General features: G+C 33.1%; 51 protein-coding genes and 1 other RNA gene (1 of these 52 running past the window's edge). 28 read left to right on the forward strand and 24 right to left on the reverse strand.

What is annotated here, in order from left to right:
- Positions 1-2,246: hypothetical protein (locus Q1B37_RS11250; protein ID WP_299898721.1), on the reverse strand; the 2,246-nt coding region annotated here is incomplete at its 3' end.
- Between the two features lie 422 nt (positions 2,247-2,668).
- On the opposite strand from Q1B37_RS11250, the gene Q1B37_RS11255 reads away from it, so the two are divergent.
- The 5 genes from Q1B37_RS11255 to Q1B37_RS11275 all read left to right on the forward strand — a co-directional run bounded on the left by Q1B37_RS11255 (position 2,669) and on the right by Q1B37_RS11275 (position 8,575).
- On the forward strand, positions 2,669-3,271 hold the full coding sequence (locus tag Q1B37_RS11255) for a hypothetical protein (protein ID WP_299898723.1): 603 nt from the start codon (positions 2,669-2,671) through the stop codon (positions 3,269-3,271).
- A gap of 144 nt (positions 3,272-3,415) precedes the next feature.
- The gene (locus Q1B37_RS11260; protein WP_299898724.1) at positions 3,416-4,930 is read left to right on the forward strand and encodes a lipase; all 1,515 of its coding nucleotides are present in this window, start codon (positions 3,416-3,418) and stop codon (positions 4,928-4,930) included.
- The gene (locus Q1B37_RS11265; RefSeq protein WP_299898725.1) at positions 4,917-6,197 is read left to right on the forward strand and encodes a GDSL-type esterase/lipase family protein; all 1,281 of its coding nucleotides are present in this window, start codon (positions 4,917-4,919) and stop codon (positions 6,195-6,197) included. The genes Q1B37_RS11260 and Q1B37_RS11265 overlap by 14 nt, the downstream gene beginning before the upstream one ends.
- Complete coding sequence (locus Q1B37_RS11270; protein WP_299898727.1) at positions 6,190-7,848, forward strand: MBOAT family O-acyltransferase; 1,659 nt, start codon at positions 6,190-6,192, stop codon at positions 7,846-7,848. Before Q1B37_RS11265 ends, Q1B37_RS11270 begins: the two co-directional genes overlap by 8 nt.
- Positions 7,849-7,921: 73 nt before the next feature.
- Positions 7,922-8,575, forward strand: coding sequence for a uracil-DNA glycosylase family protein (locus Q1B37_RS11275; RefSeq protein WP_299898728.1), 654 nt, complete (start codon positions 7,922-7,924; stop codon positions 8,573-8,575).
- A 13-nt stretch (positions 8,576-8,588) separates the two neighbouring features.
- Here the strand turns inward: Q1B37_RS11275 and Q1B37_RS11280 are convergent, their stop codons facing one another.
- A complete protein-coding gene (locus Q1B37_RS11280) occupies positions 8,589-9,170 on the reverse strand; it encodes a DUF1287 domain-containing protein (protein ID WP_299606401.1) in 582 nt (193 codons plus the stop codon).
- 214 nt (positions 9,171-9,384) lie between these two features.
- Between Q1B37_RS11280 and Q1B37_RS11285 the strand changes: the two genes are divergently transcribed.
- Positions 9,385-10,653 carry a hypothetical protein gene (locus tag Q1B37_RS11285; protein ID WP_299898730.1) on the forward strand — a complete coding sequence of 423 codons (1,269 nt, stop codon included), beginning with the start codon at positions 9,385-9,387 and terminating at the stop codon, positions 10,651-10,653.
- A gap of 5 nt (positions 10,654-10,658) precedes the next feature.
- Here the strand turns inward: Q1B37_RS11285 and Q1B37_RS11290 are convergent, their stop codons facing one another.
- The 11 genes from Q1B37_RS11290 to Q1B37_RS11340 form a co-directional block, all read right to left on the reverse strand.
- Complete coding sequence (locus Q1B37_RS11290; RefSeq protein WP_299898732.1) at positions 10,659-10,919, reverse strand: DUF6576 domain-containing protein; 261 nt, start codon at positions 10,917-10,919, stop codon at positions 10,659-10,661.
- Positions 10,920-11,016: 97 nt separating this feature from the next.
- Complete coding sequence (gene trpA / locus Q1B37_RS11295; RefSeq protein WP_299606409.1) at positions 11,017-11,778, reverse strand: tryptophan synthase subunit alpha; 762 nt, start codon at positions 11,776-11,778, stop codon at positions 11,017-11,019.
- 135 nt (positions 11,779-11,913) lie between these two features.
- Entirely contained in the window at positions 11,914-12,216 is a 303-nt protein-coding gene (locus Q1B37_RS11300; protein WP_299898734.1) for a GIY-YIG nuclease family protein, read from the reverse strand.
- Between the two features lie 162 nt (positions 12,217-12,378).
- Positions 12,379-13,560 (reverse strand): tryptophan synthase subunit beta, encoded by a 1,182-nt coding sequence (gene trpB, locus Q1B37_RS11305; protein ID WP_219010584.1) that lies wholly within the window; start codon positions 13,558-13,560, stop codon positions 12,379-12,381.
- Positions 13,561-13,710: 150 nt separating this feature from the next.
- Positions 13,711-14,370, reverse strand: a complete 660-nt coding sequence (locus Q1B37_RS11310; protein ID WP_299898735.1) for a phosphoribosylanthranilate isomerase — start codon at positions 14,368-14,370, stop codon at positions 13,711-13,713.
- Complete coding sequence (gene trpC, locus Q1B37_RS11315) at positions 14,367-15,152, reverse strand: indole-3-glycerol phosphate synthase TrpC (protein WP_299899321.1); 786 nt, start codon at positions 15,150-15,152, stop codon at positions 14,367-14,369. The genes Q1B37_RS11310 and trpC overlap by 4 nt, the downstream gene beginning before the upstream one ends.
- Before the next feature lie 87 nt (positions 15,153-15,239).
- Positions 15,240-16,235 carry an anthranilate phosphoribosyltransferase gene (trpD, locus tag Q1B37_RS11320; RefSeq protein WP_299898737.1) on the reverse strand — a complete coding sequence of 332 codons (996 nt, stop codon included), beginning with the start codon at positions 16,233-16,235 and terminating at the stop codon, positions 15,240-15,242.
- Positions 16,236-16,277: 42 nt separating this feature from the next.
- Complete coding sequence (locus Q1B37_RS11325; protein WP_299898738.1) at positions 16,278-16,847, reverse strand: aminodeoxychorismate/anthranilate synthase component II; 570 nt, start codon at positions 16,845-16,847, stop codon at positions 16,278-16,280.
- Between the two features lie 26 nt (positions 16,848-16,873).
- Positions 16,874-18,271, reverse strand: coding sequence for an anthranilate synthase component I family protein (locus Q1B37_RS11330; protein WP_299606438.1), 1,398 nt, complete (start codon positions 18,269-18,271; stop codon positions 16,874-16,876).
- 228 nt (positions 18,272-18,499) lie between these two features.
- A complete protein-coding gene (locus Q1B37_RS11335) occupies positions 18,500-19,066 on the reverse strand; it encodes a YceI family protein (RefSeq protein WP_299606440.1) in 567 nt (188 codons plus the stop codon).
- Between the two features lie 41 nt (positions 19,067-19,107).
- Complete coding sequence (locus tag Q1B37_RS11340) at positions 19,108-19,560, reverse strand: MarR family transcriptional regulator (RefSeq protein WP_299607225.1); 453 nt, start codon at positions 19,558-19,560, stop codon at positions 19,108-19,110.
- 218 nt (positions 19,561-19,778) lie between these two features.
- Here Q1B37_RS11340 and Q1B37_RS11345 point away from each other — a divergent pair, with 218 nt between their 5' ends.
- From Q1B37_RS11345 to Q1B37_RS11360, 4 genes are all read left to right on the forward strand, one after another.
- A complete protein-coding gene (locus Q1B37_RS11345) occupies positions 19,779-20,300 on the forward strand; it encodes a TlpA family protein disulfide reductase (RefSeq protein WP_299606443.1) in 522 nt (173 codons plus the stop codon).
- A 48-nt stretch (positions 20,301-20,348) separates the two neighbouring features.
- Complete coding sequence (locus tag Q1B37_RS11350) at positions 20,349-20,975, forward strand: thioredoxin family protein (protein WP_299898740.1); 627 nt, start codon at positions 20,349-20,351, stop codon at positions 20,973-20,975.
- 114 nt (positions 20,976-21,089) lie between these two features.
- Positions 21,090-21,404 (forward strand): rhodanese-like domain-containing protein, encoded by a 315-nt coding sequence (locus Q1B37_RS11355; protein WP_299606447.1) that lies wholly within the window; start codon positions 21,090-21,092, stop codon positions 21,402-21,404.
- Between the two features lie 15 nt (positions 21,405-21,419).
- Positions 21,420-21,818, forward strand: a complete 399-nt coding sequence (locus Q1B37_RS11360; RefSeq protein ID WP_299606450.1) for a rhodanese-like domain-containing protein — start codon at positions 21,420-21,422, stop codon at positions 21,816-21,818.
- A gap of 50 nt (positions 21,819-21,868) precedes the next feature.
- Here Q1B37_RS11360 and Q1B37_RS11365 read toward each other — a convergent pair whose 3' ends face one another.
- The 4 genes from Q1B37_RS11365 to Q1B37_RS11380 all read right to left on the reverse strand — a co-directional run bounded on the left by Q1B37_RS11365 (position 21,869) and on the right by Q1B37_RS11380 (position 29,080).
- On the reverse strand, positions 21,869-23,314 hold the full coding sequence (locus Q1B37_RS11365) for a S8/S53 family peptidase (protein ID WP_299898742.1): 1,446 nt from the start codon (positions 23,312-23,314) through the stop codon (positions 21,869-21,871).
- Positions 23,315-23,463: 149 nt separating this feature from the next.
- Positions 23,464-25,782, reverse strand: coding sequence for an N-acetylmuramoyl-L-alanine amidase (locus Q1B37_RS11370; protein ID WP_299898744.1), 2,319 nt, complete (start codon positions 25,780-25,782; stop codon positions 23,464-23,466).
- A 110-nt stretch (positions 25,783-25,892) separates the two neighbouring features.
- Positions 25,893-28,313, reverse strand: coding sequence for a peptidoglycan DD-metalloendopeptidase family protein (locus Q1B37_RS11375; RefSeq protein WP_299898745.1), 2,421 nt, complete (start codon positions 28,311-28,313; stop codon positions 25,893-25,895).
- Positions 28,314-28,420: 107 nt separating this feature from the next.
- The gene (locus Q1B37_RS11380; RefSeq protein ID WP_299898747.1) at positions 28,421-29,080 is read right to left on the reverse strand and encodes a response regulator transcription factor; all 660 of its coding nucleotides are present in this window, start codon (positions 29,078-29,080) and stop codon (positions 28,421-28,423) included.
- Between the two features lie 725 nt (positions 29,081-29,805).
- Between Q1B37_RS11380 and Q1B37_RS11385 the strand changes: the two genes are divergently transcribed.
- From Q1B37_RS11385 to Q1B37_RS11430, 10 genes are all read left to right on the forward strand, one after another.
- Positions 29,806-30,162, forward strand: a complete 357-nt coding sequence (locus Q1B37_RS11385) for a T9SS type A sorting domain-containing protein (RefSeq protein ID WP_299898748.1) — start codon at positions 29,806-29,808, stop codon at positions 30,160-30,162.
- Positions 30,163-30,604: 442 nt separating this feature from the next.
- A complete protein-coding gene (locus tag Q1B37_RS11390; protein ID WP_299898750.1) occupies positions 30,605-31,297 on the forward strand; it encodes a hypothetical protein in 693 nt (230 codons plus the stop codon).
- Between the two features lie 428 nt (positions 31,298-31,725).
- Positions 31,726-32,397, forward strand: coding sequence for a hypothetical protein (locus tag Q1B37_RS11395; RefSeq protein WP_299898751.1), 672 nt, complete (start codon positions 31,726-31,728; stop codon positions 32,395-32,397).
- A 59-nt stretch (positions 32,398-32,456) separates the two neighbouring features.
- Positions 32,457-32,852, forward strand: a complete 396-nt coding sequence (locus Q1B37_RS11400; protein ID WP_299898752.1) for a hypothetical protein — start codon at positions 32,457-32,459, stop codon at positions 32,850-32,852.
- Positions 32,853-33,198: 346 nt separating this feature from the next.
- Positions 33,199-33,774: a nucleoside monophosphate kinase gene (locus tag Q1B37_RS11405; protein WP_299898753.1), complete on the forward strand. Its 576-nt coding sequence runs from the start codon at positions 33,199-33,201 to the stop codon at positions 33,772-33,774.
- Between the two features lie 263 nt (positions 33,775-34,037).
- Complete coding sequence (locus Q1B37_RS11410) at positions 34,038-34,280, forward strand: hypothetical protein (protein WP_299898755.1); 243 nt, start codon at positions 34,038-34,040, stop codon at positions 34,278-34,280.
- Positions 34,281-34,346: 66 nt separating this feature from the next.
- Complete coding sequence (locus Q1B37_RS11415; protein WP_299898757.1) at positions 34,347-35,009, forward strand: DUF6796 family protein; 663 nt, start codon at positions 34,347-34,349, stop codon at positions 35,007-35,009.
- Positions 35,010-35,024: 15 nt separating this feature from the next.
- Positions 35,025-35,252 (forward strand): hypothetical protein, encoded by a 228-nt coding sequence (locus Q1B37_RS11420; RefSeq protein ID WP_299898759.1) that lies wholly within the window; start codon positions 35,025-35,027, stop codon positions 35,250-35,252.
- Positions 35,253-35,317: 65 nt separating this feature from the next.
- Positions 35,318-36,058, forward strand: coding sequence for an NYN domain-containing protein (locus Q1B37_RS11425; protein WP_299898761.1), 741 nt, complete (start codon positions 35,318-35,320; stop codon positions 36,056-36,058).
- A 279-nt stretch (positions 36,059-36,337) separates the two neighbouring features.
- On the forward strand, positions 36,338-36,673 hold the full coding sequence (locus tag Q1B37_RS11430; RefSeq protein WP_299898763.1) for a hypothetical protein: 336 nt from the start codon (positions 36,338-36,340) through the stop codon (positions 36,671-36,673).
- A 599-nt stretch (positions 36,674-37,272) separates the two neighbouring features.
- Here the strand turns inward: Q1B37_RS11430 and ssrA are convergent.
- Positions 37,273-37,672, reverse strand: a transfer-messenger RNA (tmRNA) gene (gene ssrA / locus Q1B37_RS11435).
- Between the two features lie 140 nt (positions 37,673-37,812).
- Here ssrA and Q1B37_RS11440 point away from each other — a divergent pair.
- The 4 genes from Q1B37_RS11440 to Q1B37_RS11455 all read left to right on the forward strand — a co-directional run bounded on the left by Q1B37_RS11440 (position 37,813) and on the right by Q1B37_RS11455 (position 41,838).
- The gene (locus tag Q1B37_RS11440) at positions 37,813-39,021 is read left to right on the forward strand and encodes an NAD(P)-dependent oxidoreductase (protein ID WP_299898765.1); all 1,209 of its coding nucleotides are present in this window, start codon (positions 37,813-37,815) and stop codon (positions 39,019-39,021) included.
- A gap of 25 nt (positions 39,022-39,046) precedes the next feature.
- Positions 39,047-39,868: an orotidine-5'-phosphate decarboxylase gene (pyrF, locus tag Q1B37_RS11445; RefSeq protein ID WP_299898767.1), complete on the forward strand. Its 822-nt coding sequence runs from the start codon at positions 39,047-39,049 to the stop codon at positions 39,866-39,868.
- A gap of 312 nt (positions 39,869-40,180) precedes the next feature.
- Positions 40,181-40,963, forward strand: a complete 783-nt coding sequence (locus Q1B37_RS11450) for an ABC transporter substrate-binding protein (RefSeq protein ID WP_299898769.1) — start codon at positions 40,181-40,183, stop codon at positions 40,961-40,963.
- A gap of 89 nt (positions 40,964-41,052) precedes the next feature.
- Positions 41,053-41,838, forward strand: a complete 786-nt coding sequence (locus Q1B37_RS11455; protein WP_299898770.1) for an alpha/beta hydrolase — start codon at positions 41,053-41,055, stop codon at positions 41,836-41,838.
- 11 nt (positions 41,839-41,849) lie between these two features.
- Here Q1B37_RS11455 and Q1B37_RS11460 read toward each other — a convergent pair whose 3' ends face one another.
- From Q1B37_RS11460 to Q1B37_RS11475, 4 genes are all read right to left on the reverse strand, one after another.
- A complete protein-coding gene (locus Q1B37_RS11460; RefSeq protein WP_299606479.1) occupies positions 41,850-42,026 on the reverse strand; it encodes a Lacal_2735 family protein in 177 nt (58 codons plus the stop codon).
- 150 nt (positions 42,027-42,176) lie between these two features.
- Positions 42,177-43,538: a RagB/SusD family nutrient uptake outer membrane protein gene (locus Q1B37_RS11465; RefSeq protein WP_299898772.1), complete on the reverse strand. Its 1,362-nt coding sequence runs from the start codon at positions 43,536-43,538 to the stop codon at positions 42,177-42,179.
- 47 nt (positions 43,539-43,585) lie between these two features.
- Complete coding sequence (locus tag Q1B37_RS11470; RefSeq protein WP_299898773.1) at positions 43,586-46,600, reverse strand: TonB-dependent receptor; 3,015 nt, start codon at positions 46,598-46,600, stop codon at positions 43,586-43,588.
- 280 nt (positions 46,601-46,880) lie between these two features.
- The gene (locus tag Q1B37_RS11475) at positions 46,881-47,600 is read right to left on the reverse strand and encodes a DUF4197 domain-containing protein (RefSeq protein ID WP_299606488.1); all 720 of its coding nucleotides are present in this window, start codon (positions 47,598-47,600) and stop codon (positions 46,881-46,883) included.
- Positions 47,601-47,711: 111 nt separating this feature from the next.
- On the opposite strand from Q1B37_RS11475, the gene Q1B37_RS11480 reads away from it, so the two are divergent.
- Positions 47,712-48,668 carry an MBL fold metallo-hydrolase gene (locus tag Q1B37_RS11480; RefSeq protein ID WP_299898775.1) on the forward strand — a complete coding sequence of 319 codons (957 nt, stop codon included), beginning with the start codon at positions 47,712-47,714 and terminating at the stop codon, positions 48,666-48,668.
- Here Q1B37_RS11480 and purU read toward each other — a convergent pair.
- Positions 48,663-49,517, reverse strand: a complete 855-nt coding sequence (gene purU, locus Q1B37_RS11485; RefSeq protein WP_299898777.1) for a formyltetrahydrofolate deformylase — start codon at positions 49,515-49,517, stop codon at positions 48,663-48,665. The genes Q1B37_RS11480 and purU overlap by 6 nt on opposite strands.
- Positions 49,518-49,726: 209 nt before the next feature.
- Positions 49,727-52,339, reverse strand: coding sequence for a zinc-dependent metalloprotease (locus tag Q1B37_RS11490; RefSeq protein ID WP_299898779.1), 2,613 nt, complete (start codon positions 52,337-52,339; stop codon positions 49,727-49,729).
- A 273-nt stretch (positions 52,340-52,612) separates the two neighbouring features.
- Here Q1B37_RS11490 and Q1B37_RS11495 point away from each other — a divergent pair, with 273 nt between their 5' ends.
- The 3 genes from Q1B37_RS11495 to Q1B37_RS11505 form a co-directional block, all read left to right on the forward strand.
- Entirely contained in the window at positions 52,613-56,047 is a 3,435-nt protein-coding gene (locus Q1B37_RS11495) for a methylmalonyl-CoA mutase family protein (protein WP_299898781.1), read from the forward strand.
- A 160-nt stretch (positions 56,048-56,207) separates the two neighbouring features.
- Positions 56,208-57,536, forward strand: coding sequence for an amidohydrolase family protein (locus tag Q1B37_RS11500; protein WP_299898784.1), 1,329 nt, complete (start codon positions 56,208-56,210; stop codon positions 57,534-57,536).
- Positions 57,536-57,671 carry the start of a hypothetical protein gene (locus tag Q1B37_RS11505; RefSeq protein WP_299898786.1) on the forward strand. It continues 1,055 nt past the right edge of the window, so the window shows 136 of its 1,191 coding nt (coding positions 1-136); it begins with the start codon at positions 57,536-57,538; its stop codon lies beyond the right edge, outside the window. Before Q1B37_RS11500 ends, Q1B37_RS11505 begins: the two co-directional genes overlap by 1 nt.

The raw sequence follows: 57,671 nt of genomic DNA on the forward strand, positions 1-57,671 counted from the left end.
GCTGTAAAGGATACTGTTGGCAGATCGAACACTTCTACAGTATCAGAAGCAGTATCAGTACACCCATTTGCATTGGTAAAACTATAGGTAATATTTTGATTTCCTGTTCCTGCAGTAGTAGGATTAAATGAATAAGTAGTTCCATTGCCATCATCAGTTACTCCATTTCCAGAATACGTTCCTCCACTCGGAGTTCCACCACCTAATCCTGTTTGTATTCCAGCATCGATACATAGATCAGTAGGAGCTGTAAAGGATACTGTTGGCAGATCGAACACTTCTATAGTATCAGAAGCAATATCAGTACATCCATTTGCATTGGTGAAACTATAGGTAATATTTTGATTTCCTGTTCCTGCAGCAATAGGATTAAATGAATAAGTAGTTCCATTGCCGTCATCAGTTACTCCATTTCCAGAATACGTTCCTCCACTAGGAGTTCCGCCACCTAATCCTGTTTGTATTCCAGCATCGATACATAGATCAGCTGGAGCTGTAAAGGATACTGTTGGCAGATCGAACACTTCTACAGTATCAGAAGCAGTATCAGTACACCCATTTGCATTGGTGAAACTATAGGTAATATTTTGATTTCCTGTTCCTGCAGTAATAGGATTAAAGGAATAAGTAGTTCCATTCCCATCATCAGTTACTCCGTCTCCAGAATATGTTCCTCCACTCGGAGTTCCACCACCTAATCCTGTTTGTGTTCCAGCATCGATGCATAGATCAGCTGGAGCTGTAAAGGATACTGTTGGCAAATCGAACACTTCTATAGTATCAGAAGCAGTATCAGTACACCCATTTGCATTGGTAAAACTATAGGTAATATTTTGATTTCCTGTTCCTGCGGTAATTGGATTAAAAGAATAAGTAGTTCCATTGCCATCATCAGTTACTCCATTTCCAGAATATGTTCCTCCACTAGGAGTTCCGCCACCTAATCCTGTTTGTATTCCAGCATCGATACATAGATCAGCTGGAGCTGTAAAGGATACTGTTGGCAGATCGAACACTTCTACAGTATCAGAAGCAGTATCAGTACACCCATTTGCATTGGTAAAACTATAGGTAATATTTTGATTTCCTGTTCCTGCTGTAGCAGGATTAAAGGAATAAGTAGTTCCATTGCCATCATCAGTTACTCCATTTCCAGAATACGTTCCTCCACTCGGAGTTCCACCACCTAATCCTGTTTGTATTCCAGCATCTACACATAGATCAGCTGGAGCTGTAAAGGATACTATTGGTAATTCAAATACTTCTATAGTATCACTTGCACTAGAACTACAGGTGCCCGAACTGGTATATGTTATTGTATGGGTTCCTGTTCCTGCGGTAGTAGGATTAAAAGAATAAGTAGTTCCATTGCCATCATCAGTTACACCGTTCCCAGAATACGTTCCTCCACTTGGACTGCCGCTACCTAATCCTGTTTGTATTCCAGCATCGATACATAGATCTGCAGGAGCATTAAAAGTAACGACATCGTCTGGAGTAACAACAACGTTAGTATTTCCACAAGCACCTGGTACAACACATAAACCACCTTCACCTCTTACAAAATACGTAGTATTTGCAGCGGATGGTGTAACTACAAAAGTTGATGAGGTGGTTGTTCCTATCTCAGTTCCACCACAAGATCCTGTATAAATATGCCATTCTGTAGCATCATTAAGATTTCCGTTGATTGTTAAAGTGGTGGATTCGCCATTACAAATTGTTGTAGGACTATGGGTTACCATTGGTACATCTGGATCGGTGCAAGGAATAGCAGTAAGATTTACATTAAATAACAGATCAGTTCCCACTTGCGCACTTCCATTTTGATAACGTTGTCCATCAATATAGTCTAAAGCATCGTCGTTGTCATAAATTAGATTAATTTCACTAGAAACATCAAAGGTGTAGGATTGTCCTGCGATTAATATTATGTTTAAGGCTGAAAAATCAAATTCAGTAAACGTTATAGGATTTCCGGATGGACTGGTTGATTGGTTGCTAAGTGTTCCTAAGATTGTTCCAGAGTATCCTTCTCCACTTCTTAGGGTAACCGTGACCAGTGTGCTAAAAGTAGCTACCACTCTAATATTATCAAGAATTCCATTGCAAGTAGGAGTGAAGCTTTGTCCAGAATTACCCGTTGTTGCACCGATAAGTGTCTGGTCTTCATTTTCTATAGTACACTGGCTATGAGCGTTATGTAATATAATCAATAATAAAAAAAAGAATGTATTTTTTTTCACTTTAAAAATATTTAGGGCATACCTCTTTTAGAGTTGTCAACACCTTGTTTAAAAGTTATTAACAATATAAATTAAGAGCTTTATTCTTTAAAAGTACTTACTGTTATGACTCTGAGGTTTTTAAATGTTTACGGTGTAAATATAGATAATTATTTTTTGTTGATAACTTTGGGTTGTTTAAGCTTCTTTTAGCAAAGTGATTTTTGACATGAAAAAGTTACTTTTAATGTGTCTTAAATTACTTTTTTAAAGCCTCTAAATTTTTAGTTAGAAATAGCTAAGTTTTCTATTTTTGCGACATGCCTTATTTCCTAATTATAGCGTTGCAAGTTTTTTGTATTTATCATGTAATTAAAAATAGACGTGAGTACTATTGGTACTTTTTGATCTTGTTTCTTCCAGTAATCGGTAGCCTCATCTATTTGGTAACTCAAGTATTTAATAAAAGAGATCTTGATAAAGTGCAAAATGAAATTGTAAGTGTCATTAATCCAACAAAAAAAGTTAATGACCTTAGAAGGCAAGTAGAGTTTGCTGACACCTTTCAAAATCGAATAAATCTGGCTGATGCTCTATATGAAATAGGTGATTATAAATCTGGTATCGGAGAATATGAAATAGCTTTAAAAGGGAACTATACATCAGATCCTGGAGTAGTTAAAAAGCTATTAGAAGGGTATTATCAAACAAATGAATACCAAAAAGTTATTTTTTGTGCAGAACATATCTCAAAACGATCGGATTTTAAAGGTTCCAGAAGTCAGTTTTTATATGGTTTGGCGCTGGAAGAAGAGGGGAAATCTGAAGAAGCAGAGAAGAACCTTAAACCAATAGATCAACGCTATTCTAATTATGAAGAACGTTATACACTAGCTAAATTCTTTTTAGAAAAAGGAAAAGATGCAGATGCAAAAGAAATCTTATCTGAAATTGTTTTAGAATCTCAACATATGTCAAAACCCAATCGTAATAGATATCGAGGCGTGGTAAATGACGTTAAAAAACTATTGACTTCCTTATCCTAGAGTAAATATTTGATCACCTTTTTATTTAGTTTAAGTAACTAATAATACCTATAATTCTGATTGGATTCGCATTAACCCTTTATATTCCCTTTGCATTTCGCAAAAACTTTCTATTTTTACAGAAATCAAAGTCCCCCGAGAATCTTGAAAATCAAACCTATTCAAATATCCCTATTCTTAATACTCATATTGGGTGGATTATTTGGACTAATGTTTTTAAGTCAAAAAGGAGGGATCCAAAAAGAACAGATTCAGGAAGATGGATTTTCTTATGAAGGGTTATCTTTAAAATATCCTACTTATAAGACTTTTTTAGCTTTAGAAAAAGATTCCTCGCTTACTAAAGAAGATATACTAAAAGTAACGGAGGTTGTTACTCCTGTAGCCGACGAAGGGGATTTAGAAGAAAATACTTCTCCTGAGATGGTTGCTAAAAAAGATAGTATTCAACGTCCTGATTTTTCTAAAATAGATACTACTCAGATTGAACGGATACGTTATCCTGCCAGCAATCCTGATTTTGCTAAAGAATTGCAAGCTAAACTTTCTTCCCGATCTTGTAGAATTATTCATTATGGAGATTCGCAAATTGAGGGGGATAGGATTACAGGATATATTAGAAATAGATTACAAGGGATGTATGGTGGTAGCGGACCAGGATTTATTCCTGTGAAACCTGTTTATAATCAAATTGCAGCGATCGTAAAACCAAGTGAGAATTGGTTCAGGTATGCTAGATTTGATCCCACGCAAGAAAAATTTAAGCATAGAAAGTATGGTGCTTATATGTCAGTTTCGAGATTTACAAAACATCTTAAAACGCCTCCAGATAGTACTGCATTGGATTCTATGCCAATTATAAAAGCATCTGTTGTGATTGGTAAATCTAAGAAAGCTTATGCTAAATTTAGAAGGTTTACGAATATTGGATTACATTATGGAAACTGTAACTACCCAATAAAAATTTCAGTATACAACAACGATAAGCTAATTCAACAAGATAGTTTAAAAGCAGATGGTAAGTATCATAAATATAAAATCAAAACCAATACTACTCCAAGTAATTTAAAAATAGAATTGGAAGGTAAGATAAGTGCAGATTTTTATGGACTTACATTGGACGGAGGCTCAAAAGTGCAAATGGATAATGTGGCTATGCGAGGTTCTTCGGGAACCATTTTTTCTAGTACAAATGCTTCTGCATATGGACAAATGGCAAGAAACTTAAACCCCAAAATCATAATTATGCAGTATGGAGGGAATACAATGCCATATCTTAAAGATTCTACAAAAGTGGATAGCTATGCAAAATCTATGGTAAATCAGATTAATTGGTTAAGACGTAGGACAAAGAATGCAAGTTTTATATTTATTGGCCCTACAGATATGTGCCTTCCTGTTAATGGTAAAATGGAAACTTATCCATTGTTACCTTATCTGAATGAAAAACTCATACAAACTTGTTCGGAGAATAATGTTGCTTATTGGAGTATGTACGATGCAATGGGAGGAAAGGGATCCATGCCTTTTTGGGTAGAAGAGAAGTTAACTGCGAATGATTACATGCATTTTACATGGAAAGGAACTAAAATTATTTCAGAATTATTTTTTACCGCTTTATATCTAGATCTTAAAGAAGAACTGAATGATGAAACATAAAATAGTATGTTTTTATGTGTTTTTGTCTAGTTCCTTAGTCTGGGGACAAGATTACACTTTGGATACCATTCAGAATAAATATTCATTTATCAATTGGAAAGCCAATCAGATTAAGTTTGTAGAAAATGCTCCTTCGTTTGCGAAGCTATTTCGAAAACTTGATACCATTGCCAAAGGAAAAGAAGAAAATGTTCATATTTTTCATATTGGAGGCTCTCATATTCAAGCAGATATTTATTCCAATAGATTAAGGACGTATTTACAGCATATGAGTCCTACTGCCAAAGGACAAAGGGGTTTTATTTTTCCATATAAAATAGCGCATACCAACAATCCAAGTAACTATAATGTTGAGTACGACGGAAACTGGACTGGATACCGTTGTTCCATCAAAAAAGATAGTGTTGCTTGGGGAATGTCTGGTGTGACGGCAGTTTTTAAAGATTCTATTGCTAATATTAAAATAAAGGCGAATCACAGAGGATATGATGCGCAACAATATGATTTTAATAGGATTCGAATCTTTTATGATAACTGGAGTGAAGATTATGAAATTCGATTTAAAGAAGAAGGTTTAATAGCAGACACCAAAGTAAACAAAGAAGCTCATTTTGTAGAATACGTATTGACACAAACGTTAGAAGAATTAGAGTTTTGTGTACAAAGAATAGGAAATCCAGAAAACCCAGAGTTTTTAATGATGGGAATGGAGCTTATGAATGATAATCCTGGAGTACAGTACACTACAATTGGAGTTAATGGTGCTAGTTTTAGTTATTATGATCGCTGTAAGTTCTTTAATGATCAGTTGATGTTGTATACTCCTGATTTATTTATCGTTTCGGTCGGAACCAATGATGCGTACCATCCTGATTTTGATCCAGAAGAGTATACCATGTATTACGAGAATCTTATTTTGAACGTACAAAAAGCCAATCCTGATTGTGCTATTTTGTTAACTGTACCTAATGATTCTTATTACAAAAGGAAATATCCAAATCCTAGAACAAGGGTAATGCAAAAAATTATCTATAAATTGGCCGAGAAACATAAAATGGCCGTTTGGGATTTTTATGAAATAATGGGAGGATTTAATTCTTCCAGAGATTGGTATCAACATAAACTGATGCCAAAAGACAGAATACATTTTACACAATTGGGATATAGAATTAAAGCAGATTTATTATTACAGGCTATTACGAATTCATGGGAAAAAGAATTACAGTTAGCTCCTAATTCTGTTTTGAATCAAATTATTAATGAATAGATTAATAGACATTTTTTCTTTTTCGGAGGATTTTCCTTTGATATTTACACAAGCAGATTTCTGGATTTTCTTCGCAGTGATCTATTTCCTGTATGCAATTATTTACAGTAAAAAGAATTTACGAAGTGCATATTTGTTTGCGATTAGCTTACTTTTTTATTACAAAACCAGTGGTCTGTTTATTGGTATTTTGCTTTTTAGTACTGTAAATGATTTCTTTTTAGGAAAGGCTATATATCATAGTAAATCAATTATAGTAAAAAAACTACTGGTTGCATTTAGTGTAATTATTAATCTTAGTACGCTATGTTATTTTAAGTATGCATATTTCTTTACAGAATCCTATAATACTCTTTTTAATACAGATTATGAGGTAATTAATTATTTAGCCCAATTTGCTAATTCATGGGCGAATGCAGATTATTTTACCGTAGATACTATCATTTTACCAGTAGGAATCTCTTTTTACACCTTTCAAACGATTAGTTACAGTGTAGACATATACAGAAAGCAAATAGAACCTTTGAAATCGATCATTGATTTTGGGTTTTTTGTAAGTTTCTTCCCTCAGTTAGTAGCCGGACCAATCGTTAGAGCTGCAGATTTTGTTCCTCAAATCAGAAAGGAAATTTCAATTACCAAAGAAGAATTTGGTAATGCAACTTTTATGATCCTAAAAGGATTGATTAAAAAGATGTTGTTTGCAGATTTTATAGCCATGAATTTTATGGATCGGGTGTTTGATGTGCCGGATATGTTTTCTGGATTTACAAATATCATGGCAATGATCGGATATTCTTTGCAGATTTATGGAGATTTTTCTGGTTACACAGATATTGCTATCGGATTGGCTCTACTTATGGGGTATAAATTGCCCGTTAATTTTAACTCTCCTTATAAAGCTATTCATTGTGGGGATTTTTGGAGGCGCTGGCATATATCCTTATCAAGTTGGTTAAAAGACTATTTATATATTCCTATAGGAGGAAATCGTAATGGAAGTATTTTTTCTTACGTTTTTATTATTGTATTTACCTTTTTGGGAGCTTTTGCATTTGCGGATTTTGGTGTTGCTATCATTTCCACAGCCTTCATAGGTTTTTTATTAATCATAACGGTGTTTTCTTCTAAAGTAGCATGGCATTTTAATAGGAATGTAAATATCATGATTACAATGTTGGTTGGAGGCCTTTGGCATGGTGCTTCTTGGAAATTTGTTATTTGGGGAGGTCTTAACGGTATTGGGATTGTAACCTATAAATATTGGCGTAAAATTAGCCCTTATGAGAATTCTACAGCTTGGTATGCGTTATTGTGGAGAATTGCATTAACATTCGCATTTATAACTTTTACTAGAATTTACTTTAGAGGAAATAGTATGGATCATATAGATCGTTTCTATCAGGCAGTAATGACCAATATGGATTGGGGGAACGCTCTAACGGTATTATGGGAGTATAGATTGGTTTTTATCGTAATGCTCATAGGATATATTACCCATTGGTTACCCTATAAAACAAAAGATTGGATATTAGAACAGTTTATAAAAAGTAATATTGTTATCAAAGGTCTTATAGCTACAATAGTAGCAATTATATGTTATCAAACTTATGCAGCCGATTTTCAACCATTTATTTATTTTCAGTTCTAATCTTAATTTTAAGATACGATTTAAAAGTTGTCATAAAAGAACTTTATTTCCATCAGTATAAAATTATGTAAGCGTGTTTCATCATATTCATCCATATGAGCCATTTTTCCCTGAAGGTGCTACTAAATTGATAGTAGGGACATTGCCGCCACCGAGATTTACAACAGGAGAATTAAATGAAAGAGATGTTGATTTCTGTTATGGAAGTAGCAATGGATTGTTATGGCCTGTACTAGATAAGATTTTTGATCTAAATTTAAAATTTGAAACGACTCATGAAGCTGCAGAACAGCGCAGAAACTTTTTGACTTCAAGAGGTATAGGAGTTTGTGATATTGTGGGTAGCTGTGTTCGTGAAAAAGTAGACGCTTCGGATTTAGGAATGAAAAATCCAAAACTGAGAGATATTGTGTCTTATTTAAAACTGTATCCCGAAATAGAGATGCTCATATTTACTGGAGGTAATAGTAAAAATGGACCAGAATATTTTTTTAGAAAGCATTTGAAAGATTATAACCTTAGGTTAGAGGTAATATCTAACGAAATTCCTAGAATTCATCAGTTTCAGTTAGATAATCGTTTTATAAAAACAGTTTCATTAACAGCTCCTTCAGGTACTGCAAATCGAGCCATTGGTAGTCTACAACTTTATAAAGATTTAAAAAGTAAAGACCCAAAATTTAATACCATTGATTTTCGAATGATGCAATATCGTGAGTTCTTTTAAGATATTGCGAATATTATTTTTGATAGCGATAATGCCCAATAATGGTATAATCAAATAAACAATCAGCTAGTACTTGTCCACCGCCAATGTTATGTACGATGAGATAACGTTTTTGGTCACTGGATTTTTTATCTACAACCAATCCGATATGCGTGAGTCCGCCACCTAAACTCCAACAAACGATATCTCCAGGTAGGTAATCCTCGGGCTTATTGGAAATGGATTTTACGGTACCAAATCTGGAAAAAAACTTCATAAGATTAGGAACTCTTCTATGATCTATGTTTTTATCAGTTTTAGATAATCCCCAGTTCTTAGGATAGCTGCTAAAATTTGATTTCATATCCTCGTGTACCTCTTTTTGCAGGTCGATTCCTAGTTTGCGATAAGCTCTTATAACTACATCGGTGCATACGCCTTTATCACTAGGTACGTCACCATTAGGATAGGAAATGGAGAAATAAGAAGGGTCGTACGTAACCTTTTGTTCTGTTAATGTTAAGGTAGCATCAGATAACTTTTTGTAAAAATCTTCTTGGCCTGTTATGATATTACATAACGTACAAGTGATTAAGAATAGAATAAGTTTATGCATGAAATATTATTTTGACTTTATTAACGTTATTAATGTTTTATTATTAAGAAAAATCTTGCATTATAAAAGATTAATTCTTTTTTTTGAGGCCAGATTAAAAATAAATGAATTGTTTCAAAATACAAACAAGTATTTATTTTCGTCCCCCTAGTCTGCATCTGAAATAATACCTCTTAGCGAAGGTGACTAAAATTAGTTACTAGGATATTTCGTTATGAGAATTCATCATTTATTTGTTTTTATATTTCTGCTAGCAGGCTATTCCTATGGCCAACAGCTTGACATAGATTTTTCTAGAAATGGTTTGTTAGTATTTAAAGAACTTGGATCAGAATCATCTCATATCATTGATTTCGATGTTGTTGCCGAAAGCAAGATTAATGTCTTATACGAGGCAGACTCCAAAAAGCATTTGGTACGTTTATATAAAAACGGTAAGAAGGATACTGATTTTTCGGCTAGAACAGGTAGTTTTAATAATGAGTATACAATACCTGTAGCAATTGATTCTAAAGAAGACGGAAGTGTATTGGTGCTATCTAATTTTTGGAATGGGCATAGCTGGATGGTTTCCGTAAATGAATTTTATGAAGATGGTATGATGAATATTGGTTTCGGTAGTAGCGGATTCTACAAAAAGAATATTATGGATAATTTTGATGATAATTATGGTCAATATATCCATGCTTCTTCTACAGACGAAATAATCGTTGTGGCCAAGGTGCAGCATTTTAACGTTAATAGTGCTGCTAAAAAAGAAAAGATTGGGATTCTTAAGCTTTCGGGTGTTGGAGAGACACTATCAGCTGGCTTATATGACGATCATGATTTTACACTCAATTGTTCTGCAATGGATAATGATCAGTTGTTATTAGCGTATTCTGAATCTATAGATGGAGGACAAGAGCAAGCTACCTATTTGGCAAGTTTAGATAGTGATCAGATGGCTTATAATAAGTTGGATTGTATTACTATCGAAGAGAATTATCAATCCTTTGATCAGATTATACTATGTAATGAAAAGCTATACACCTCTCAAATGGAAGATGATTCTGAAGGTGTTTATCATATTCGTAAATATGATGTTGATGGTACACCTGATACCTCATTTTATGATAGTGGAAAAATGAGCTATAGTGCTGATATTTATAACACTAATTTTGTTGTAAATAAAAAAGGAGAAGTGTTTATTATTTCTACAAGTTTGGATAATGAACTTGAAATACTGATCAAAAAACTATTAGATACCGGTGAAGTAGATCCTAGCTATGGTATAAATGGTGAAACTTCGATTTATCTTAAGTATCCTATTCTCGATTTAGGGAAGATGCATTTAGATGATAAAGATGAATTGTATATCTCTGGTTCTATGCGAATCGATGGAGGTTCTTATGGTTTTATATCAAAAGTAAAATTGAATATTCAGCAATTAAAAAGAGAAAAATTAGAAAAATTCTTAGACAACTTATTCAAAAAAGAATAGCAAAGCTATTTAGATAGCTCTTCTAATCGTTCTCTTTCTGTTTTACTTAGTTTATCAATACCTTGATCATTTATTTTTTCTAATAAATCGTTGAGCTCCTTTTCCTTTTCAACTTTACTAACGTTATATCGATCATCTACATCTAATAAGCCTTCTGGTTTTTTCTGAATATCTTTTTTAAATTCTAAAAACCCTGGTTTAAACCATTTAATGAATACGAAAATCAGAATAATTGCGATTATTAGTGGTATAGATATAAAACTCATCAGTTATGATGTTGTTATAGAAGTTCTTGGATTTGTCTCAATGTATTTAGGATTAAAAATATAGAAAAATATAGTATGTTATAAGTTTTGTACCATATTATCGTATTTGCTTAATAAAATCTTCCACCGCATCAGCGCCATTTTGGGTTAGATGTTTAATAAAAGCAGATCCAATAATGGCACCTTTTGCTGTTTTAGTAGCTTGTAAAAAGGTTTCGTTATTACTAATTCCAAATCCTACGATTTGTGGATTTTTTAATTGAAGCCCTTCGATTCTTTCAAAATATTCTTGTTGTACATTTCCAAAAGTGTTTTTTGCACCTGTAGTACTTGCAGAACTTACCATATAAATAAACCCATTCGAAACACTATCTATAAAACGAATACGTTCTTCAGAAGTTTGTGGAGTAATAAGAAATACATTGATTAATCCATATTTTTCAAAGATTTCTTGGTATTGTTCATGATACTCAGCAACAGGTAAATCTGGAATGATTAAACCATCAATTCCTATTTCCTGGCATTTTGCGCAGAATGCTTCTACACCATATTGCATCATTGGATTAAAATATCCCATGATGATTAACGGAATGGAAACAGTTTCTCTAATATCTTCTAACTGTTCGAAAAGTAATTTGGTGGTCATTCCATTTTTTAAAGCTGCTGTAGAGCTTTCTTGGATGGTTGGACCGTCTGCTAAAGGATCACTAAAAGGCAATCCAATTTCGATCATATCTACACCACTTTTTTCTAAATCTTGAATGATTTTTTTTGTGTCATGTAATGATGGGTATCCTGCCGTAAAGTATATAGATAATAGCTTTTTGTCTTGTGCTAAAGCTGTGTTTATTCTGTTCATGTTTTTTAATATTGAGTATTTAGTATAAAGTGTTGAGTAAAAATGACTTTGATATTAAATACAAGCTGTTAATTTTCTTAGATGGTTTATCTTTATTTTGTCATCCCAGCGTAGGCTGGGATCCATTCTGTATATTTAATTATACCAATCGGAAGCCAAATCATTCCAAGAAAGATTGTCTTCTTCTATAAGATTAATTTTCCATTGTCTTTTCCAAGTTTTTAATCTTTTTTCTCTGATAATAGCATCATTTACATACTGATGAGTTTCAAAGTAAACCAATGTATTCAGGTTATACTTTTTTGTAAAGCCGTCAATCAATTTGTTTTTATGCTCAAAAACTCTTCTTTCAAGATTGTTAGTCATCCCTATATAAAGTGTTCCGTTTTTCTTGTTTGAAAGAATATATACAGCATATTGATGTTCTGGTTTTAGCATTTTGTTTTATTATGGATTCCAGCCTACGCTGGAATGACAATTTCTTAATTTTCTTATATAGTTATATTATTTTATTGAGTATTAAACTATAAAATATGGAAGAAACGAAGTATTCCAGACATTAGAATTTTCACACTAACGACTAAATACTCATTGCTAATTTTACAATTTAAAATAATCGATATACGTATTTAGATCTTTATCACCTCTTCCGGATAAACTAATCACTACAATATCGTCTGGTTTGAATTTTTTGTCATTAAAAATTGCTAAGGCATGCGATGTCTCGATAGCCGGAATGATCCCTTCCAACTGAGATAATTCTAAACCAGCGGTCATTGCATCATCATCGGTTACCGAAAAGAACTCTCCACGTCCTGATTTATATAAATGCGAATGTAGTGGCCCAACTCCTGGATAATCCAATCCTGCAGAAATAGAATAAGGTTCGGTGATTTGTCCATCAGGAGTTTGCATTAATAAGGTTTTACATCCATGAATGATTCCTTCTTTACCTAACTGCGAAGTTGCAGCACTTTCACCACTGTTCACTCCTTTTCCGGCGGCTTCTACCGCTATGATCCCAACACTCGGTTCATCTAAGAAATGATAGTAAGTTCCGGCAGCATTACTTCCTCCACCGATACAGGCTACAACATAATCCGGATTTTCTCTACCTTCTTTTTCTTTTAACTGCCATTTGATTTCTTCTGAAATAATAGACTGAAAACGAGTTACCATATCAGGGTAGGGATGAGGTCCAATAGCAGAACCTATAATATAGTGGGTGTCTACTGGATTATTAATCCAATCTCTAATAGCTTCGTTAGTAGCGTCTTTTAAGGTTTTACTACCTGATTTGGCTGGTCGTACTTCCGCACCTAACATTTTCATGCGTGCTACATTCGGAGCTTGACGTTTGATATCAATTTCTCCCATATATACGATACACTCGATACCCATTAACGCACAAACAGTTGCTGTAGCCACACCATGTTGTCCGGCTCCTGTTTCTGCAATGATTCTGTTCTTACCTAATTTTTTGGCAACAAGGATTTGACCAATAGTATTGTTTACTTTATGTGCTCCTGTGTGATTCAAATCTTCGCGTTTAAGGTACACTTTGGTATTATGTTTTTCCGAAAGTCGTTTCGCATAATACAAAGGTGATGGTCTACCTACATAATCGCGTAATAGTTGATCGAACTCTTCTTTAAAAGAAGGTTCGTTCATAATGTCTAAATACGTAGATCGTAATTCTTCTACATTTGGATATAGCATTTCTGGGATGTATGCTCCACCAAAATCTCCGTAATAACCTTTTTCATTTACTTGATAGCTCATTTTATTTTTTGTTTTTGTGTTTTGGGCGTGACCTTCGCTCTCCTCAGGTCGGGCTATCCGTTGCAATTCCTCGTTTTATTTTTCTCTGTTTCTACTTCGACAAGCTCAGTATGACAATTAGAGCAAAACAAATCTCCGGGATTTACACTGCTATCCCTCACGCATTCTATTTAATTCTTCTTTAAAAATCTTTAATTCCTCGATATTTTTTAATCCTGGTGCTGTTTCAAATTTACTATTTACATCAATGGCGTAAATGGGTAAATCTGTTTTTAGAATTTCTTTTACTTTTTCAATCTCATCTAATCCAATACCACCACTTAAAATAAAAGGTGTTTCGGATGGATAGTTGTTTAAAACACTCCAATCAAATGTATATCCATTTCCTCCCTTTTCTTTGCCTTTGGTGTCAAAAAGGAAATAATTTACAATACCTTCATAAGGTTGTAGTATTTCAAAATTAAATTGATCTTTGATTGAGAAAACTTTCCATATTTCAATAGATTCAGTATTTTCTGTTTCAGAAAAACACTCCAACTCAGATTGTAAATCTCTACAATATTGCGGAGATTCGTTTCCGTGCAATTGAATTACCTTAAAATTGTATTTTTTTACTTTCTCAATTACAAAATCTATGGAAACATCTACAAAAACTCCTGTTTTTTTTATTTCAGCAGGTAACCTTAGAATGTCTCCATCAAATTTTCTGGGTGATTTTTCATAGAAAATAAAGCCCAAATAGTCCGGCTGTAATTCAGCGACTGCTTGCATATTTTCCTGATATTTCATTCCGCAGACTTTTAGCTTCATGATTGCAATGCTTTTAAGAATTCTATAGCACTCTGACCTGGATTTTCTGTTTTCATAAAGTTTTCACCAATAAGAAAACCTTTGTAATCATATTGCTGTAAATCTTTGATAGCTTCGATACTACTAATACCACTTTCTGAAACTTTTACAAAGTCATCAGGAATATGTTTGCTAAGTTCTTTGCTGACATCCGTACTAACTTCAAAAGTTTTAAGGTTACGATTATTAACTCCGAGCATATCTAAAGATGGCATAATAGATTTTTCTAATTCTTCTAAATTATGCACTTCTAATAATACATCCAGTGATAATTTTTTAGCAAATTCAGAAAGTGATTTTATTTCATCTCTTGATAGGACTGCAGCGATTAATAGGATAACATCTGCGCCATAAGCTTTGGCTTCTAACAATTGATATTCATCAATAATAAATTCTTTACGTAATAAAGGCATCGATGTGGATGCTCTTGCAAGTACTAAATCATCCAAAGATCCTCCAAAATATTTTCCATCCGTAAGTACTGACATTCCACATACGCCAGCGGTTTCATATCCAATAGCCACGTCTTGTACACTAACCTTTTGATTAATGACAGCTTTTGAAGGCGATCTACGTTTATGTTCTGCAATAATTCCAGTATCACTGTTGAGTAGAGCCTCAGCAAGGGAGTTCCCTTGTCTATTAAATAATACTGAATTTTCTAGTTGTTGAACTGGTATGATACTTTTTCTAAGTTCAACTTCTTTGTATTTATCGGCAACTATTTTGTCTAGTATGTTCATCATTTGTCATCCTGAACTTGTTTCAGGATCTTATTAATTAATATTCTTTTTCTAGATTCCAGATCAAGTCTGGAATGACAATTTTCTTTAGTTTTTGCTAAGTTCCTGTACTTTTTTTAAGGCTGTTAACCCTTTTCCTGATAGCAACGATTCTTTTGCTTTTTCGAAGCCTTCTTTAGGTTGTAATCCTTCCACAGTGGCGATTGCCATACCCGCATTGGCACAAACTACATCATTCTGTGCTTGGGTACCCTTACCACTCAGGATATTCATGAAAATAGTAGCAGATTCTTCTACGGAATCACCACCAACAATATCTTCCATTTGTAAAGCTTGTACTCCAAAATCTTCTGGAGTAAGCATTCCTTCGGTATTATTAGATATGGTTTTGGTACTTCCGGTAAGTGAAATTTCGTCATATCCATCTAACGCATGAATAATGGTAAAGTTTTTATCTGTATTTTGATATAGATATCCGTACATTCTTGCCAGTTCAAGGTTAAAAACTCCAACGATTTGATTCTTTGGAAATGCTGGATTTACCATTGGTCCTAGCATATTGAAGAACGTTTTTACTCCCAATTCTCTTCGTATCGGAGCTACATTCTTCATGGCAGGATGAAATAGAGGAGCGTGTAGTACACAAATTCCAGCTTCATCAATACTTCTTTTCAAAAAGTCTTTGTCATTACTAAACTTAATTCCCAGATGTTCCATCACATTGGAGCTACCACATTTTGAAGAAACTCCATAATTACCATGTTTAGTAACTTTGATTCCAGCTCCTGCAGAAACAAAAGAGGACAGTGTAGAAATGTTAAAAGTATCTTTTCCATCTCCTCCAGTACCACATAGATCTATAGGATTATATTCGCTAAGATCTACTGCGATACATAGTTCTAATAGTGCATCTCTAAAACCTTCTAATTCTTCAACAGTAATGCTACGCATCATGTACACAGTAAGGAAAGATGCAATTTGGCTTTGATTATAAGCTCCTTGAGAGATATTCACAAGTACTTGTTTTGCCTCTTCTTTAGAGATTGTTTCGTGATTGATTAATCTATTTAGTAATGCTTTCATTGTGTGTTTTGATTTTGTACTTCTTTTTTTGTGTGTCAGATACTAATTATTAATCCAATTTTCTAACATCTTTTTTCCATCGGGAGTAAGCACTGATTCCGGATGAAATTGAACTCCTCTTACGTCTAATTCTTTATGTCGGATAGACATAATTTGCCCATTCTCGTCAAACGAAGTAGCTTCTAGGCAAGAAGGTAGGTCTTTATCTGATACCACCCAAGAGTGATATCGACCAACATCAAAAGAGTCATTGAGTCCTTCAAAAATTACTTCGTCAGATACAGTAAGTTTTACTTTTGTAGCAACGCCATGATATACATCATCGAGATTAATAAGACTTCCTCCAAAAACTTCTCCAATTGCTTGTTGCCCAAGACATACTCCAAAAATACTTTTGGAATCCGCGTAGGTTTTAATGATGTCCTTTAGCAACCCAGCTTCATCAGGAATACCAGGACCTGGAGATAGTAATATTTTATCATAAGCAGCTACTTCCTCGATATGTAGTTGGTCATTTCGTTTTACTATCACCTCGCAACCTAGATCCTCTAAATAATGAACTAGGTTATACACGAATGAATCGTAGTTATCTATTACTAATACTTTTTTCATTTTTTTAGTTAGAGTTTGTAAGCTCTTTATATTTCTTCAGCAAGTTTTAATGCTTTGGTTAATGCTCCTAGTTTATTATATACTTCTTGTAGTTCGTTTTCTTCATTGGATTCGTTTACCAATCCCGCACCCGCTTGCCAATGCAGTGTATGATTTTTACTCAAAAAAGTACGAATCATAATAGCGTGATTAAAGTTTCCGGAGAAATCCATGAATCCAATAGCGCCTCCGTAAAAGTCTCTGTTCACGGTTTCATATTTTTCGATGAGTTGCATTGCCATATGTTTTGGTGCGCCACTTAAAGTCCCTGCAGGAAAGGTATCTGCAACTACTTGCATTGTTGTGGTGTCTTTGTGTTTTTTACCAGTAACTTTACTAACTAAATGGATCACATGAGAGTAAAATTGTACTTCTCTATAGGTCTCTACTGTAACCTCACTACCGTTACGGCTTAAATCATTTCGTGCTAAATCTACCAGCATTACATGTTCAGCATTTTCCTTTTCGTCAGCAGAAAGTTTTTTTGCTAGTTCAGCGTCTTGCTCGTCATTACCGGTTCGTTTAAATGTTCCTGCAATAGGATGTATCTCGGCAATTTCGTCTTTTACTACTAATTGAGCTTCTGGAGAGCTTCCGAAAATTTTAAAATCACCATAATCAAAGTAGAATAGGTACGGAGATGGGTTGATACTTCGTAATGCACGATATACATTAAATTCATCTCCTTTGAATTTTTGAGAAAAACGTTTAGACAATACTAATTGAAAAACATCTCCTCGTTGACAATGTTTTTTAGCTAGGGCTACATGTTCCTTATATTGCTCATCATCAAGATTAGAGGTGGTTTCATCAACAGTACTAAAGTTGTAGGAAGCGAAGTTTTTTACATTTAAAAGAGATTCTATTTCTGCAATATTACTTTCTGATTCATAACAATGTGCAAAGATGTAGGCTTCATTATTAAAATGATTGATGGCAATGATATTTTGATAAACGGTGTATTGCATATCTGGTATATCTAAAGCACCTTCTTTTTTGGTAATACTGATATTCTCAAAATAGCGAACGGCATCATAAGCGATATAACCGAATAATCCATTATTAATGAATTTAAAATCGCTTTTAGAGGTTTTGAATTGCTGTCCAAAATTTTCAATAACCAAAGGAATGTTTGTCTCTTCTGTAATAGCGGTTTCTATGTGAGTTTTATCGGGGAAAGACTGATAGATGGTCTCATTTTCTATTTTGATGTTAGCAATTGGATTGCAACAGATATAGGAAAAACTGTTTTCATTTCCTCTATAATCACTACTTTCCAAAAGCAAACTATTAGGAAATCGATCTCTGATTTTTAGATAAACGCTTACCGGTGTAATGGTATCAGCCAGAATTTGTTTGAAATGTGTGGTTAATGTATAACTCATTTTAAATTTTGATATTTATATTTTAGAATACCCTTTGATTATGCCAATAAAAAAAGGCTTGTCGTGATTTGACAAGCCTTTGATATGTTTACTTAACTATATGACAGGAGCTATCTCACGACGTTTTCGTTATAAGACAACCACCACCAAGTATTTGTTAAGATTAAATTCATTTTTTATTTAATTGGCTCAAATATATAAATTAATTACAATTCAAAAAATAAAAAATTACATTTTTAAGTTTACTGCTAATTCGAACTCATCGTTAATAGCCTTATCGCCTAGGTTGTCGAAGAAACTACCAGATCCATATTTAATATCGTATTTAGTTCTATCAATGCTAAGAGTAGTACTTGCGGAGCTTCCCTTTACGGCAAGATCGAAGGTTATTGGGTTGGTTTTCCCCTTGATGGTAAGGTCACCAGCTATTTTATAGCCATTTGCTATTTTTGTTGCTTTTTTGATAACTAATTTGGCTGTCGCGTAATTGTTTACTCCAAAAAAGTCATCAGAACTTAAATGACCTTCGAGTTTTTCTTTTCCTTTTCCAGCTTCAAGATCTGTTACTTGAATTGATGTCATGTCTACAGCAAATTCTCCTCCAGTTAACTCCTTGTTAGTGAAAGTCAAGAATCCGCTAGAAAAATTAAGTGTTCCTGTATGTTGACCAGTGATCTTTTTTCCTGTCCATTCTATAGTGCTTTCAGCAACATTGATCTTTTTTTGTTGCGCAATTGAAGATGCTGTAATGAATACAATAGATGCGAAAATTACTAATTTAAGCTTGGTTTTCATGATTTTGAAATATTAGTGATTATTAAATTGTGATTACTTGTTTAACTTCTTAGTTTGTTTAATAATGTATTAAAGGTAATTAATTCTTGCTCTGTAAGATTAGAGGTAATCTTTTGTTCTAATCCTTCTACTGCAATACTAGTTTGATCTAAAAAACCAATACCAAGAGGTGTAATAGTGATCTCTACCTTTCTTCTGTTTGATGGGCAAATAGTTCTATTTACGTAACCTTTAGATATTAATTTGTCAACCAGTCTGGTTGTGTTACTCATTTTACTTACCATGCGTTCTTGAATCGTCGATAGATTTGATGGTTTTCCTTTTTGTCCTTTCAGGATTCGTAAAACATTAAATTGTTGGATAGAGATATCAAAAGGTTTTAAAACTGCATGAATCTGATCATTAATAATACTATTTGTGTAAAATAAATTGATCACTGCTTTTTTTGATAGTGGTAAAGATGCATTAGTTTTTATGATATCTTCAATATTCATTTGTATATACAATTGTTGTTTATACAAATGTATAGATTTTACCTTTTAAGAAAATTAAAAGAGATACTAATTCTTTGTTAAAATTATTATGGATACAATGGTAAATACTATTATTGTCAAATTAACCTAAGTTCTAGAATCCTAAAATTATCTATATGAATTATTTAAACCTTGTTAATTTCCTTTTAGGTAATAACACGTTTTAATATTTTAGTATAATGCGAAAATTGGTCTTATATATAGGATTAGCGATATTGTTATCGAATTGTAAAGGAGAACAACAGATAGCTATTGAAGCTTCTAATGTTTTTTCTGACAAAGGGGTAGAGATACCTGTGTACGATTTTGAAAACTTCGAACATCTTCTGAATATTGATGATGGGAAAACACGTGTCATTAATTTTTGGGCAACGTGGTGTAAACCTTGTGTAGCAGAGCTTCCTTATTTCGAGCTTATTAATAGTAGATATCCAAATAAAGAGGTGGAAGTAATACTAGTAAGTTTAGACTTACCGAATCATGTAGAGTCTAAGCTGATTCCTTTCGTTAAAAAACAACGCATACAAAGTAAAATAGTATTATTGGATGATCCGGATGCCAATAACTGGATTCCTAAAGTAAATGAAAATTGGTCAGGTTCTATCCCTGCAACTATAATATACAAAGGAAATACTTCAAATTTTTATGAACGCTCTTTTACGTATGACGAATTAGAGAGAGAACTTAAAAAAATATTATGATAATATTTTTGGGCTTGGATATCAGAAAAACTTAATAACGCAAACAAAATGAAAACTTTAAAAATTTTAGTGGTAGTAGTCCTAGTAATTGCAGTAAGTGCATTTGCTATTGATAAAGTTAATGTAAATGAAGCTGATAAAGGCTATGCAATAGGTGATACTGCTACGGATTTTAAATTGAAAAATATTGATGATAAGATGGTTTCTTTAGAGGATTATAAAGACGCCAAAGGGTTTATCGTTATTTTTACGTGTAACCATTGTCCTTATTCTGTTGCATACGAAGATAGAATTATCGAATTGGATAAGAAATTCAAGACAAAAGGATATCCTGTTATCGCTATCAATCCTAATAATCCTAAAGCTTATCCAACGGATAGTTTTGATGAAATGAAGGTTCGCGCAAAAGAGAAAGGATTTACATTCCCTTACTTATTTGACGATGGTCAAAAGATCTATCCACAATATGGAGCAACTAAAACACCTCACGTTTATATCTTAGAAAAAACAGGAACTGGCAATTTAGTGCGTTATATTGGTGCGATTGATAATAATTATAAAGATGCTGTTGCTGCAGATAAAAAGTATGTAGAAGATGCAGTAAATGCCTTGTTAAAAGGAGAAAAAATTGCCATAGAGACTACCAAAGCAATTGGTTGTAGCATTAAAGCTTAATTAAAGAAAAGCCGATATAATTACGATTAATATTCTCGTAGAATTCATCCTTGTGACTTATATTTGTAAGGAATTACTAATCTTTACGTACAATTAAATAAACGAAACTATACAATGGCCGAAGATATAACTCAAGATCAATGGGAAGATCTAATTGCTAAAGACGATAATGCAGTAATTTTGGATGTTAGAACCGAAGAAGAAGTAGAAGATGGTTTTATTCCAAATATGCTGAATATAGACATAAGAAAAGGGCAAGGTTTTCTGGATGAGATCGAAAAATTAGACAAATCAAAAAATTATTATGTCTACTGTAGATCTGGAGGTCGTAGCGCTCAGGCCTGTACGCTGATGAATCAAATGGGATTCGAAACCACATATAACTTACTTGGCGGATTTATGAATTGGGATGGTGAAGTTGCTGAATAAAAATCACTCATACGTATGAAAATTAAAACAATAGCCATCGCGATGATCTTTTCTGTGTTATTTATCAACTGTAAAGATCAGAATAAAGATACGGCAATAGTGGAGCTTATTACCGTAGAGGAAATGGATTCCTTGTTAGAAATGGAGAAAGTACAGCTGGTGGATGTAAGAACTCCTCAAGAATATGCTGATGGACATATCGAAGGTGCTATTAATATTGATTTTACGGATGAGAATTTTGAAACTTTATTATCCGAAGTTGATAAAACTAAACCTGTGGCTGTCTATTGTGGTCGTGGAGGTAGAAGCGGTAAATGTTCTGCTTATATGAAAAAGGCTGGATTTACCAAGATCTATGATCTCGATGGTGGTATTACCGAATGGAAATATAAAGGAAAACCTGTTACAAAATAACAAATAAAAAAGGTTGCTAATTTTAGCAACCTTTTTTATTAAAGATCAGATTATTGAACAGCCTTTGCGACGTCTATTTTTCCGTATCCGTATCGATTGCTTCTATCAGGATAATATTCTCCTGCTTTTTGCATTTTTTCCAGAACTTCTTGCCTACTTAGATCTGGATTTTTTGCCCAAACTAAAGCTGCGATTCCTGCGGTAGTAGCCGTAGCGATAGAAGATCCTCCAACTACATTTCTTACATCAGAGCTAAATCCTAAAACAGGCATAGTTCTATTAGAATCTGCATCTCTTTGCATAGCTACTGTAAAATCTATCTTTTTTCCATCATGACAAATCGAACATCTTTTTCCGTTTTCTTTTATTCCCGTTACAGCAACGGTCTCTTTCATACTCGCTGGAAAAATAACAGCATACCAGTTAGTGAAAGTTGTTGATGTTCCTCCTGCAGCCACAATCATTTTATCCTTTGAATAAGCATATTTTACAGCATCTTTTATGTTTCTTACGGTCCAAACCCAGCCAATGGACATGGAAATAATCTTAACATCTGGCATGTCTGCTAGTTCTTTTAGTGCTTTGCTAACAGCTTTTCTTTCTTTTCTGCTTTCCAGAAGTACATCTCCAGTTCCTCGGTATACAACAAGATCACAGTTATAAGCTACTCCTACAGGCATGGCGTCATCGTTTCGCGGAGATGCAATAGCAGCCGACATTGCTGTTCCATGTCCACAATCATCAAAAACAGAATCATCAAATGTTCCGAATTGTTTAACTGTTCGCCCGTTAGAAAATCCATCATTAAAATCACTTCCCAAGAATTTTTGTGATTGCGAAATTCCTGAATCGATTACTCCTACCGTAATTCCGCGTCCAGTACTATATTCCCAAGCTTCAGGAATGTTATGAATGTCGAATGTCCATGGCACCCATGAATTAGGAGCGATAACACGATAGTCTTCTGGGTTAACTATTCTTCCTTCAAAAGCACATCCAAAGTTTTTTTCTTCAGGATCTGGTAAGAAATAGTTGTATTCACTCGGTTCTACATAACGAATATGGGATGCTTTTTTAATATTTTCAAGAGTCTCTTTTTTTGTAATTAGGACTTCAATATAGTTCAAGATTTCATCATCATGATTTAGGGATTTGGAAGTTTCTTGCTCCTCTGTCTCATCTATGATTTCTAAAATTTTTGATTTTATATTAATGAGTCTGGTAGAACGGTTGTTAGAAAAGCTTTCACCCTCATTTCCGTAACCAATATTTAAATACCCTCCACTGTGTACTAAGGCACTCCACAAAATGTCAGTTGGGGTTTTGGTCCAATCGAGATCCCCATTTTTCTTGAGTTGATCAGAAATATAATTATTTATTTCTTCTATAGAATATAATTTTTGATTAGAGTTATTTTCTGGAATTTCTGTAATGTCGTCTTTTGAGCATGATAAGAATACGATAACCACAGAGATTATTAAAGTTATTTTTTTCATTAGTATGAAGTTTATGAGTTTGCATTTGTGTGGTTATCTGTGGTGGTGGAGTTGGTTTTTAATTTTGTTAGGTCACCTCCTTTCTTTTTTTATAAAGCCTAACCAATGGCTGCGATATTGATTAGGCTTGGTAGTCTGTAGATGAATTGTTATTGTTTTATAAAATTGATGGTGTTTGAAATCCTGGAATTAGATATTTTTATAAAATAGTGTCCAGCAGACATATCAGAGATTTCGGTATCAATATTTAGATTCACAACTCCAGTATTTGAACCTTTATAAGTGATGGTTTTTATTTTTTTGCCGGTTAAATCATAGATTTTGATTACTGATTTTTCATTTTTTACAGAAGGAAATTGTAGTGTTGTACCATTTCCATCAGTAGGATTTGGATATAAAGTTATTTTATGGTTATCCAGTTTTGTGTCATCTAAAAGGTTCGGATTCTGTCGAGAAAGGGAGCTGATGGTTACGTCTAGATTTCCTGGTAATGACCAATTGCCTGCGCCATCGCGAACCAAACTTTTTATTTTTCCGTTTCTTCTTCTAATATCTTTTGTTACTGAAGATCCTGCTGTAATGGTTTGTGTATTATCAACTCTAAATTTGTACACCTTTAGATCATCAAACTCCATACTAGTTTTGTTGGTTCTAAGAGATATAGAACTCCCATTTTTAATAGGTGATGTGTCTGTCCAACGTAATAATGATTTATTATTTTTAAAGACTTCTATAACTCCAAATGCTGGACTGTAGGTGATCTTATAGTTTGCCCAATTATTATCTAAAGTCACATTTCCAATGGCTCTAAAGTTTAGTTGATTGTTGATAGTTTCATAAATTCTTACTCTATTATCCTCACCACTAAACCATATTAGGTACGAGTTTCCTCTTTGAGTTTGTGTAACATCATCAGCCATAATGTGAATTCCAAATTTTCTTGGACCACTGGTAGAAATAGTTTTAGCAGAGAATTCGTATAAATATGGTAAGCCTGAGTTTTGTGATAAGAAGGTGTTTAATTTCGTATTGTCAGAAGTGGTGTTGGATTGGCGTAGATGTCCATCACTAATATCCCAATTTCCAGCTCCTATTGTATATCCAGAGTACAACACATTAAAATTATCATTAAAGAATCCATTACCGCGATTAGCATACCAGTTATCACCATATTTTTCCAGAGCTTGATAAAATTTCCTGGTTACTGATATATTATCATTATCGTTAAAATTTGCTGTAAAATCACCGGATTGTGTGTTTCCTCCAGAAGCGCTGATAGTGGTAGTTGGCGCTTCGGTATCTGTTCCTCCTCCAGATCCCGAGCAGTTATTATCGATTAGATTTTGTACTCCAGTTCTAATACTTGGCAAAATAGCGTAACCTCCATTTCCTGGGCAGGCAGAACATCCACCACCATCTCTATGTCCAGATATTGTTCTTAGAGAACCATTAATAGAATAATGATACGCAAATCCAGAAGGGTTAATATTTTCTTTTACGGCTTTCCATGCTAATAGATCCTTTAGAGCATTCTGTGTAGCAACTTTAGGCGTTGCGGAGGAATAATTACCTAACATACAAACTCCCATGGTATTTCGATTTCGGGCGCAAAAATGAGCACCGATGGCGCTATCACCACCAGCACGTCCTTCATAAATAACACCATTAGGATCAATTAAGAAATTGTATCCAATATCTGACCATCCGTTAGAGTTCATATGAAAGTTTTGTACAGATCGAACTCTAGCTGCCCAATCACTGCTAGAATTAGATCCAAATTCATGATGAACGATCAGATGTGTTACCTTAGAAGTAGGAAATGTGCTATTGGCTGGTCTTGCTCCCCATTGAGATCTCGAAACTACAGATGGTTTACTACAAGCCTTCCTACTTTGATTTTTAGATTTTGTGTTATTAATTTCTTTCAATATTTTTTTTGGCGTAGCTCCAGGACTATAATGTTTTAGTAACATTTTTTCCAAAACCAATTCTTTATCGGTAGTAATGTCCAGCGAATATTGGATAAAGGAAATAGACTTATCTAAGTATAATAGAGAAGTAATTAAGTTTGTATCATTTATATTATCAGAATGTCCTTCAAATGGAACTTTTTTCCAATCTGACCAAGTTTTTCCTCGTTCTGAAGTTCTGTAAGTTACTAAGATATCATCGTGATCCATGTTCGCTCCCTTTAATTGAAGATAAGAACTAATAAAAGGTTCAGGATCTTTCAGTGGAATTTCTACTGCACTGATAACAATTTTTTTTGTCTTAGATGATTTAGAAAAAATAACTCCTTTGTCGGTAAATTTTGAATTATCAGAGATATAGCTAATCGTTTTTTTAGAGTTTAATGAGATTACATTTTCTGCGGAACCTTCTCCTTTAAAATTAGTTTCTTGAGACCAAATTACCTGATGCAGTAGTATGCACAGAATAGTGTAGATAAATTGTTTGTTAGTTTTCATAATGATGATAGTGTTTAAGTTTGTGTTCTAGAGATAGTTTTGTAAGAAAAAGGACTCAGACTCGTTGTTAACCAGATGAGTAGAGCCCTTTTTACACACTTACAAAAAACTTACCTTTTGATTACCGAGATTGTTTTCGATGACCTATCGTCCTTTACTTGTATGAAGTAATGTCCATTTGTTAATGGAATAAAGTAACTACTTAGGTCAATTTCTTGGTTTTCAGTTTCTTCAATGTTTTCTCTAACAGATGTTATAACTCGCCCAGTAATATCTATAATGGAAATAGAAATAGGAGAATTGTATGATGATAGATTGGTCAACTTAATATCATTACCATTGGTAGGATTTGGATATACCTGAATGTTGCTTTCTAAATACGTATCATCTTTAATGAGAGAATTTTGTTTAGTCAGTGAACTAATGGTTACATCTAAATTACCAGGTTGAGACCAATTTCCAGCAGCATCTCTAACTAAGCTTTTGATTTTACCATTTTGTCGTCTAATATCTTTTGTGATTCCAGAACCAGCGGTAATCAATGTACTTGCATCGGCTCTAAATTTATACACCTTTAAGTCATCAAATTCCATGATGGTCTTATTTGTTCTTAGAGAAATGGTACTACCGTTTTTAATTGGAGAAGTATCTGTCCATTTAAGAATGGATTTGTTATTTTTAAATACTTCGATGACTCCAAATGCTGGACTATAGGTAATCTTATAATTTGCCCATTTGTTGTCTAATGCAACATCATCAATCGCTCTGAAATTAAGTTGATCATTTACGGTTTCATAAACTCTTACTTTGTTATCTTCTCCACTAAACCATATCAAATAAGAATTTCCTCGTTGGCTTTGGTCTGGATTGTCTGCCATGATATGAATACCGAATTTTCTTGGTCCGGAAGTTGATATGGTTTTTGCAGAGAATTCATATAAGTAGGGGAGTCCAGAGTTCTGTGATAAAAATGTATTCAATTTTGTGTTGTCAGAAGCGGTATTAGATTGACGTAAATGTCCATTATTAATACTCCAGTTCCCTTCTCCATAGGTATAGCCAGAGTATAATACATTAAAATTGTCATTAAAAAATCCATTACCACGATTAGCGTACCAATTCGTACCATATTGTTCTAATGCCTGATAAAATCTTCTTGTAACAGCAACATTATCAGAATCATTATAATTAGCTGTAAAATCTCCTGATTGTGTATTACCTCCAGAAGCACTAATTGAAGTAGTTGGAGCTTGAGTATCCGCTTGTGATCCGAAAGAATTTTGAGATCGATAAATAAAGTTTTGTCTGGGTTGCCCTGCATCTACAAAAGATCCAGGAGTAGAAGCATTTCCTCCAGCGGCTCTCCATTCAAAATGGATATGATCACCAGTAGATCCGCCGGTGGTTCCTTCTAAAGCAATTACTTGTCCTTTCTGTACGGATTGTCCTTGGCTTACCAGCAGTGTTTTGTTATGCGCATAGTAGGTTCGTGTTCCATCGCTATGTCTTACGATAACCAACCTTCCGTAACCGCTTGATAGGCTACCACTAATTCCTGAGAAAGAAACCACTCCAGCCGCAGAAGCTCTTACATTGTCATCGCTAGATAGTGATGTCGCGAAATCTATGGCATGATATCCATGATGTCCACCAGGTGTAAAAAAACCACACTCTCCAACGGGGCTATGAGAACCTGTCGGTCCAGGAGTTCCATGTCTAGATACACAATTCTCCTCTCCAAAATCCCAAGGTAAATAATAAGATAATGCAGATTTGTTATTATTTTGTTGCTTGCCTGTTTTTACCTTGCTTTTCCAGCCTACTATATCAATATGCTTTCCTTTGCTTTTAAGGATAACTTCATTCTTTTTTGTTTGGATGTTATACTCATAAACAATATCAGATACACCATGTAGATAATCCGGTTTGGACGATGTCGTAGATCCAGAGAATATGAATGTATTTCTATTGGATGCAAGCAATGGAGTTCTAGTGTATGCAAAAGGGATATGGATCTCTTGAGATTCATTAGTTTTTATATCATAAATAAAAATACCTTCATGTTCTTCTGCAGCATCCAAATACATTGCTTCCACAAATATTTTATTTGGATCATTAGTCCATGCAATCGGTTTGAAAGCCTTTTCCTGTCTATTTTTATTCACTTTGCTCAATAGAGTGGTTTGAATATTGGTTTTTAGATTAACTTTATGTAGTCGAAATGCACCTCCAATTTGTTCACGTTCCATATATATCCATAGGTTTGGATTAAATGGACTTTGTAATCCTTGAAAAAAATCATAATCAGGAGTTATCTGAAATTTAGAGTTGATAGCATCCTGTCGGTAGATTATATGATCAATCTGAGCAGTTATTGATAATTGATTATTACTGAGTCTTAGAGTGCTAATTTTCTCATTTTGTTTCTTACTATAAATCTGGTTGTCTTGTTTTAGAATAAGTTCTTGAGCATGTGATAGTGATATCAGCCACAGTAAAACCAAGAAGGTTTTTAGTGTAGTGTTTTTCATTGTATTTAGAGTAGTTAGTTTTCGAATGGAAAATTAGAAACTCTTCTATTTAAAAAAATGGGTACAAGTGCTCATTTTTATGATTGAAACATAATCCTAATAAAAAATTAATGATATATATCCTTTAGCCTCATGGTATATTTAAAAAGCGCATTACTACCGGTTATTTGTAACTTCTTACAAATGTTCTGGCGATGATTTTTAATGGTCTTTTCACTTTTAAATAAGTCTAAAGCAATTTCCTTGTTGGTTTTACCAAGTGCTACTTGATTGAGTATTTTGACTTCAGTTTTTGATAATTGATGATAAGACTTATCTGATACACTCGGAATCGGATTTCCTTCTTCTTTCCACCAGGATTCTCTAAATAATTTGCTTACATATGGTTTATTTTGAATAGCTCTACCAGCACATTTAGTAATGTTTTGTACTGTTTCTGCTTTGTATAGAATCCATTTAATTTCCAAAGTTTTAAGTTCTTTAATTAACCAGTCTTCTAAGGTAAAAGCCATAATAATAATTCTAGTCTTCCTAGAGTGTAATCGGGTATATTTGGCCAGTTCGATTCCAGATTTATTAGAGTTTAAAGTAGCATCTATGACGATAAAATCGGGTTGATTATTAACAATAACTTTTCTGGTGTTTTCTAAGTCTGATATATCTTCATATAGCTTAAATTTCATGTCTTTTGGGGCTTCTAACATGGCTTTGATGCCTAATCTTTTGAGTGGGTCATCATATGCCACAACAACGCTAAATTCTTGCATAGCTTTGATGGGTTTAGGGTGTGACATCAACAATAGACATGGTTCGGTTTCATCTATTGTCGAAAAAAATAATAAATACTACTAGTGAGCTACTACAAAAGCTAATTGGGCGAATGTTTTTGCTGGTACGTAAAAGACATATTTTTTATTAAAAGAAAATTTTGGGTGTGGTTGGCACTTTTCATTTGGGTTACGTTTGTGTGTGACTTTATAAAGTTAAATCTTATTTTGTTTTGAAATTCACTTTGATACCACTTTTCGATATAACGTTATCTTTTTTAGCTAAATACCTTTAGGGAATAAAAAGTGAAAATTACAAATCCTATCCTAAATGATAGAAGCTGAAAAAGTGATTATCCTAGTGTTTTGGTAGGTTTTATGCGAAAGTTTGTTTTTGTCATTCATTTGAAAATAAGTAGGTTTTAACTTACCTATTTTGCAAAACTTGTTTGATGAAGTGGAAAGGTTTTTGGTTCGTTTTAGTTGCTTTATACTAGTAAATTTTAATTTTAAGCTCCTAAAATCAAACTTTCTTAATAAAAATAGTTTGATTTTTTAAGTTTCACACATGAAATTACTAGGAATTATACAATTCATAATGCTAGCCAAAGTAATTTTTAACTGCATCGTTACAATATATCCTAAAGTTGTCTTAAGATAAGTGCTTTTTATCATTTATTTAACCTAATAATTATTTGAAAATGAGTAAATTAAAAATAAAAAAGATGAAAAAAATACTACTTGTTTTAATTGTGATGTTCGGTATAAATACGATGTATTCCAATCCTCCTGTGGATATAACAATACCTATAGATTTTTCTAATGATAAAACTCCTGCTATAATGCTCAAAGCTACAGCGGCAGATCAATATATATCTATCGTTTCGGATATAAAAGAACCAATGGTTATTAAGATTATGGATGCATCCGGTTTTATAAGGATCGAAAAAAAGCTTCATCTGGATAGAGATATTGATATTTCTTTATTGTTAGAAGGTCTTTATGTCATGAAAGTTTCTGTTGGAAATCGAATAGAACTCAAAAGATTTTATAAAGGTAAAGATGGTGTGGATATTAGATAGCGTTACTGTTTAGTCAACGATAAAAGGAATTTAAAAAATAAAAACTCCCAAATCATTAGTGATTTGGGAGTTTTTTGTGGACTTAGATGAAGTGATTTATATTTTTTTTGAGATCAGATGTTGTTTGATCGTTTTGTATCTACATTTAAGAGACTCTGGATTTTTAATGGATCGATCAAGAAATATTTAAGAGCTAGGTTTAATAATAAATGGGAAGTATGAATACAACAAAAATGTTGGTTAAGAAAATTACCAAGAGTAGAAAGAATGAAAGTACTGGGGAAGTTAGGATAAACAATGAGACTTTGTAATTGAGAGTTGTAATTTTTAGGGAATATTTCTTAGTTTTATAATATAAAAACGATCTTTAAGAAATAAAAAATAAAAGGGAACATTACAAAATTTATTCCTTCACTTTCTATAATATTCAAAATGATTATTCGTGGAACTTAGAACTCATATACTGGAATATGCTTTACAATTAGAAGATTCAATAAATCGTCTTCTATCAACTTATTTAAACATCGATGATAATTCTAAAACCAAAAACTTTGGAAATAAGGCAGGTATCTCTTTTCAAAGTAAGATAGATTTGCTTTTTGATATAGATGTTTTAACAAAAGACATGCATTTAGATATGGGGCTCCAGATGAATTTTAGAAATAAATTCCTTCATGATATAAATTGTCACTCTTTTTTAATTGCTTTAGACCTTTTTGATAATGGTATTAATAATAGGTTTTTCAAGTTTTTGCATGAAGGTGAAAAGAAAGACAATGAAGATCATTGTCGTTTAGCTTATGATAGACTATGTCTTAGTAATTATAGAACTGTCTTAGAAAAATTTCAGGAAAGAAGAATTCAATTAAAAAATAATAGGGATGTGTTAAATAACTTTACGAAGATTATAGAGAGATTAATTGATTTATCTTTCGATCATCTCTATAAAATTAAAGATGGATTATCAAATTTTGAAACAAATGACAAGGAAACTATTAAGTTAATTGAGAAATTAAAAAATAACTGTCAGTCGTTTGCGAATAATTTGGGATCAGATGATGAATTACTTGATTTGAGAAATAAATTAAAATCAGCGCATGCAGATAGAGAATTAATGAAAAGATTAATGAAATAAATTGAAAAAGAGGAATGAGTTATTTTTTCATATTGAACTAGATTTTTTTATTCAATTTTTGAAAGCGAAGCTTCATTTAATTTAATGATTTCCATGAAATAAAGTTAAAATTCAAAATATTGAATTCAATTATACTATTAGATGTTGTGCTGCCAGGTTTTAATCTTGAATGCGCATGCTGTTCAATATTCTGAAACATTTAATAGTTAATTATAAATGCAGCTGTTAAAGTTATGTAGACATATTAACATCCAAAATTTCCTGATCATGAATATGATATTAGAAAATATTGGTCTGATGCTTAGTATTGCGTTAAGTCTAATTAAGATTTGGGATTATCTAAGAAAGATTTTTAAATCCACCAGATAATTATTTCTTAGGACTGGCACTACTAAGTGTCAGTTTTTTTAAAGTTTAAAAGTTTAGTTATGGTTAGTTTGGTTCCTGATGATAAGGGTAATTTGAAGTTTGGTGAGATTAATATTTTTTTGCAAGCCGCTATTGATAGGTTTTTTGAAATCCAAGAATGTGATAAGGAAACGGAGCTTTTACAAATCAAATATGGAATAAAAGAAAAGGGAGAAAAAGGAGTAGTGTTTTCTATTAGCGATAAGGATTATTTGATAAAAAGCTCTTTTATTGATCGCAAAAGAGAAAAAGCTATATTTCAATCTATAATTATGATTGTGGTATTTTTTGAAGCGTTAATAAACGAAATAGGTGTGGTTGAATTAGGATCAACCTACTATAAGAAGCATTTGGATAAGCTAAGTATTTTATCTAAATGGGAAATAGTTTTAACACTTATATATGGTAATTCTTTAGATAGAAGTTCTCAACAATATGGTTATTTACAAGATGTTATTAAAATAAGAAATACACTTGTCCATCATAAAACAAAGTTTATTCAAGATGGTACGGATATCCATGAAGTAGCTAATTTATTTGAAAGGACATCTGATTATTTTACGATTATTAGTAATTTGTTTTATTCTTTAGAACCTATCATTTCAGATATTAAAAGGATTACAAATAATTTTGACGATTATCTTTTTTATGAGATAAAAGTAGAAATAGGAAGAATTTATAATCATAAATAGTGTATAACTATAAAAAGAAATTCGAACAATTAAAAATCCTAGTCTGATAAACAATGAAAATGAAAAAATCATATTTAATTTTTCTAGTAGTATTTTCCTTTATCATCTGTTCGTGTAGCGAAAATGATAGTGACGAAATAATTAGTACTACTACGGAATTCAGAATTGAGAATACTAGCGCAATTGATTACTCAAAAGTCATTTTTAAAAATGGTGAGTTGGTTTATAATTTCGAAAATATTTCACCCGATGAAATAACTCCTTATATTATGATCGATGGAAATCCAGAAGACTCTTATGTTGAAATTAGTATCGAGGAAAACGGTTCTCTTATTCAGGCACAAGGGTTTGGGTTTGATGGATTAGGGTATGATTTTGATAGAGAATCTAGAAAGTTTACTTTGCAAATTGAAATTGATGGAAATTCTACTATGTTAAACATAGTAAATGATTGATAAACTTCAATAAAACGATTCTAATACTATATAAATATGATAGGACCTTGGCAAGCTCTTCTTTTGTTATTTTTTATATTTCCATTGTACTTGGTTTTTTATAAAAGGAATGAACCAGAGCATCAAATCCCTTTATTTGTAAAAATACTATTAATTTTTCCTTCAATTACCTGGGTTGGACTAATAATTAGTCTTTATATCATTTACAGGAAAAAGGGAGAAGGCGAATTTAAAAAACACAAGTTTAATAAATCCGCTAGGAGTTTCGGTAGGTTTTTATTGATTTTCAGTATTACTTGTGTGTCATTACTAATTATTTATAATTTGGTTAAAGTTCAATAAGTAAATGATAAAAAACCACTTGTTGATAACGGATTCTTATGTAGATTATCATAAATTTTCATCATGGTTAAGCGATTGCTATGATCTTGAAATCATCTCAATAGCTGAAATAGTTAGATTAGAACTTAGAAGCAAAAGTTTGATTGGGAGTAAAATGCTTTCTTATATCGAAAATGGTGAATTGATACCTAATAACTTATTGTTTGAATTGATTGAAAAAAAGATGTCTTCACAAAGTGAAGACTTTTTAATGTTAGGTTTTCCTAGAACTTTAGAGCAATTTAGTTTGTTAATTGATTTTTTCAATAGTTCAAATATCTCCGTTGAATGTGCTTGGTATCTAAAGGTTATTAATATAGATTATTTAGCTTCATTAGAACATAACAGAAATAAAGCTACCAATCAGAAATTTGGTATTACCGAAAAGTCTATAAAAGATAAAATGTTATCTTACTCTAACACTCTTTCCGATATAGCAAATCAATTAAAAAAACGATTAAAGGTTAGAGTTTATGAGATTGATTATGAAAAAGGAAAGCCAAGAGAGAAGGATTTTGTTGATTTTGTGAAAAACGTATGAGGTATGTTTGTAATATTAAGTTCAATAAACCATAGTAAAGCCAGAATCTTATGCAATTCGAAATTAAGAGAACAATAACAAATGAATTTTCTGAGGAGAATTTGAATAGTCTGGAGGATTTTATTATGGATGACTTATTTCTAAGAGTATTACAGTAAAATTAAAGAATGGTGGTATGTCCCTATTATTTTCATTATTATTGGTCTGTCAATTTTAGCTCATTTTTTAAATAGATTATATAAAACAGAAGATCAAAATAAACGATGATTAATATTAAAACCAGAGAAGAGTTTATAATTTTTTTGAAGGAACTTCTAGAAGAATATAAAGAACATCCAGAGAACTGGGAAAATAAAAATATTAAAGACTTCTTCGAAGCCATGATCATATATTCAGACTCTGTTCAACAATATTATAAAAATACAAATCAGTTTATTAATGCAGATGAAGCCCAATGGAAAGTCTTTGCTGATATAATCAAAGGAGCTTCTATTTATGAAATATAAAAGTTTAATAAAACGATATAAATACAACTCTTTATATAACAGTTAAAAACTCAGTTACTAGATAAAATGAATCAGTTTTACATAAGGGTTTGTGGAGTGTTTGGAATCATAGGAGGATTGATTTTATTTGCTGGAGATATGCTTCTGTATTATGACCCAATTAGTATGAGCCTAAAACGAAATATGGGTAATGCTTCTGATTTAAGAATCATTGCAAGTGGTGTATGCGCTTTATTTGCGACGTGGTTTTATATGATTGGATTAGTTCAGATTTATGTTGCTTTTAAACCAACTAAACCCATTTATAAAACAGGGGTTCTGATTTTTTTTGGGTGTGTCTTAATAGCATTTGGAATAGTTCATGGAGCTTTTCTAGCAATTGCAACCACTTCAAAATTAGCGATTGAGCATCATCTTGATTTAAAACAAGCCGCACTGCTTTCGGAAAGAATAAACGAAATAATGAGATTAATCGTTTATCCTTTTGTTGCGGTTTTGTCTTTTCTATTTATTTATCCAGTTTGGAAAAGGAGAACTTTATATCCAAGATGGATACTATTCTTTTTTCCGCTTATTCCATTTTTAGTAGAAGACCTAGTCACTAAATATTTACCAAACCATGTTTGGATTATAGTCAAAGGTGGGTATTTAAACATAATATTAATAATATTTTTTATTGCATCTAGTATAGCTTTATGGAATATCGAGAAGTTTAAATCAAAAGCTTAATACAACGATAATAATATGAAATCGGAAAAAGAAATAAAATCACTTTTGGAAAAAGTGGATAATTTGATAAGGCGTATACAAGTTCTTAAAAACCCTCCTGATGATTATAAAATGGAAAATTTCCAATACCGAGTTCTATTATCTCAAAGAGACCTTTATAGATATTTATTAGGCGATAGAGGGTACGAATTCGATGAATATTACGATCACTTTTTACAAAATTTGGATGCTCTTGAAAATTAGTCCAAGGGTATGTGAAGTATTATGAAATAATAAATACAGTAAACTAAATGACTCAAAATATAAATATGGCTGTCTTAATTGATGGTGATAATATTCCTTCAGCGAATGTTAAGGAAATGATGGAAGAAATTACTAAATACGGAAATCCAACGATTAAAAGGATTTATGGTGATTGGACAAGACCTGGATTGACAAAATGGAAAAACCTGCTGTTGGAAAATGCAATTACTCCAGTTCAACAATACGGATACACAACTGGGAAAAATGCAACTGACTCTGCAATGATTATTGATGCTATGGACATTTTATATAGCGGAAAAGTCGAAGGGTTTTGTCTAGTCTCAAGCGATAGCGATTTTACTCGATTAGCTACTAGATTAAGAGAGGCAGGGATGTTAGTTATTGGAATTGGAGAAAAAAAGACTCCAAGTCCATTTATTGTTGCTTGTGATAAGTTTGTTTACATAGAAATCTTGAGAAAACAAACTGAAGATAAAGCTGAGTCCAAGGAAACAGATAACGCTATTGTAGATAAAATTACCAATAAAGAGATCAACCTCATTTCTTCTTCAATTAACGATTTATCAGATGAAGATGGGTGGGCTTTTCTGGGAGATGTAGGAAGTTTGATTCAGAAAAAACGCCCAAATTTTGACTCAAGGAATTATGGTTTTGAAAAACTTACGCCACTTATTAAATCGATTAAAAAATTTGAAATAGAACAGCGTGAAAATCCAAAAGGTCGAAGTAAATTGATTTACGTTAAAATTAAAGAACAGAAGACAGCAAAAAGTAAGAAAATATAACCATTTTTTGAAGTAAAACACTTTTAACCCAAACAACAAATTGAAAGTTTAAATAGTTCATGCGAATAATATTTTGGATTCTTTATGTTTTGACAATAGCTGGGTTAATTATTTCTTTGATAATGATCGCAGCTGGTAATAGACCTTGCTCTGGTGATGGTTGTATGATTCAGTTTTTATACATTATCGGGACACCACTTTTGGTAATTTTTTTGATATTATTTTTCTTAATGACAAGAACGATTATAAAACAATGGAAAGCTAAAGTTCAATAAAATAATGACAATTCCTAAAAAAGGTTTTAGACTAATTACTGTAAACGGTGTTAAGTATCGATGGTTAATTCGTAAAAAGGCAACTTACAGTCAAGTTGACTATGGTATTGGTTTTTTACATGTTGCAGTAGATTTAAATGAAAATCCAGGTACAACGCTTGTTATTTTTTCGAACCATAAACATCCTAATGACTTTGCCACTGAAAAAATAATTCCTATTACTCCTGTTATAGTTTCAACTTGGATTTTGGAAGCAATAAATCTCGGATGGCAACCAAATACTAAAGGTTCGCAATTTTTGGTAAATATTGATGAAAATAATACTATGATTACAGTATAAGTAGTTGAGATATTAAGGTTTAACAAAAGAATAAGCAATATTTTAAAAGTTCCGAAAAAGAACTATTACATATTTACAAAATATATACTAAAAAGGTTTTGAATCTCCAGAAACATTACATTCTGCCATAAAGTAGGATTTTAGTGAAGGTGCGGGCCTGTCACGTTTGCCAAATCCCCTGAGAGCATAAAAAAAACCGCCCGTAGGTGGTTTTTGAATGTGGAGTCGGAGAGGGCTGTAGTGTTAAGAATTGATCCAGTGGATCAATTTAACGCAGGAGCCAGCTGCTGCGTTTTCCGAATCCCCTGAGTGCACAAAAAAACCACCCGTAGGTGGTTTTTGAATGTGGAGTCGGAGACGATCGAGCGTTAAAAAATTATCCTGTGGATGATTTTAGTGAAGGTGTGGGTCTGCCGCGTTTGCCGAATCCCCCGAGTGCACAAAAAAAAACCACCCGAAGGTGGTTTTTGAATGTGGAGTCGGAGACGATCGAGCGTTAAAAAATTATCCTGTGGATGATTTTAGTGAAGGTGTGGGTCTGCCGCGTTTGCCGAATCCCCCGAGTGCACAAAAAAAAACCACCCGAAGGTGGTTTTTGAATGTGGAGTCGGAGGGATTCGAACCCTCGTCCAAACAAGTAATACAACAGCTTTCTACACGCTTAGTCCTTGTTTAATTTTCGTCGATAAGAAAGACCAAAGACCGCCAACCTATTGCTTATTCTTACTTAAATTTCGAAATTATATCAAGACACTATAATTTCTAGGTTTACTTTTACGATACCTCAAAACCAATCGCCGTAAACCAAGGCTCTTGAGAGGTATCCTGCTTGTTCGCCTAGCGAACCGAGGCACTATCTTACTATAATTCAGATTATGCAGCTAGGGCGTAGTTATTCTCGCCGTTTAAAAAAGATGAAACATGATATTTACGAGCTATATTCCAGCGCTCGACGTGCTTACCACTCCATTAATCTCGCTGTCAAAACCAGTCGACCCCGATAATTTATATAATGCATTCATTTAAAGTTAAATTGATCCAATAAACTTCATTTGAATACCAAAATGGTTGGCAAAGATAATCATATTTGTCATATCTTAGCCGCGCTTTTACATAAACAAATTACATACCAAAGCTATATGACTACATTTGGAATCATCAGAGAACGAAAAAACCCGCCAGATCGTCGCGTAGTCTTCTCTCCGCAAGGTCTTAATGACACAATGGCCAAGTTTCCAGAAGCTTCTTTTAAAGTAGAAAGTTCTGATATTAGAATCTTTTCTGATGAAGCGTATAGATCAGCTGGTTTTGATGTTACAGATGATATCAATGATTGCGAAGTATTGTTAGGTGTAAAAGAAGTTCCCATTGATGCATTGATCCCTAATAGAAAGTATTTCTTCTTTTCTCATACCATAAAAAAACAACCTTATAATCGTAAATTATTGAAAGCAATTCTGGATAAGAACATAGAATTGTATGATCATGAGGTAGTAGTAAATCAGGGTGGATGGAGATTAATTGGTTTTGGTAGGTATGCTGGAATCGTTGGTGCTTATAATGGGTTTAGAGCTTTTGGGTTGAAAAATGAAAGTTTTGACCTTCCCAAAGCAGAAACATTACCAGATCAAAAAGCGCTTGAAGAAGAACTGTCTAAGATCAAGTTGCCCAATATCAAAATTGTATTGACCGGAAAGGGAAAAGTTGGAGGTGGAGCGAAAGAAATTTTGGATGCGATGAAAATCAAAGAAGTTTCTGCAGAAGAATATATAGCAAATGATTTTGAAGAACCAGTTTATACGCAAATAGATGTCTTGGATTACAATAAACGCAAAGACGGAACAGTAATCAGTAAGCAAGATTTTTATGATCATCCACAGGAGTATGTAAGTGATTTTATGAAGTTTGCTAAAGTAAGTGATATATACATGGCAGGTCATTTCTTTGGAGATGGAGCTCCTTTTATCTATACTAGAGAAGATGCAAAATCAAAAGATTTTAATATAAAAGTAGTAGCAGATATTTCTTGTGATATTGATGGACCAGTAGCAACTACTATAAGACCCTCTACAATCGCAGATCCAATTTATGGATATCATGCGCAAAGAGAAGAAGAAATCGATTTTAAAGATCCTGAAGCTATTGTGGTGATGGCAGTAGATAATTTACCTTGTGAGTTACCAAAAGATGCTAGTGAAGGATTTGGAAACATGTTTTTAGAACATGTAATACCAGCCTTTTTTAATGATGATAAGGATGGTGTTTTAGAACGAGCGCGTATGACGCAGAATGGTAAATTAACACCTAGATACCAATATTTGCAAGAATACGTAGACGGTAAAGAATAAATAAATTAAGCTTAAATAAAAAACAATGACAACTCAAGAACTTGTAGATCAAATCTGGAAAAAGAAATCGTTTCTATGTATTGGTCTTGATGTGGACCTTAATAAAATACCTTCATATCTGTTGGAAACAGAAGATCCAATTTTTGAGTTTAACAAGAAGATTATAGACGCCACACATCATTTGGCAGTAGCATATAAGCCAAATACCGCTTTTTATGAGGCTTATGGGTTAAAAGGTTGGAAATCTTTAGAAAAAACGATTCAATATTTAAATACGAATCATCCCGAGATTTTTACGATTGCAGATGCAAAACGAGGAGATATTGGAAATACAAGTGCTATGTATGCCAAAGCGTTTTTTGAAGATTTGGCATTTGATTCTGTTACCGTCGCTCCGTATATGGGAAAGGATTCAATAGAACCATTTTTGTCGTTTAAAGGAAAGCATACGATTATGCTGGCATTAACGTCTAATCAAGGAGCATTTGATTTTCAGACAAAAACAATAGGAGGAATTGAATTGTATAAAAAAGTACTGGAAACTTCTAAAGAATGGCAAAATTCTAAGAACTTGATGTATGTGGTTGGAGCAACCAAAGCCGAGTTTATCGGAGAAATAAGAAAAATTGTTCCTGATAGTTTTTTATTAGTACCTGGTGTAGGAGCACAAGGAGGAAATTTGCAAGATGTGTGTAAATATGGAATTAATGATCAGATTGGATTATTAATTAATTCATCGAGAGGTATTATTTACGCTTCTAAAGAGTCAGATTTTGATGTAGTTGCGGCAGAAAAAGCAAAAGAACTACAACAGCAAATGGAAGAAATACTAAAGGCTCAATCTTAAAAAAGGAAATTAAACCTAAATTCAATTTTCTTTTCTAATTACATTTTAAAATCGATTAACGTCTATTGGCTTTAAACACTTGTTTTGCATAACCGATAAGTCCGTATGCAATGAAAAATACAAAAAATGCTAAGCAACAATAGATGATAATGTTGAGTATTATTGAATTCATAGCCCCAAATATTTAAATTAAAACTCTTTCTTACAATTTACTTATTTTTTGTAGGAATTCCTAATTTAAAAACCTGTTAGTTAAATGTTTGTGATTTTTTTTAAGACAGTGTTTTGTGGGAAATGGCTAAGTAGATAACCATGATTTATAAAGATCAATTACATAGGAATATCGAACTGTTAAATACACCCAAAAGAATAATTTCTTTGGTTCCTTCGCAAACCGAACTATTAGTAGCATTAGGATTAGAGGATTGTATAGTAGGTGTTACAAAGTTCTGTGTGCATCCAATACATATTAGAAAAGACAAATCTGTAGTAGGAGGCACGAAAAATATTCATTTGGATAAAATTGAAGAATTAAATCCTGACATTATTCTTTGTAATAAAGAAGAAAACACTAAGGAAATTGTTGAATCGTTAGAAACAAAACATCCAGTTCATGTATCCGATATTAGTACTATGGATGAAGCGATAGAACTCATTTATCAATACGGGGATATCTTTAATACTCAAGAAGCAGCCAAGCTTTTAGTTTCTAAGATTCTTGAAGAGCAAAAGGATTTTTTAGAATTTATTAAGTACAAAAAGCAGAAAAAAGTTGCTTATTTTATTTGGAGAAAACCTTGGATGGTAGCTGGAAAAGGAACATTTATTCATCATTTACTGGAGTTGAATGGATTTATCAATGTCTATGGAAACGAAGAAAGATATCCTGAAATATCAGAAGAGGAATTAACATCTATAGAAAATATTGATTTGATTTTATTATCATCAGAACCTTTTCCTTTTTCTGAAAATCATAAACAAGAAGTGGAAAAAATGATACCAGATGTCAAAGTTGTATTGGTAGATGGAGAATATTTTTCGTGGTATGGATCAAGACTTGCGTTAGCTTTTAAGTATTTTAAAAGCCTCCATTGATCAATAATTCTTGAACAATCTATTAAATACTGTTAATACTCTGCAAATAGTGACTAATAAGTACTTATCTTTACATCTTCAGTTAGTATATGCTAAATTATTCTATATATCGTCATAATACGAATCCTAAATGGGTAACTTTTGTTCATGGAGCAGGTGGAAGTTCTTCTATATGGTATAAACAAGTTAGAGAATTTAGAAAGCACTATAATGTACTCCTTTTGGATCTAAGAGGTCATGGTAATTCCAAACCTGCAATTAAAGATGCTTTTAATTCTAAATATACTTTTGATTCTATAACAGATGATATTGTAGAGGTGATCGATAAAGAGGAAATTAAATCATCACATTTTATTGGAATATCGTTAGGGACTATATTAATTAGAAATCTTGCCGAAAAACATCCTGATCGTGTAGAAAGCATGATTATGGGTGGAGCGATTATGAAACTCAACTTTAGGTCGCAGGTATTAATGAAGCTTGGGATTGTATTTAAATCAGTAGTGCCTTATATGTTTTTATATAAGTTTTTTGCTTTTATCATAATGCCCAAAAAGAACCATAAAGAATCAAGAGTTCTTTTCGTAAATGAGGCTAAAAAACTATATCAGAAAGAATTTGTTCGTTGGTTTAGACTAACTTCAGAAATCAATCCTTTACTAAGATTCTTTAGATCTAAAGACATTAAAATACCTACCTTATATGTAATGGGAGAAGAAGACTATTTATTTCTGCCATCGATAAAGAAAGTTGTTTCTATGCACCAATTTTCGAATCTTTTTGTGGTAAAAGATTCTGGGCACGTAGTAAATGTAGAACAACCAGAGGTTTTTAATGAAGAATCCTTAGCCTTCTTACATCAATTTAGTAAATAGGAGACAAGTAATTAGGATTGCTGATGATCTAATTTTTTGATTTCCATCAAAAGCTTATTTGCTTCCTCATTTAAGTTATCACTCTTTTCTTTATCTTTTAAGGCAATGATATAAGAGCTTTTCATTAAACGACAATAGCGTTTTTGTAGTTTTTCGAGATCAGATTTATCCTTAGACCAATAAAACATTTTTCTTTCTTTTACTTTTTATGCAAAAGTATTAGCTCTCAGTAAAAATGATTCTTAAGACTAAGTTAAGTTTATTTAATGCTATACTAAAAAAAGGATCGGGCAAACTAAATTGCACGATCCTTTATTGGCTAATTCAAATTAATTATACTAATACCCTTCATTTTGCTCTAAATCAGGATTGATATTTCGTTCTCTTTGAGGTATAGGTAATACTAATCTATTGTCATCAAAAGGTAGCTCTCCAACTGAAATCTCCAACCTTTTAAAATCATGTAATTTGTGACCCTCAAAAGATAATTCGCGTAATCTTTCTAAAATGATATCTACATATTCGATATCTGTGAAAGGAAATGCATTAGATCTATTTCTTACAACATTCACATCGTTTAGCGGACTATCACCAATAGCTGTATTAAGAATAAAATTTGACTCAGCTCTAATTAAATATATTTCCGGTAATCTGATAAATGGTATATTTGAATTTCCAAATATCCATTTAAAAGAAGCTATTCCCGATCCTGTTTCCGAATCTATGTAAAAATAGTTCGCTCTAGCGTCATTAGCATCGTCAAATATTCCAAAAAATGCATCTTTTATGGAGATGTCAGGATTTCCTGGTCTTCCTCCAAATCTATCTGTGGCCCAAAATGTATTCATACCGTTTGTGCCATCAGAATCGGTTACTTGCCAGGCAAAAATGTCTTCAGTAGAATTATCATCATTATTGTACGCATCATCAAGAGTTTCTGTAAGGGTATATATTCCAGATTGAATTACTTCATTGGATAGATCCCTAGCTTGCTCATAATTGCCAATTTGTAAATATATTCTGGCTAATAATGATTTGGCTGCGTTAGCAGAAGCAAAGACACCGTTGGTTTGCGGTAACAATGCAATAGCATCCTCTAGATCGTTTATAATAAAATCATATACTTGTCCAATAGTATTTCTAGTTGGGTACGTAATATCGTCTAGCTGTATAACAGGTGTTCTAACAATGGGAACTCCAAGTTCACCATCATTTATACGATTGTTGTTGTGCTTAGAGAAGAAACGTAGTAAATCAAAATAGGTAACCGCTCTTAAGAATTTAGCTTGACCTTCAACAGAATTTTTTCTATCCAGATTTTCGAATATATCTAAATTGTCTAAAACAATATTTACTTGATTACTGATATCGTATCCATTTAACCATAAAGCTGCAACAAAAGTATTATTGGTATTTATGGTTTTATTATTAAACTCACTTGGATCAGAAAAAGTACCGTTCCATCCTAACTCTTGATCATTTGCAAGTAGTTCTGCTATGGTATATAATTGACCTCCATAACTTGCACCTTGTCCTGCTTGTGCATATGCTCCAATTAATATGTTTGTTACTTTTTCTGGAGTATCAAAAGCGTTTTCTGTAGTTAGCGACTGTTCAGGGTCTGTATCTAATCTGTTTTCACAACTGATTTGGGTTAGTATAACAGTTATGGTTAATAATGTTTTTATATATGTTTTCATTTCTTTCTTAACTTTTTGGTTATGATATATAGGTTTTAATAGCGGTATTAAAATTCTATATTTAAACCTAATGTGTATGTTTTTGCTGGTGGAGCAGAGTAGAAGGAGATACCAGTTCTTACTCCAGAATTTCCATTAAAATCTGCAGTCGACTCAGGATCATATCCATCATAGTCAGTAATAGTAAATAAATTTAAACCACTAAAATAGAATCTTACTTTTTCTAAATAGAACCTTTTAGAAAAGGTAGGATTGATCGTATATCCAAGTGTAATATTTCTAAGTCGAATGAAGTCAGCCTCCTGAAGATAACGAGTAGAATCAGCTTGCCCATTGTCTTGATTTAATCTTGCTTGTGGAACATCGGTAATGTCACCTGGGTTTTGCCATCTGTTTAACTGATCGACAGTTTGGTTATCGAAAAATTTACCATTACCAGAAGAGAATTTACCTGCTTGATCAAAAATTGAAGCTCCGAATTCTCCTTGGAATGTAAATTGAAAATCAAATCCATTCACTTTTAGATTGTTGGTAAATCCAACTTGATATTCAGGAAAAGGGTTTCCAGTAACTATCCTATTTGCGTTTGACAGATTATTCGTAGTTGATTTATCTAACGAACCATCAGCATTTAATGTATTTGTGTAAAATAATGCATCTCCATTAGCAGGATCTACACCAGCGTACTCATACAGATAGAATGAAGATAAAGTTTCTCCTTTTCTAATAATATTTACTCCATCTATAATGTCTCCACTAGGAAGATCAGTAACTTCATTTGTATTTTTAGTAAAGAGTGCACCTATACTCCATATTACAGATGGTTTTGAAATAATTCTTGCATTCAAGCTTACTTCAAACCCTTCATTTACGATCTCACCAATATTTCTTACAACTGAAGTGAAACCTGAAGTACCTGGTAATGGCTGATTAAATAATAAATCATTTGTGGTTTTGTTATAATAATCGAACTCTCCTGAAATGACATTATTAAACAAGCCAAAATCAGCTCCTAAGTCATACTGAGTAGTTTTTTCCCATCGTAATTCATTATCTCCTATTTGAATTGGAGAGACACCGAGTCTTTCATCATAGGTAGTAACTCCATAGAGATCTTTACTTGCGAAATCTCCGATTTCTGCATTTCCAGTAATACCCCAACTTCCTCTTAATTTAAAATTACTTAGGAAATAAGAATTGCTTAAAAATCGTTCGTTACTAACTATCCAAGCAGCAGAAGCAGCAGGGAACCATCCGAACTGAGAATCTTGGCCAAATCTTGAAGAACCGTCTCTACGAATACTTAAGTTTATAAGATATTTTTCTGCAATAGAAAAACGGGATCTTGCAAAATAAGATAGAAAGTTATATTTGGTTTTATTAGATCCTCCGTTTGTTATTAACACTGCATTATCTAAGGTTTGTAAATCATCTGATGGGAAACCTTGTCCTATCGTGAATTGACTTTTGCGATTGGTTTCCTCGAAACTACCTCCAAGTGTAGCAGAAAAATCCACTGCATCACCAAGATTACGTTTATAGGTTAGATAATTGGTTAAAATATATCTTTCGGTAATAGCATTACTAACCGTACCAACACCTCCTGCTGAAGCAAATTCTGTCAAACTTCCAGAGAATCTTTCTGCATTCTGATTATTAGAATCGTAACCAACTTCAGATTTAAATCTTAAATAATCATTAATGTAGAAATCACCGTATATATTTGCCGTAGTTCTCCAAATGTCGGTAACAAATCTTCCTGTTTGTTCCTGTCCTAAGAAATTTTGAAATAAAGTTGAGTTTCCATCTACGTTAGCTGTGCCATCTTCTAATAAAGCGGGTGTAAGAGGAGATTGCGCTATAGATTGAAGAGGTGAAATAAAAGCATTGTCATTGGAAAGACGATCAATCGTTACCTTAGAGATATTTATATTCGCTCCAATTTTTGATTTTTTAGTAACGTCTGCATCTACTTTAGCTCTCAAAGTATAGCGGTCTAATTCATTCCCAAGTATAATACCTTCTGTTTTGTTGTATGAAGTAGAAACATAGTAAGTTAGATTTTTACTTCCGCCAGAAGCGGATAAATCTATATCTTGAGTGATACCCTCTACTAATGCAAGATTTTGCCAATCGGTATCCACTTGATTATTTCTCCAATCTCTCCCTAGAGATAGTTGATCAAATCGACTTTCAATTTCGCTTAATGAAAGTCCGCTATTTAATGCGGCTTCGGTGTAGAAATCAACATATTGTTCGGCGTTTAAATACTCTCTTTTGTTGGTAGCAAAGTTCCATCCAGAAGCAGTGTTCAATGTAACTTTGGTCTTTTCTGCTTTGCCTTTTTTAGTAGTGATAATGATCACACCATTAGTTCCTCTAGCTCCATATATGGCCGCTGCAGATGCATCCTTAAGGAAGTCGATGGAATCAATGTCATTAGGATTAAGTCCTATTAATGGGTTGATAGGAGAGTTGTTGATGGATTCATCATCATTAATTAGGGGTACTCCATCTAAAACATATAATGGTTCTTGAGATGCGCCTACTGTAGAGACACCTCTTACCCTTACTTTTATACCAGATTCAACTCTTCCAGAAAGTTGAGTTATTTGAACACCAGTAACTTTACTGGTCATCAAAGATTGAATACTTGGAGTGTTAATATCACCTATTCCTTCAGCTTGTATGCTTGCAACACTCGTGGTAATTTGTTTTTTGGAGGAACTTCCGTATCCTATTACTACTACTTGGTCTAATCCTTCAACATTATCTTTAAGCGCAACATTGATTACTAAAGATGAGGAGATTATAACTTCTTGTGTTTCGAAACCTACGTAAGAAAAGATAAGTGTATCACCGATATTAGCTTCGATAGAATAATTACCATCAAAATCGGTTTGTACCCCATTATCAGTGTTCTTAACTAAAATATTTGTTCCTGGAAGTGGAATTCCTGAAGGGTCTGTAACCATTCCGGTTACTGTTTTCTCTTGGGCCTGAATAAGACCAGAGCATACGAAAATAGCTATAGCTATGCTAAGCTTGATTAAGTTTTTCATTGAGGGCTTTTTTAAAATCGGACGCGAAATTAAATGAATCTCTCGATAAAAAAAGTCCTACAACATAATTACCTCCTTGAAATGGATGGTTCGGTTTTGAGAATAATTGAACCCCTTCTCTTGAAGGGGTTCCGTATTCTTATAAAAAAATCTTATTGATTGTTATTAAATCTATAAATTAAATAAAAAGCTGAATTTTTGTGAAAAATTTGAAAAATCGTTGAAAACCATACAAGATTAGATGAAGTGTATAAAGTGTAAGGTTATTCCTTCTGAGCTTTTATTTACCGTCCTGAAGCGCAAAAACTTTTCTAAGTAAATCGGTAGTTCTTGAACTTAATTTGGTTCTTATTTCACCTTCTTCCACTGCAATCATGGTATAAACACCATTTAATGCCTCACCTGTAACGTAATCTGTAAGATCAGGGTTTACTTTGTTCGTAAAAGGAATACTGTTATACTTATTAATAATATTAGACCAAACTCTATCTGCTCCTACTTTGGAAAGTGAATTTTTTATAACAGGGTTAAATTTTGAGTATAAGGCAGTTTTTGTAGTTCCCTTAAGATATTGTGTCGCAGCATCCTGATTACCAAGTAAAATTTGTTTAGCATCATTAAATGTAATTTGCTTTACTGCATTTACAAAAATAGGAGTCGCTTCTTTTACCGCATCTTCAGCAGCTCTATTTAATACTTTTAAACCTTCATCAGCTAAATTATCTAATCCAATATCTCGCAATGATTTATCTACTTTTTTAAGTTCATCAGGTAATACAATTTTTACCAATTCATTTCTAAAAAAACCATCTTTTTGCGTAAGTTTTGTTACTTGTTTGTCGATCCCTTTATCTAATGCTTGCCGTAGACCATTTCCAATATCAACATTACTAAGACCGATACCACCAGTAGTTTCTTGCGGAAGGCTTTCTATAACTTGCTGCAGTTCTGCACAACTGGTAAGTTGAAATATAACGAGTATTAGCAAAAATCTTTTCATCTTTTTTGTGTTTAAGTATTTGTAATCTAGGAAGAGTTTCTTTCGTGGACAATTTACATGTCACCAATCATTTCTTAATTTATTGTTAGATTTGAGTAGATATTCTTCTCTATGAATTCAAAGTTAATTTTTTTCGCTCTATCTCTTTTCATTATTTCTTGTAAAAATAAAGAAGATTCGACAAAAGGAACATCTTCGCGATATAATGACGCACTACAATATATCACCGTATTAGGAATCGCACAGGATGGAGGATATCCTCATATTAATAATACCAATGAATTTGAGGCTGTGGCTTCTGGTAAAATTAAAAAGGAGTTAGTGGTTTCTTTAGGATTAGTAGATGAAAAAGCGAAGAAAAAGTTTTTGATAGAGGCAACTCCTGATCTGCCAGAACAATTGGCAATGTTAGATGCACATTTTCTTGATCAAGATCCTATTATAAATGGTGTATTTCTAACGCATGCGCATATCGGACATTATACAGGTCTTATGTATTTTGGTAGAGAAGCAATGGGAGCAAAAGATATTAATGTTTTTGCTATGCCTAAAATGAAATCTTTTTTAGAATCAAATGGACCTTGGTCTCAACTGTTAGCACTAAATAATATCAGGATACAGAGTTTGAATGATAAAGAACCTTTGAGGATAACAAATGAGATTAATGTTACTCCATTTACAGTACCTCATAGAGATGAATTTTCTGAAACGGTAGGGTATAAAATATCGGGCCCAACCAAGACGGCATTATTTATTCCAGATATTAATAAATGGTCTCTTTGGGAAAATAATATTGTGGATGAGGTAAAAAAGGTAGACTATGCGTTTTTGGATGCTACTTTTTTTAAGGATGGAGAAATTCCTAGACCTATGTCTGAAGTTCCTCATCCGTTTATTCAAGAAACCATAGAGTTGTTCAATAATAAAAGTAAAGAGATGAAATCAAAAATTATATTCATCCATTTTAATCACTCTAACCCTTTAATAAATCCAGAAAATAAGGATAGAAAAAAGTTAGAAGAAGAAGGGTATAAGTTTGCTAATACAGGAGATGTATTCGGTTTATGAGAAAATGACTGTTTTGTTATTATAGACCAACACTTTTCTTTCTATATGATGTTTGATGGCCCGCGATAGCACTATTTTTTCCAGATCTCTACCTTTTAGAATAAAATCCTGAACGTTATGGATGTGTGATACACGAACTACTTCCTGCTCGATAATAGGGCCTTCATCCAGATCTGAAGTTACATAATGGCTAGTAGCACCAATAATTTTTACACCACGTTCATAAGCAGAATGATATGGTTTGGCTCCGGGAAAAGCTGGTAAAAAAGAATGGTGGATATTAATAATTCTATTTGTAAATTGATTTACAAAGTTTTCTGAAAGTATTTGCATATATCTCGCTAAGACAATGAAATCTACTTTATGCTCTTGAAGTAGTGCTAATTGTCCCGCTTCAGCTTCGGCTTTGTTTGTTTTAGTAACAGGAATATGTTTAAATGGAATTTTAAAACTATCGGCAATTGGTTTTAGATCAAGATGATTACTGATGATGATAGGTATTTTTGCTTTAAGCTCTCCAGAAGCATGCCTACTCAAAATATCATACAAGCAGTGATCATATTTAGAGACAAAAAGAGCCATTTTAGGCTTTTTTTCTGCGTTGTACATTTCCCAATGCATATTATAATTATCCGCAACCACCTTATTAAAGGATTCTTTGAATAATGCTAACTTTTCTTCATCTTGATCAAATTCACATTCTAACCTCATGAAAAACTCACCTAACTCTCTATCTACATGTTGCTCTATGTAGACAGTGTTTCCTTTTTTTGCTAAGATAAAATTGGTGACTGTGGCAATGATTCCTTTTTTGTCTAAACAGTGAATAAGAAGTGTGGTCTTTTTCATTTGATCTTAATGTGGTGGGTTGGTTTAAGTTTAATTAAGATATAAACATACTATTTAGTATATAAAATTTGTAATAATCTCCTACAAATTTGAAATAAGTAAAACCTTTTTAGATATTTTAAAATATATCTCTGTTTTTTCTGAAGTATTGGTAATAAAAAAGGCTGATTCTATAAATCAGCCTTTTTAAGTTATTAAGACATAGAAGTTTATTTTATGTCTTCTACTACATTGTTAATCAAAGTTCTTAAATGATCTTTATGAGCTTTTGATAACTTATTTCCAGATCCATTAGAAATCATTGATCTAATTCTCTTTAAGTTATATAAAGCCATAGACTTAGAGGCATATGTATACTTTGGACCTTTTGCGGTGTTGGATGCAATAATATTAATAAGCCTTTTTGTGTATTCTAACTGAAGGTTTTGTCTAAATGTATTAATGGATCCTGCAGCATCAGCTTGGAAAATAGCGTTATTTAAGTCCGTCATATACTCAGATAAGATATACTTATTACCGTATAATTCTGAATCTGTTATACGTTGTAAGGTATTTGGGTGTAGAATGTGATCTAAAACCCTTTTCTGAAGACCTAGTGTAAGATCATGAATTTTAGGATCTTCTGGGCCACCGAAAAAGTTATATCCTCTTCGCTGCATTGCAATATAATTGTAAAGATCATTAGGAACACTGTAAGCATCAGGAGCAAATACATATTTTTTAAGTGCATTCATGGCTCTTTTCTGATCTTCATAACTAACGGGAGTAAATGGCTTAGCATTTGGATCTTGACCAACCATACTTCTATCAACATATACACCTCCGATAAATCTCGAAATAACATTTCCAGCACTAGCATACTGGCCTTTAAGGATGTAATATGCCTGGCGTAATTCCTGATAGGAAGCTCCTTTTCTGCTAAACTTCAGTTTAATTTTATTCATCATTTCATTCACTAATTCTATTCGGTTGATAGAATAAGTAATTTGATCGTTAGACATATCTCCAATCATTACTCTCGGATCAATAGCCTTACCTGGAGAACGCATATCATCAGCATCATTACCAAAAATTAGTTCAGGTTTATTAGATTGGTTCGCAATTTTTTCTAATTCATTCTGAGATGTTACTGGAGTATATCCAAATTGAATCGCCCAATCATCATATGGTCCTACAGTTGTTGAGAAATAAGCTCCTTGTTTTGTAGGATCATTAGTAACATTTATTGCAGTATAGTCCATTACTGATCCTGTAAGACATTTTCCTTTTATGAATTCTGGATTACTAAGTTCTTCTGGAGAAAATAGTTGACTAGCTTTCATGTTATGATTGAGACCCAAAGTATGTCCTACTTCATGCATGATAAGCTCTTTCATTGCTTCCTTCTTCATACCTTCCATTTCATTTTCGCTAGCACCAAAAGCGGTTAGTGCAGCCTGACCAAATAATGAATTTTCCTGCATTACATGTCCGTAAGAACAATACATATGTTTATTCTTTGCCATGGTCGGATAATTTTCTTCTTCTGTATAACTGTTAGCAGATAAGTTAAAAAGACGATCATACATAACGCGATTCGTATGATATACATATTCTAGCATAATATCTGCTCCTAATATTTCACCAGTTCTTGGATTTACGAAACTAGGTCCGTAACCTCCAAAAGGAGGTCTTGGCGAAGAAGTCCATCTAAGTACATTGTATCTAATGTCTCCAGCGTCCCAATCTGCATCGTCTGGTTGTACTTTAACGACCATAGCATTTTTAAAACCAGCCTTTTCAAAAGAATGATTCCATTCTAAAACAGCTTCTTTAATCGTTTCTCTAAACTCTACTGGAGTTGTGTTTTCTATCCACCAAGTAATCGGTGTTACAGGTTCTGAAAGTGCAAGGTTAGGGTCTTTTTTTACAAGATTCCAACGATGTATAAGATCTCTGTACGGCGTAGCACTTGCAGAGGTCATATCAGTTACTTGTGTAAAGAAATACCCTATTCTTGGATCATCAAATCGTGGTTGATAATCATTTTCTGGCATCGCTATTAAGCTATGTTCTACCTTAATGGTTACATTTCTACCGTCAGTCACTGCAGCAGACCCTCCATTAAGTACATTCGGTTTAGAATATACATAATGAGTGTTGATATTTAAATTCTCTGGGTAGTTTTTAATCGTTTTGATTTTGGTTTTTTCCTTACTAAGAGAACCTACTTTAAATGAGAAAGGAGATTGTCCCGGAAAATTAGGCATTTTAATCTGCTCAAAAGTTTCTTTAAGGAAAAGGTTGTCCGATTTTATAAGATAAAAACCTTTTTCATCATCCTGCGCTTCAATTTTTAAACTAGCCATAATTCCTTCACTAATATTAGCGTTGGAGGCTTTTGATAAAGCACTGCTCTCATCAAAATAGAAAGACGCATTTTGAGTTACAAATTCAATCTTATTAAAATGTTTTTCAATTTTAAAAACCTTATTATTCATGTAGGATCCTCTAAAAGCACCTGCTTCTAAAACTCCATCAGAAATCTGACTGAAATAAATGAATTCTTTTCCAATCTGATCTTTTTTGATCAGCATTTGGGTACTCCCGTCTATGGTATCTCTATACACGGTAAATAAACCTTCGATTTTTTTACTCTTTTTGGTAAGATCTTCAATTGATTTTTCTTTAGAATCCTTTTTAGGAGTATCAACTTGTTCAGTATCTCCTTTTTTTGATTTTTTCTTTTTCTTACGTTGTGCATCTGCATTTTGGATCCCCAACCCTAATGCAAAAGCGAGCGATAAGATGATTAATTTGTTTTTTGATGATGAAATTTTCATTTTAAAAAAGTATTTGTTCAATAATCGGGGAAGATATCACTTTCTCTATATAGTTTGAAATTCTTTAACAATAGTGTTAACATTTTATTAATGAGTTTTACCATCAATTAAAATAAGTTTTTGTCGTAATCCATAAAAATAAATAGATGTAACTTTGAATGAAAATTAATGAAACGACAAATAGGGTTAAATAAATTATATAATTCTAAAAAAATATTCGTTTTCAATGCGTATTTCGTAAATTAGCAGCGCTAAAAATCCTTTTTATTATCAATGGAACAAATTGCACCTTATAAACCAAAGAATAAAGTTAGAATTGTAACTGCAGCATCTCTTTTTGATGGTCATGATGCCGCTATAAATATTATGCGTAGAATTATTCAATCCACAGGAGTTGAAGTAATTCATTTAGGTCATGATAGAAGTGTAGAGGAAGTAGTGAACTGCGCAATACAGGAAGATGCTAATGCAATTGCGATGACTTCCTATCAGGGAGGTCATAATGAATACTTTAAATATATGTATGATTTGCTAAAAGAAAAAGGAGCATCTCATATCAAAATATTTGGAGGAGGAGGAGGAGTGATCCTACCAGAAGAAATTAAGGATTTGATGGAGTACGGTATCACACGTATTTATTCTCCGGATGATGGTCGTGAGTTAGGATTGCAAGGTATGATTAATGATTTGGTACAGCAATCTGATTTTCCTATTGGAGATAGTCTTAATGGAGAAGCAGATCATCTTGTAGATAAAGAGATTGGAGCTATTGCTCGAGTAATTTCTTCTGCAGAAAATTTTCCTGAAATCGCTAAAAAGACTTTAGATCAAATACACGAGAAAAATAAAACATCCAAAACCCCAGTTCTTGGTATTACTGGAACTGGTGGAGCAGGAAAATCTTCTCTGGTGGATGAGCTAGTTCGTCGTTTTTTAATTGATTTCCCGAATAAAACCATTGGACTTATTTCTGTAGATCCTTCAAAAAGAAAAACCGGCGGAGCTTTATTAGGAGATCGAATTCGTATGAACGCAATTAACTCTCCAAGAGTATATATGCGTTCATTAGCCACACGACAATCCAATCTTGCATTATCAAAATATGTAGCAGAAGCTATTGAAGTTTTAAAAGCTGCTGAGTTTGATTTGATCATATTAGAAACCTCAGGGATTGGACAATCTGATACCGAAATTCTAGAGCATAGTGATACTTCTTTATACGTAATGACGCCAGAGTTTGGAGCTGCTACACAGTTAGAAAAAATCGACATGCTTGATTTTGCAGATCTTGTAGCTATTAACAAGTTTGATAAAAGAGGTTCTTTAGATGCATTAAGAGATGTAAAAAAACAATATATGCGTAATCATCAGTTGTGGGATGTTCCACAAGATGATTTACCAGTATACGGAACTATTGCATCTCAGTTCAATGATCCTGGAATGAATACCTTATACAAGGCAATAATGGATAAGGTAGTGGAGAAAACTGGTGCAGATCTACAATCGGATTTTCATATTTCTAAGGAAATGTCTGAAAAGATTTTTGTTATTCCGCCAAGTAGAACACGTTACCTGTCTGAGATTTCAGAAAATAATAGAGCCTATGACAAAACGGTTAGCACTCAGGTAGAAGTAGCGCAAAAGTTATATGGTATTTATAAGACGATTTGTAGCGTTGTAAATCTAGATTTTATAGACCTGTCCAAGAATGGAATTGATGATGAGATATTAAGAAAGGCAAAAAACGAGGATAATGAAGATTTCTTAAAATTATTATTGGCAGAGTTTGATAGAGTAAAACTAAATCTTGATCCTCATAATTGGGAAACTATCATTGGTTGGGCAGCTAAAGTTCAAAAATATAAAGATCCTATTTATACTTTTAAAGTTAGAGATAAGGAAATAAAGATCGAAACACATACAGAATCCCTATCGCATAGTCAGATTCCAAAGGTGGCTTTGCCAAAGTATCAAGCTTGGGGAGATATTCTAAAATGGTGTTTGCAAGAAAACGTTCCAGGAGAATTTCCTTTTGCTTCTGGTTTATATCCATTTAAACGTACTGGAGAAGATCCAACACGTATGTTTGCAGGAGAAGGAGGACCAGAACGAACCAATAGACGTTTTCATTATGTGAGTTTGGGAATGCCAGCAAAACGTTTGTCAACTGCTTTTGACTCTGTAACGCTTTACGGAAACGATCCTGATCATAGACCTGATATTTATGGTAAGATTGGTAATGCCGGAGTTTCTATCTGTTGCTTGGATGATGCTAAGAAACTATATTCTGGTTTTGATCTTACGCATGCGATGACATCTGTAAGTATGACGATTAATGGACCAGCTCCAATGTTGTTAGGATTCTTTATGAATGCCGCAATTGATCAGAATTGTGAAAAATATATCAAAGAAAATAGTCTTGAAGCTGATGTAGAAGCAAAGATTAAGAAAATATACAAGGACAAAGGCGTAGAAAGACCTGCTTACCAAGGTGATCTTCCGGAAGGAAATGATGGATTAGGACTAATGTTATTAGGTGTTACTGGAGATCAGGTGTTACCTGCAGATGTCTATCAAGAAATTAAAGCAACTACCTTAAATACGGTTCGTGGTACCGTACAGGCGGATATTTTGAAAGAAGATCAAGCACAAAATACGTGTATTTTTTCTACAGAATTTGCTTTGCGACTAATGGGAGATGTACAGGAATATTTTATCGACAAACAAGTACGTAACTTCTATTCTGTTTCTATATCTGGATATCACATTGCAGAAGCAGGAGCCAATCCAATTACACAATTAGCTTTAACATTAGCGAATGGATTTACGTATGTGGAATACTATCTAAGTAGAGGAATGGATATCAATAAATTTGGACCAAATTTATCTTTCTTTTTCTCTAATGGAATTGATCCAGAGTATGCGGTTATTGGTAGAGTAGCACGTAAGATTTGGGCAAAAGCACTGAAGTATAAATATGGAGCTAATTCTAGAGCACAGATGCTTAAATATCATATCCAAACTTCTGGACGCTCATTGCATGCTCAGGAAATTGATTTTAATGATATTCGTACTACATTACAGGCGTTATACGCTATTTATGATAATTGTAATTCGTTGCATACCAATGCGTATGATGAGGCTATCACAACGCCTACAGAAGAATCTGTACGAAGAGCCATGGCTATACAGCTTATCATCAATAAAGAATTAGGGCTAGCTAAGAATGAAAATCCGATTCAAGGATCTTTTATTATCGAAGAACTAACAGATTTGGTAGAAGAAGCTGTGCTTACAGAATTCGATAGAATTACCGAAAGAGGTGGTGTTTTAGGAGCCATGGAAACTATGTATCAGCGCAGTAAGATACAAGAAGAAAGCTTGTATTATGAAACCTTAAAACATACAGGAGAATTCCCAATTATCGGTGTGAATACCTTTTTAAGTTCTAAAGGTTCTCCAACGGTAACTCCTGGAGAAGTAATCAGAGCTACAGAAGAGGAAAAACAGTATCAAATTACAATGCTTAATGAATTACATAAAGGGAATACAGATGATACTGCAGAATTATTGAGAGATTTACAACATAAAGCCGTGAATAATCAAAATATATTTGAAGCTCTTATGGAGGTTTGTAAGAAATGTTCTTTAGGTCAAATTACTTCTGCCTTATTCGAAGTGGGAGGACAGTATCGAAGAAATATGTAAGCAGACTCTTGCTTTTGCTTTCGCAAAAGCTTAGAGGTCGCTTACCCCAAACTTGTTTTGGGATCTATACCTTATTAAGTGAAAATAAGTTAAAATCCCGTTTTATAACGGGATTTTTCTTTTCTTATAGTTTTTTATCTTTAGAGAAACACAACTCATCATGAAAAAATTACTTCTGATATTTTTTATTTGTAGTAGCACTTTTGGGCAACAAAAATCGTTAAAAGCACTAGTTGGCGGAACATTAATAGATGGTTTTGGAGCCACTCCAATTAAAAATAGTGTCATTCTTATCGAAGGAGATAAGATTAAAGAAATAGGTACGATAGCAACTTTAAAAGTGCCAAAAGGAGCAGAAGTCATTTCTACTGAAGGAATGTCTGTTTTACCCGGATTGTGGGATATGCATGTACATACAATGATTAATGGTCATGCGGATTATACCTATTGGGACAAAACGTATCCACCATTATTAGAAGATGTAATTATGCCAGCATCTGCTGAGCAATTATTAATGGCAGGCGTAACAAGCGCCAGAGATTTGGGAGGCCCACTAAAAGAAAGTTTATCCGTTAGGGATCGCATAAATAAAGGAGAGATTCCAGGAGCAACACTTTATGTCTCTGGACCATTTATACAAAAAAAGCCGTATCCAGGAACGGAAGCATTTCGATGGGGAATTAATGGAGTTGAGGATGCCAAAAAGAAAATTAAAAAACTAGCAGATGCTGGTGTGGATTGTATTAAGTTAATTGATCAGGATCAAATGACAAGCGCAGAAGTAAAAGCAGTCATAGATACAGCTCATAAGTATAAATTGAAAGTAGTAGCGCATGGACATCGTCCTGATGAAATAAAAACCGGACTTAAAATGGGTGCAGATTGTTTCGAACATACAGGTTTGTCATCAGCGCCTAGATATCCGGATGATGTTATGAATGCTATAAGAGAGCGTACAGCACAAATGAATTTGGGACCGCTCTTTTGGTGTCCTACAGTAGAAGGATTATACAATTATGAATATGTACGAGATTACGGAGAACACTTAGATAATGATTCATGGCACAGAGGGTTACACGATACTATAATTGCAGATATAAAAAGTAGCTTTAAGCATAAAGATCGCCTACCTTATTTTCAATTAACACCATTAAGAAAGCCTACCCTAGAAACCAAAATTAAACAATTAATGGATGCGGGTGTGGTATTAATGATTGGAACTGATAGTGGAATTCCTATGAAATTTCATAGTCAATCTACTTGGAATGAATTAGATGTGTGGGTAAATGAATTTGGAATTGATCCCATGTATGCTATTAAAGCAGCTACCTATTGGCCATCTGTTTGGATGGGAGTTTCGGACAAGGTAGGAACTATTACCGAAGGAAAGTATGCTGATATCATTGCTGTAAAAGGAGATGTGTTAAGACATGTAAGTTTGCTTCAGGATGTAGATGTGATTATAAAACATGGAAAAAGATATAAGTAATGTTTAGATGGATCATATTAATGCCGTTGCTATTGGTAAACGCAAATTGCTTTGCACAAAACTATGAAACCGGAAAAGTTATAGATTCTGTTTTGGTTTCAGGAAAAACACAAGAAACGTTTACGCTGTATTTGC

Source organism: uncultured Aquimarina sp., assembly GCF_947492965.1.
Taxonomy (GTDB): domain Bacteria; phylum Bacteroidota; class Bacteroidia; order Flavobacteriales; family Flavobacteriaceae; genus Aquimarina.

Bases quoted from the DNA above. Each gene is read 5' to 3' on its own strand.
- Q1B37_RS11265 (WP_299898725.1), top strand. From the start codon at position 4,917: ATGATGAAACATAAAATAGTATGTTTTTATGTGTTTTTGTCTAGTTCC.
- Q1B37_RS11270 (WP_299898727.1), top strand. From the start codon at position 6,190: ATGAATAGATTAATAGACATTTTTTCTTTTTCGGAGGATTTTCCTTTG.
- Q1B37_RS11280 (WP_299606401.1), bottom strand. From the start codon at position 9,170: ATGCATAAACTTATTCTATTCTTAATCACTTGTACGTTATGTAATATC.
- Q1B37_RS11285 (WP_299898730.1), top strand. From the start codon at position 9,385: ATGAGAATTCATCATTTATTTGTTTTTATATTTCTGCTAGCAGGCTAT.
- Q1B37_RS11290 (WP_299898732.1), bottom strand. From the start codon at position 10,919: ATGAGTTTTATATCTATACCACTAATAATCGCAATTATTCTGATTTTC.
- trpA (WP_299606409.1), bottom strand. From the start codon at position 11,778: ATGAACAGAATAAACACAGCTTTAGCACAAGACAAAAAGCTATTATCT.
- Q1B37_RS11300 (WP_299898734.1), bottom strand. From the start codon at position 12,216: ATGCTAAAACCAGAACATCAATATGCTGTATATATTCTTTCAAACAAG.
- trpB (WP_219010584.1), bottom strand. From the start codon at position 13,560: ATGAGCTATCAAGTAAATGAAAAAGGTTATTACGGAGATTTTGGTGGA.
- Q1B37_RS11310 (WP_299898735.1), bottom strand. From the start codon at position 14,370: ATGAAGCTAAAAGTCTGCGGAATGAAATATCAGGAAAATATGCAAGCA.
- trpC (WP_299899321.1), bottom strand. From the start codon at position 15,152: ATGAACATACTAGACAAAATAGTTGCCGATAAATACAAAGAAGTTGAA.
- trpD (WP_299898737.1), bottom strand. From the start codon at position 16,235: ATGAAAGCATTACTAAATAGATTAATCAATCACGAAACAATCTCTAAA.
- Q1B37_RS11325 (WP_299898738.1), bottom strand. From the start codon at position 16,847: ATGAAAAAAGTATTAGTAATAGATAACTACGATTCATTCGTGTATAAC.
- Q1B37_RS11330 (WP_299606438.1), bottom strand. From the start codon at position 18,271: ATGAGTTATACATTAACCACACATTTCAAACAAATTCTGGCTGATACC.
- Q1B37_RS11335 (WP_299606440.1), bottom strand. From the start codon at position 19,066: ATGAAAACCAAGCTTAAATTAGTAATTTTCGCATCTATTGTATTCATT.
- Q1B37_RS11340 (WP_299607225.1), bottom strand. From the start codon at position 19,560: ATGAATATTGAAGATATCATAAAAACTAATGCATCTTTACCACTATCA.
- Q1B37_RS11345 (WP_299606443.1), top strand. From the start codon at position 19,779: ATGCGAAAATTGGTCTTATATATAGGATTAGCGATATTGTTATCGAAT.
- Q1B37_RS11350 (WP_299898740.1), top strand. From the start codon at position 20,349: ATGAAAACTTTAAAAATTTTAGTGGTAGTAGTCCTAGTAATTGCAGTA.
- Q1B37_RS11355 (WP_299606447.1), top strand. From the start codon at position 21,090: ATGGCCGAAGATATAACTCAAGATCAATGGGAAGATCTAATTGCTAAA.
- Q1B37_RS11360 (WP_299606450.1), top strand. From the start codon at position 21,420: ATGAAAATTAAAACAATAGCCATCGCGATGATCTTTTCTGTGTTATTT.
- Q1B37_RS11365 (WP_299898742.1), bottom strand. From the start codon at position 23,314: ATGAAAAAAATAACTTTAATAATCTCTGTGGTTATCGTATTCTTATCA.
- Q1B37_RS11370 (WP_299898744.1), bottom strand. From the start codon at position 25,782: ATGAAAACTAACAAACAATTTATCTACACTATTCTGTGCATACTACTG.
- Q1B37_RS11375 (WP_299898745.1), bottom strand. From the start codon at position 28,313: ATGAAAAACACTACACTAAAAACCTTCTTGGTTTTACTGTGGCTGATA.
- Q1B37_RS11380 (WP_299898747.1), bottom strand. From the start codon at position 29,080: ATGCAAGAATTTAGCGTTGTTGTGGCATATGATGACCCACTCAAAAGA.
- Q1B37_RS11385 (WP_299898748.1), top strand. From the start codon at position 29,806: ATGAAAAAAATACTACTTGTTTTAATTGTGATGTTCGGTATAAATACG.
- Q1B37_RS11395 (WP_299898751.1), top strand. From the start codon at position 31,726: ATGGTTAGTTTGGTTCCTGATGATAAGGGTAATTTGAAGTTTGGTGAG.
- Q1B37_RS11400 (WP_299898752.1), top strand. From the start codon at position 32,457: ATGAAAAAATCATATTTAATTTTTCTAGTAGTATTTTCCTTTATCATC.
- Q1B37_RS11405 (WP_299898753.1), top strand. From the start codon at position 33,199: ATGATAAAAAACCACTTGTTGATAACGGATTCTTATGTAGATTATCAT.
- Q1B37_RS11410 (WP_299898755.1), top strand. From the start codon at position 34,038: ATGATTAATATTAAAACCAGAGAAGAGTTTATAATTTTTTTGAAGGAA.
- Q1B37_RS11415 (WP_299898757.1), top strand. From the start codon at position 34,347: ATGAATCAGTTTTACATAAGGGTTTGTGGAGTGTTTGGAATCATAGGA.
- Q1B37_RS11420 (WP_299898759.1), top strand. From the start codon at position 35,025: ATGAAATCGGAAAAAGAAATAAAATCACTTTTGGAAAAAGTGGATAAT.
- Q1B37_RS11425 (WP_299898761.1), top strand. From the start codon at position 35,318: ATGGCTGTCTTAATTGATGGTGATAATATTCCTTCAGCGAATGTTAAG.
- Q1B37_RS11430 (WP_299898763.1), top strand. From the start codon at position 36,338: ATGACAATTCCTAAAAAAGGTTTTAGACTAATTACTGTAAACGGTGTT.
- Q1B37_RS11440 (WP_299898765.1), top strand. From the start codon at position 37,813: ATGACTACATTTGGAATCATCAGAGAACGAAAAAACCCGCCAGATCGT.
- pyrF (WP_299898767.1), top strand. From the start codon at position 39,047: ATGACAACTCAAGAACTTGTAGATCAAATCTGGAAAAAGAAATCGTTT.
- Q1B37_RS11450 (WP_299898769.1), top strand. From the start codon at position 40,181: ATGATTTATAAAGATCAATTACATAGGAATATCGAACTGTTAAATACA.
- Q1B37_RS11455 (WP_299898770.1), top strand. From the start codon at position 41,053: ATGCTAAATTATTCTATATATCGTCATAATACGAATCCTAAATGGGTA.
- Q1B37_RS11460 (WP_299606479.1), bottom strand. From the start codon at position 42,026: ATGTTTTATTGGTCTAAGGATAAATCTGATCTCGAAAAACTACAAAAA.
- Q1B37_RS11465 (WP_299898772.1), bottom strand. From the start codon at position 43,538: ATGAAAACATATATAAAAACATTATTAACCATAACTGTTATACTAACC.
- Q1B37_RS11470 (WP_299898773.1), bottom strand. From the start codon at position 46,600: ATGAAAAACTTAATCAAGCTTAGCATAGCTATAGCTATTTTCGTATGC.
- Q1B37_RS11475 (WP_299606488.1), bottom strand. From the start codon at position 47,600: ATGAAAAGATTTTTGCTAATACTCGTTATATTTCAACTTACCAGTTGT.
- Q1B37_RS11480 (WP_299898775.1), top strand. From the start codon at position 47,712: ATGAATTCAAAGTTAATTTTTTTCGCTCTATCTCTTTTCATTATTTCT.
- purU (WP_299898777.1), bottom strand. From the start codon at position 49,517: ATGAAAAAGACCACACTTCTTATTCACTGTTTAGACAAAAAAGGAATC.
- Q1B37_RS11490 (WP_299898779.1), bottom strand. From the start codon at position 52,339: ATGAAAATTTCATCATCAAAAAACAAATTAATCATCTTATCGCTCGCT.
- Q1B37_RS11495 (WP_299898781.1), top strand. From the start codon at position 52,613: ATGGAACAAATTGCACCTTATAAACCAAAGAATAAAGTTAGAATTGTA.
- Q1B37_RS11500 (WP_299898784.1), top strand. From the start codon at position 56,208: ATGAAAAAATTACTTCTGATATTTTTTATTTGTAGTAGCACTTTTGGG.